Genomic DNA, 56064 nt, shown 5'->3' on the forward strand with positions numbered 1-56064 from the left:
AGCGTCATGAGGCCCACTCGCCTGCTTAAAACCCTTTACCTGTAGGCGGGTGATGTCAAGAAACTGTTCAGTGTGATGTGAGTTCTGAAAATTACTATCATGATGTATAGACTTACATGTTAGGATAGAGTGGAACTTAATTATAGGGATATTTGAAGGAAATTGTATGATCTGAACAATCCGATATTGTTCTAAAACGTCCAGTTAACGAAGGTGCCAAGATTGCTTAGTTACCACTGGTCTCAGTAGTCCTCGGAGCTATATGTACTAATGAAGAACATCAAATTATAACACGTTCTAAGATGCTCTGTATATAAGTGTACAAGGTGATATCAATACGATAATGTTCTTTATTCTTATCAAAGAACATAAAAGGAGGCTCTTTCATAAACTGCTATGGATAAAGCACTAAGCTATCTCATCGCTATTATTCTAGATATTGCCATAGGTTCTGCACCTTTCCTGGGTCTTTCATTTTATCAAATTATAGCAATAATATTGCTTGGCACCGCAATATACTCATTTTTGATAAGTGACCTTTCAATCTTCATTCCAATCTCGCTCGTTCCCTTCACGTTGATTTCCCACTCTTATTCATTTCTACTCGTCTCGTCAGTTTCTACAGTTCTTTCCTACTACTTAAAGGAGAAAGCAACAGCGTTTCTTCTAACCCTTGGAGTTTTCCTGGTCACATTTGACCTAGAGGCCGTTTACCAGCTTCTGGCCTTCCTAATCTTGGTGGCAGTCCTGATCTACCTTAAAGTTGATCTTCTAGGAATTGTGGCCAATGGAATCTTTCTTCTCATAATATCAGCAGTAATTGCAGCTAACCAAGGCCTCAACTCCTCACTCGTGAACATTTTCTCTGATGGAGCTTATTATTCCCTGGCCTTTGGAGTTCTAGGAATAGTATTCCAAGACATTAGATTGCCTAGGAAAGTTCCTAGAGTTCCCCTCCTTTACCTTCCTTATGCTCTTATAACATTGGGATTTGGCATCCCATTTAAGTATTACTGGTGGAACCCAAGCTCCTTCCTGTTCAAGGCCGATCCACTCTCTCTTTGGGTTCCAATTACCTATTTCCCTCAGGTTAACCAGATACTGGGTTCATGGCCACTAGCACACTTGTTGATCCATCTACCAATAGGTGTCGATCTTTATATTGCGTTACTCACCTACCTCTCAGGGATTGGCAGTTACCTCATGTTTAAGAAACAAGGGATTAGGCAGGCATCACTTTTTTCCCTAGTGTATCAACTTCTCTCTCCCTTTCCTCATCCCTATCTACTCCTTGGATATGCCATCCTTCCGTTTACAGCTTATCTCATGAGTATAAACATGAGGAGTGCTGTGAAATACCCAGCAGTAATGCTAATGAGTGTTATCGGCTCATCTTTCTTCCTGTTCCCTGTATCCGCGATTCTAATAGGAGCTTTTCTAAAAAGGAAAGATCTGCCCTGGATCGGAGTAGCTATGGTGGGCGCCAACGCATTCTGGATAATCCCTTACATCATATTAGGCGCCCCAGCCAGTGGAGAAATACCCTCCTATCTCTCCTTGGCTCTACTGCTTCCAATCCTTGTCATGACAGTTAAGGTAGAGGATAGGGTTAAGGTACTGATCTCTCTGGGTTCCATTGCTTACCTGGTATCAGGACTTCCTTACTCAGAACTAGCTTATCCCGTGGCAATAGCCTCCACACTCATTGTAATAAGTGGAGTAGGGATAAAGAGGATCCTAGCAGGAGTTGTAATTACCCTCCTTCTTATAACTTCAGTTCTTCAATTCGCAAATTATCATGGCGTCTCTATTCCATCGAACGTGCAGGAGATAGATAAGAAAGTTGATAACGCTACTTTAATATGGTGGAACTACTCTTACCCTCTCCTATCGCCCGTTCCAACAAATACTACTCAGATAATTTCACAGGCAATACAATATATAGTTAATAACCAGGGAAATGTTATTCCCAATCCTAATTACACGGGATTTCCAGCCTCGTTTAAGGTTATTTTTCCTAGAAACTTGACCAGGGTCAATGGCACATGGATCTCGGAGACTTACGCTCAATATACCTTAAACTCCTCGTTTTTCCACATAGATTATAAATCGCCAAATATCACAGTTAACACGTCTTACGGAATTGTCATTAAGAGTTTGTTGGGGGAGCAGTTTGTAGCATGGAAGATTCCTGAAGCTGAGAACAGGTCCACACTACTGGTGGGCTTAACCGGTAGCTGGATCTCGTACTCAGGGGAACCTATGTTATTCCTAGGGTATAACGTATCCAATTACAGCTCGTTAGCCCCTATAAACTTCACAGCTCTCACATTGTGGCTTACTAAAGCTGGGCAAATCTTCCTATACTCTAACCATGGCTTACGAATTCTCCCGCGTGCTTGTCCAATTCCCACCTCGGGTTCGTTCAACATTAACTTCTATTTCATTGATCAAGGAAACTTCACAATACTTGCTGGAGAGCAGATAAACGGTAAATTTCATTCCCTTTATATAAATACTACCCTTCCCTGGTATGAAGTGAATGCAGTGGGGCTTATTCTTCCAATAGGGGATGAACTGAACCTAACTCAAATACAGTTTCCACAATTCGTCCCCACCAACGTCACGCAGAATTGGATATCTTGGGACTCACCTGTACCATTTAAGATTAGCTTTTATCCCAATAAGCCCCTAAATGGAACCATCTATCTAGCCTCAAAGAGGCCGGTATTCATGGAAGTTAATGGTATCCCCGCTAGCAACGGGAGTACGTTCCTTAATGCGAGCAACATTACGCTTATTTCCGGTCCAGGGTTTGTAAATGTTACATCCATATATTTTATTCATAATGGTACGAGAGAATATATTGTAGGGGCCTATCCCATTAATTTAACATACCTAGTGAAGATAAACCCTCTGTTAGGTGGAGAGAAAATAGTAGTACAGTCTCATATTAGTTTAAATATGACCGTGATTCCTTTAGGTTTGGTTTATAAACTAGATGGTATCCCACTTAACGTCTCCGACACTGCTGTGCTAAGGCCTGGGACTCACGTCCTTGAGATACTCTATCCTGGACAGGCATATCTCATTATAGGACTTTATTTCACATTCCTATCGTTTGTGATTGCTATGTTATCTGAAATACTAAAGAATAGCTTAACACAAATCAGGACCTTTATCAATAAAATCCTTTATAAAGTCGAAAAAAACGAAGGATAGCAAAAGCGTGCATTATTTCATATAATTATTCTATTCCAAAATGACTCCCATGCTTTAGATTATTAACTAGAACATTCATTGCACGACTGAGTATCAACTAGAAATGTGTTTCTTTTGAATTTATATAGATTTATTGTTTGGTTCTGTACTGCTCACTTATAAAATGAACTTTCGTATAATCTCGTCATGTTGGTATATTTTAAGTTTCAAGGAATTCAATGCGAAGTCACGAAGCCATAAAACAAATTTATGCAAGTATGGCAACACTATGAACTTTCGCTCTTTACCTAGTTTCATGAGAAAAAATTTAGGTCCCAACAACCCAGTTAAACCGATGAAATTTAGACCAACTATCGATGTCATGACATTATTAGATTCAGCAATTATTTCTGCCTCTGTGTTTATTGTTTTCCATGAGTTACTACTAAATGGATATGTGGGGTACTTCGACTTCAGTACCGTTCCATCATTCGTACCCCTTTACCCATTACTTTCACTTTCTGGAATTTCGCTAGGTCCACCGATTTTTTCAATAAATTTAAACCCTGGCCTTGCTCTGGCACAATCAATACTAGTATTACTCTTTGGACATTTAGGAATAAACGTCTTCTATTTCCTTTATTTACTTCTGTACGCGTTTGGAATTAGGACTCTTGTGGCTACTTTTACAAGAAATAGAGCTCTTATAGTAACTGGAACCCTTATTGGACTATTTAATCCCGGCACACTTTCAGTTATAATTGACTCTCCCACTACACTTTATGTGGCTCCCATTCCTTGGTTTTTAGCTTACTACTACAGATACAGAATAAAAGGTGAGGGTAAACTCATATATTCCCTTATTCCCCTAACCTTTTTAGGTGTATATGGCCCCTCTATACCTTCACTGATTCTCTCAATCCTGTCAGTGGAAATTTTTAGGGTAATCTCAAGGCCTAGATCAGGAAGTAGTTTCTCACGATCCAAGAGGTCCGTATTGAAGGGTTTCCTGACGCCGTCCATTGTCTTGATCTTTTTCTCACTCATTCATGTAAACTCAATTTACTTGGTCTTGACACACGGGAGTGCATATTATGCCTTCTCCTATATTGCAACAAGGGTAGCAGAGTCAAAACCAAACTTTAACATGTTAGAAATCTTGGGCACTCAAGTTGCCCCTAATTATTTCACGCAAATATATCCAAATGGTGAATTAATTTCATTGTCTCTAGTAATTATAGCCGCATTGGGGTTACTCTATCTTGTTAAAAGGAAGATCTATTTCCCATTAATTTTTGCCATTTTGTTGTTCGCCTTAGTTAGTTATAATCAAGATTACTTAGGCCTATATTCACTTATTCATAGTACGGTCTTTAGTGACGTGGACCCCTACGAATATAACCCCATGGCCAGTATTCTTGTTTCCATGATTATAGCCAATCTGAGCAGAAATTCCCTAAGTAGAATTCTCTGGACTTCCTCTCTACTTCTTGTCATGATAACCATTTCTCTGGGCTATTCTATCTTCGCGTCGATATGGCATCCCATAAACCTTCCCCAGGGAATGGTGGAGGCTTATAGGGAGCTATACAATGGATCTGAGGGGGAGACAGTTTTCATTTTTCCGCCTTCACTAAGGCTGTATACCCCTGAATATAAGCCACTAGGGAACATCCCCATAAGACCTCCTCCTCAGTTTTTCTGGAATCCAGGAGGATCTCTAGTGGTAGATCAGGTTCCAGCCACAGGGAGTAATCCTTATACCTCTCTTTACGTGGCGACCGACCTTTATAATACATCCGAAATATTACGACTATCACAGGAGTTGGGAATAGTTAAATTCCTTATTGAGAACCCCACTGCGTTTTTTGGGTCAGCCATTTACTATTCAACTCCAGGAAATTATTCTCAAAGTATCCTTCTTGCCTTGGACGGATATATCTTTTATGTGCCTAATTCAGAGAACCTGAGTAATGTTACCATTCAATATCGGTATAATTATCTTTCCGTAGTGAAGTTGAATATTTCTCCAGATTATAAGGTGAAGCCACTTTGGTATGGAATAGAGATAATACCACTTAAAAACGAAACAAGGATAATAACTCCCGTGGGTTACGGCACTGGATCCTTTTCTACTTACGAGACCATGAATTATTATGGTCAGGTTGAGGTATCTTCAATTCGTGCTCTAAAACCCTTTGTTATTACCTCATCCTATGTAGTGGTAAACTGGCTCAGTAATATTGCTATAATTAGCTCATGGATTTATTTTTTGATTCCCTTGCTGCAATCACTAAAACGCACATTAGCCAAAGGTTATACTTCTTCATTGTTTAAAGCGAGTTTTCTTTCTAGACGGAAGCTCGTTGAGAACGTTTTTAGCTAGTAATGTCTAGCCATACGTTCAATGGTCAAAAGGTCATTCCGTTAGCGGATTTCCATTAATTTCTTCAGGTTCATAATTATCCTTATCGAAATGTTCAATTTCTCAGGTAGACTTAGGATTACGGCCCCAAGAGACCTGAGGCCTTCAACATAGGGTTTCACTAATAAAGTGCGGTTCATATCTAAACCTTCCTTTAACTCCTAAGAAGTTACAAACTTTGATTGTAAGTGCAATCAATTATCTAATCACTTCGTCTATTATATTCCACAGTTTCTCCTTAAAATTCCTCCTATCAAAGCTTAAGGCCTTATCTTTCAGCTCTCTTCTAGTTGATGCTGGAGTATTAAGACCCTTTTTTACAAGCTCCGATGCTTCTTCAAGGTTGTTATAACTGAACTCGGGCACTATTTCGAAACCGCCACTCTCCCTTGGCACTATGGGGACCAATCCAGCTGCCATGGCCTCCACTATGGGTATTCCAAAGTGTTCTCCCAAGGTCGGATGGAAGTAGACTGAGGCCTTCCCCATGAGTTCTATAAGAGAGTTCCTGGGCAAGTTAGGGAGAAATTGGACATCTGCCTTGAGTTCCCTGCTCAATCTGACAAGCTTTTTCATGTAACTATCGCTTTCCATGGAGCCCACTATGACTCCCCTAACTCCACTCATGGAGGATAGGCGCACGGCAAGATCTAGCCTCTTTCCAGGTTCAAATCTTCCAATGGTCACAAAGAACGGCTCTCCCTCCTCATGGAAGGCCTTTAGGAAATCCGTAACGTCCACTGGAGGATACACCACCGTGGATTCAACTCCATATATCTCCCTTATTGCCTTGGAAGAATAAGCCGAGTTTGCTATGAATACCGACCTCCTAGCTTCCTCCCTGAACCTTTTCAAAAGACCCCGTAGAGGTAGGAGATAAGCCATCCATATCCAAGAGGTGTTGTACTTGGAGGGAACAGAGGAAAACTCTGGCGCAACACCATAGATTATGTGTGTCGCTATATCTGAAAGCGGTATAGGGATTGCAGTTATGTTCAGGAAGAAATCGGGTTTGGTTCTCCTGGCAGAGATGCAAGTGAGAACCCTCTGATACTTATCGAACAGCCTAAGTTTAAATGGAACAGCTGAAACATGGGGCAGCCCAAGGTCGTCCAGCGGAGGTGAGAAGGTGGCCAGCGTGGTTTCTACCCCTCTCTCTCGAAGGAGTTCAGCTGATGCCCTGACCACATTTCCCTCACCGCTCACCGACTTTGTTACCCTATGAATCACTATCGTGGACTTCATTCTTGTAACAGGACGAAGGTTTAGGAAAATTTTAAGCTTATCCGGGGGAAGACTAAAGTCAGCAGGTTCGCGTTTCAACGAAGTTAAAAGACTTCAGAGCAATCTAAACGATTAGATAGGTCATGTTGGTGTTATCTGAAACTAATTTTCAATTTTATCAAGAATTCTGTTAATAAAGCCTCTTATCGTGATTAGACCCTCCTTGACCTTCTCAGATATCAGGGCTATGGCGAAGGAAAGGGAAGTTAGATAAAGCCCTAGTAAAAGGAACGACTCACCGGGATAGATGATCTCCACCACATGTCTACCGGGTGTTAATTTCGCAATTGGTCCCTTGAAGGGAAGACCATCAAGTTTATACCCCAACCCATTTAGAGGTATCACGGTCATGTTCAGATCAACTGGGGAAGACACCACAAGTTCCTCCCCACCCAATATCTGTTTCACCTCCACATGGTAGGATGTATTTATTGGCAGAGTTCCTATCACGTACGAGCTTACATGATCGTGAACCAGGTAAAGCGCAGTTACGTTGACTGGCCCAGGCCCTGAGATAAGGGTAATGTTATTCACCTTTGAGAATGTTGTACCATTCTTGGCAGTAACCCCGTTAACCTCCAGTGAGAGAGGGGCAGTGGACCTGAAGTAAACGGTTCCATTTAAGATGGAGCTGGGGAAGAATGTGATCTGAAAGGGTTTAGATGAGTTCCATGATATCCAGTTCTGGGTAATATTGGTGGGGACAAAAGACGAAACCTGAATCTGAGTTACGTTCATCTCATTTCTCAGGGGAAGGATGAGACCGACTGCGCTAATATCGTTCCAGGGAAGAGTAGTGTTGATATGGAGGACATGAAAAATTCCGTTTATCTTCTCTCCCGTGAGTATGGTGAAGTTTCCTTCCTTAACAAAATAGAAATTGAGATTGAACGAACCTGAGGTAGGAATGGGATACCCGCTAGGCAGAACATGCACTCCGTTGGAATACAGGATTATCTGCTCACCATTGGTAAGCCAGACCGTCAGAGCTGTGAAGTTTATGGGCGTCACAGAACTTTGATTGCTCACGTTATATCCTAGAAATAGCAATGGTTGTCCGAGATACGAGATCCAGCTACCTGTCAGGCTCACTAAAAGTGTGGTCTCATTACTAGGTATCCGCCACGCTATGAATTGCTCTCCTATTGGACTTTTGATGAGAACGTTCTGAGAGACGTTAACCACCAACCCTCTAGACTCGTAATCCAGGAAAAAGTGAGAGGAGTTCAATGTGAGCACTGGATACGTTTCTGGTACCCAGGTACCGTTAACTCTCGTTATATTTTCTGGGAGAATAACCTTGAAGAACGCAGGGAACCCAGTGTAGTTCGGGTTAGGTATCACTTTACCCTGACTATTCACTATGTATTGAAGTCCCTGAGGAGCTATGGGAGAGGTATTAATGGGTGCTGGGGAAAGAAGGGGATAGGAATAGTTCCACCAGACCATGGTGGCGTTCTGAACTTCCTTACTAATTGTCTGTATGTTGGGCGGTATGGACAACTGCTGATATCCCCCAAACTGAAGCACCGCTGTGGCGAGGAGGAGGAAAACAACGACACCAGCCATCACTCTCTTAACTCCTTCTCCACTCACGAGAAGGAGAGACGAAGCTATCACCACGGGATAGGCCAGTTCAGAGTAAGGAAGACCAGACACTAGGTAGGTCAATGAGCCTAGGGCTATCATCACCTTCATCCTCTCCTCAAATCTGGCGGCTATCACGAGCACAGGAAGAAGAAGGGCTAGGGTCAGGTATGAAGTGATCTCTCCATTACTTGGCCCAACCGAGAATCAGGTAGGGAATTATCCAGAACGCATTAGCGCCAATAACTGCAATCCCCATGTAGGGTAGGTCTCTCCGCCCTAGGAAAGCTCCCATGAGGAGCGCGGTAACGGGAAAGAGAAAGAAGGACGAACCAATCACGCTAACCAGCATGACGGCAGGATACTTCACCGAGTTCCTCACGTTCACGTTCATGAGATACGCTGTGAAGGGCAGGACGGCATATCCCAGGAGAAGGTATGGGTGGGGAAAGGGTGATAGGACCTGGTACACTAGGGAGAAGAGAGATACTTGTCTGACCCCCAGTTTCTTGAACATGAGGTAGCTACCAATCCCTGAGAGGTAGGTGAGGATTGCAATGTAAATATTTACTCCCAGGTAAAGGTGAACCAGCTCGTGAGATAGGGGCCATGATCCCAGGATCTGGTTAACCTGTGGGAAATAGATGTCCGGAACCCAGAGCGAGAGCGGATTGGCCTTAAACAGGAAAGATGAGGGATTCCACCAGTAGTAATCCTGTGGAATCCCAAATCCAAGGGTGGCTAGAGCGTAGGGAAGGAATAGCAGGGGTATCCTAGGAATTCTTCTGGGCAATTTAGCGTTCTGAGATGCAAGTCCCAGCACCCCAAACGTTAGGGAGTAATAGGCTCCGTCAGAGAGAGTGTTAACAACTTCCGAACTAAACCCCTGGTTTATGGCGGAGATAGCTGAGAGAAGGAGAAGGAAAATTCCATTTGCAACAACTCCTCTAATGTCCACCTTCAGGTAAACGAGAACCCCCAGCAGAACCACGAAGGCCAATACCTGAAACACTGCCTCCAGATTGAACACCAGCATGGAAACTCCTAGCGTCAGGAGGAATGCCGTCGCCTTATCCCTGAGGTAGTAGGAAAGGGCCGTGGACAACGACGATATAACGAGAAAGCTGGGGGAGTGAGAGATCAAGGTGAAGGGAATAAGAGAGAGGGGCATGGAGATCGAGAAATCGCTCAAAATAAGCGAGTAAATGGAAGAGCCAATCAACACTATGACCAGAGTCTCGTAAAATGAAAGGCCTAGGAAAGGTGCAGAGCCAACTGTAACATCAATTATAGTGGCGACAGCGTAACTGAGAGCCCTATCCATGGCGTTTAAAATTGAAAAGCCTAGTTTTATATTCTGTGTAAAGTTTTACGGACTCATCTCTGAACTTTCTAGGGCCTAACGCGTAGGGGAGCATTACATGCACATCCATGAGGACTTACGAAAGGTAATAGAGATAAATTAGAAAAGAGATCGTCTTGTGGTACCAAGATCTCTGAGCCTAACCTGGTTTGTTGTATCAAGATCGTCTGTGACGTAAAATACGCAGTGTGGGAGAGAGCCCTAGATTTCTCAGGTTAACGTTAATGGATAGGGAAGGGACGCGAGACCGATGTCCCGGGGTAAAGATGGGAGGATCCATTAATCCCGCCACATATAATTTCACATGGTATCGTTATATTAGTGTGAACTGCCCCACCCTGGGCCATTCAGGTTTCCATTGCGAATTGTAATTAGTTAATCTACGTGGGATGATCAAAATCAATCTATCATTTTTCAGTAATACTTTAAGGGGGCCGAACACGATGTCATACCATGAGCAAACTAACTATCGAACCCGCGTACCAACTCCAGGAGGAGTTGGTACACATCGTGTTCGACCCAGTATTTCCTAAGCACTGGCTCATAAATAAACCTGTTGAGGAGGTGGAGGAGCTAGCGATGAGGGAGGCGGAGGAGGTAAGCCCGAGGTACGCGAGGGGGAAGAGGCTGAAGAGGAGGGGATACGCGAGGTACAGGTTCTTAAAGGTTTCTCGGTGGTGATGGAGGGCAGGAGGATTGAGTACAGGCTCAGGTGGATGAGCGTGAGGTTGCCCGCGTATGACGGGAAGGGCAGGGTGAGGACGGAGGTTGAGAGGGAGTTGCTGAGGGGGGAGGAGGAAGCTGTGCTCAGGAACTCACGTTCTACTCGGTGCTGGGAGGGAAGATGAACGCGAGGCTCTGGACCCCCGAGCTTGAGGTTGAGGGAGACTTCCAGTATGTGATAGCTGAGAGGAAGTGGGTCAAGCTCAGGGGAAGGGAGTCCTCCTGGTGGCCATGGGCGTCACGCGCGAGGGTAGAAGGGCCGTGCTGGACTTCCTCCTGGCTAAGGAGGAGGACGCGAGGAGTTACTGGAGGCTTTTTGCAAGGGTGTGGAGGAAGTTCAACTTCAAGCTCGTGGTTGCGGACATGGTCAGGTCCGTGGACTCCGCGCTTGAGCTCTCGGGAATAGAAGCGAAGAGGCAGCTCTGCCTCAACCACGTCAAGAGGCGCCTGGACCGCGACGAAAGGAAGGAGATCGACCTCCTCGTGTCTGGCCTGCTCGCCGAGTTACCTGACAGGATCAAGGAACTGGTGGAACGCGGTCTCCTCTCCTTCCTCTCCCTTCCTCAAGAACTTCAGCGCCTCCTCTCCACCAACAACCTGGTGGAGTCCTTCAACTCCCTGGTGGAGAGGAGGAGGTTCGGCAAGTGCCACACGCCCCACAGGCTACTCCAGATCGTCTGGGCCATCGCCGATAACTACAACATTTTGGATAATTTTTTGCAGAAATGGAATAATATCCATATACTTTTCGTTTTCTTTACGATCGAGACGTCATCACTCAATTAATCCTACATTGAATAATGAGAAATGAAGGAACTAGAATTCAATTCGCAATGGAGACCTGAATGGCCCCCCACCCTCACCGGTACTCCCCAAAATCACCCCCTTAAAAATAAATCAAGATAAATAAAAAGCGGTTCTATACTTTTAATCAATCGTGATAAGAACTTATTTTGTATTTCATCTATAAAAAGCAAATGAAGGAGAAGCTTGAAGTCAGTCCTCTTAACTTCCCCCTTGAGGAACAAGAACAGCGAGTAAAGGAACGTGGCCAAAACGAAGACGAGAAGGCGGAAGACCCAGCTCCTGGAACAGGTGAAGGGGAGGAAGCCCTTCACCTCCCTGTAGGAAGTCTCGATGGGGTTCCTGATCCTGTCGTAAAGCCTCAAGACCTTGTCCTTGGGCAGGTCGAGGTTGGTCGCCCTGGCGAAGTACTCGACGTGGGACCTCCTTCTAGTCACTTCACGACCGTGGACGATCAACCTGAAGCTGACTTGATCAGTCCTCTTGCTCGCGGTGGTGTAAGGGCCGTCATACTCCTCGTAAACCTTGACGTCGCCCACCGGGACGCCCACAATGTACCTAAACTGGGAGAGGAACTTTATGACCTCTACTGTGTAGAAGCCTGCGTCCAGCGCTATTATCCCAATCTTAAATCCCAGGGAGAGGACCTGCTCCACGAGGATTTTCACCACTTCGTCCTTGCTCATCCCGTTGTAGCGCGTGAAGGCTAGGATTACGGTTTTGCCGTTGTAATCCGTAGTAGCTGTGGCGTAGTTCCACTGGTATCCCTTATCCCCGCTTCCCAGCCCCTCCACCCTCTCTCCCCAGTACTTCACCCCCGTCCAGTCTACGCTCACGTCCACCTCCTCCACCCCCTTCAACACCTCCCTCGCCACTTCCTGTACCTCCTGGAGCAGGCGGTCCGCTACTTCTATCCCCTGTTCCTCCACTAGTACTTTGTGGAAGTTTTTATCCATTGTTTTCTACCTCTATTTCATCTAAATCCAGATATTGGACCACATCAAGATTAAACTGATCGTGATGTTCCTCGAAGAACCTCCTCACCTCCTCCCTTGCCTCTTCCACGTTGTTGAAGAACCTGTTCGCAAGGTGGAACTTCAGGTCCTTGAAGATCCTCTCCACAGGGTTTAGCTCTGGCGAGTACTTTGGGGTGAAAACGGGTCTCACTCCCCTTCTCCTGAACAGGTCCAGGATAGCCCCCGTCTTGTGGGAGGAGTGGTTGTCAAGGACGAGGTACTTGGTCTCCCTGCCCCACTTCCTCTCCATCCTGTAAACGAAGCTCTTCATGTTCTTGCTGGAGAGGGAGTTGTAGAGGGTGTACAGCACCTTCCTTGAAATGGCGTCAAGGGCGAGGAAGACGTAGAAGTGCTGGAAGCCCAGGTTCACCCTGATCCTGGGCCTGGAACCCCTCCTGGCGAGGCACCTCCTCACCGTGGTGCCCACCACCACCCTTGTCTCATCGAAGAACGCTATCCTGCGTCCCATCAGTTCCTTCACTTTTTTTAAAATCGCGGTGCTTCTCCACCTCGGCCCTGGCGTTCACCGGCCTGGGCGTCACGAAACCGTACCCCAGCTGGTGCACTACCCTGTAAAGGTGATACCTATTGTAAACTATCCCCCTCTTCCTCAGCTCAGCGTTCAGCGCCCTCATGGTCCACCCCTCCAGGTTGTATCCCAGCTCCCTGGGACTTGTCTCCAGCACCTTCTTCACCTCCTCGCTGGAGTACTTCCTGGGCCTACCCGACCTTGGCCTATCCCTCAACGCTCCGACCCCTCCCCTCTTGTACTTCGCGACCCACTTCTTCACCGTTGAGTACGAAACCCCGAGGACCTCGGCCACCCTGTACTCCCTGAACCCGTCCACGAGGTACATCTTCACCCCCAGTATTCTCTGCCTTATCCTAGCATTCTTTTCCTCCCTGTAAGCCTTCTCTAATTCCTCCACATTCTATATTAGTAATACCAAGATAAAAACTTTACCTAAGTACTAACGTAGTTCCTCACGGTCTGTGGGGATATATCGTAGCTTCTCGACCTGTTCTCCACCGAGTCTCTCCACAGGCAGGCCGAGACCAACGTCTTCGCTACCTCTTCCTTCCTTGAAGTTTAGCGAGGAAAGGGTTATATATCCTAGCTTCTGGATGTTTACGTTGTGGGAGAGTAGGGTGATCATGGGTAATATCACCATCCTAGTATTACCCACTCTCCCACAAATTTCTTTCTCCAGCAGAGTTCAGTTTGTTTCATGAGTTTTAATTCACATCCTCTCCTCCAGTCTAAAATAAAGCTCTAGTGATTTTTTCATAAACTGAATTTGGGGAGTACCGTGAAGTACCAAGTTTTCTGAATCAAAATAAGCTTAGGACCATGACTGTGAAGGTAATCTGAAACCATCTCTCAAGTACCTTCTTCCCTCTACTAAACTCGTTCATGACTATGTATATTAACGCCTGGGCGTACTTTTCTCCGTGAATAGACCTTTAATAGTCGCGTCCCTACCTGTGACAAGACCAGAAGACGTAAAAAGAGTCAAGGAAATAGATGCAGACCTAGTGGAACTGAGGCTGGACTACTCCCATCAATTTCCAAGTCCGCTCGATCTTGTCCCCCTGAAGCACAGAATAATGGTAACCCTGAGGGACAGGGAAGAGGGAGGCGTTGGGGACTTCACAGACGACTTCAAGGAGGATTACCTGAACAGGCTGGCTGAACTGAATATCCTTTATGACGTTGAGGCCTCCTTCCTCTCCAGAAGGAGAGTCCAGTTCAAGAACAAGGTGGTCTCTGCCCACTACTTTCGTTCCCTCCCAGCGCGGGACGAGATAGATCACCTGTTCCTGAGATACGGCGAGGCCTTCACGGTGAAGATAGCCGTGGGTAACGTCCCGGGATACAGGGAAATACTCTCCTATATCTCCACAAAACCCAACTCCACGTTCATGCCCATGAGCCCGGATCCCCTTGAGAGGCTGGGTATTTCCCTCCTGGGCTCCAAGTTGCTCTACACCTACGTGGATTCCCCAACAGCCACGGGTCAGCTACACTACCTTGAGGCCAAGAGGATCCTCAACTGCCTCTTTCCAGGTTAACCCTCTCAAGGACAAGCCTGTCCCCCTCAACCTTCACAGAGTACACGGTAATGGGCCTCTTTGACGCTCCCTTCAGTGGTTTTCCATCCCTCACCGAAAAGTGGCTGAAGTGGCACTGGCACACAAGTTCCTCCCTTATTAACACCCCGTACTTGCTGAGGTCGCAACCCAGGTGCGGACACGCGTTATCAAACGCCAGGTACCTCTCCCCGCCCAGATATATTAACAGTATTACCTTACCCTCGACCTCCACCCTCCTTTTCTCCCCAACCCTCATCTCCGGTCTCTGGACTATCACGGGAGGAAATTGACAGTCCCGGTTAAAAGTTCCACGACACTCACGACTTATAATTGACTTAATAATTCACTTATATGATCCCGATTCCCTTGGGTATTTAGTAGATTATTTTATAATGTTAAAACACTATGTTATCTTAGGTGTATGAAATGATAAGTTACAACGAAGCTTTGAGAACGAAGGTGGATTACAGGATAGTGGAAATAGCTCAGAGTTCCCCAAGCACTGAGATAAGGGCTATCCTTGTCCTCGATACCTCCCCCTCGGAGGACGTCCTCAAGGAGATCTCTTCACTGGCCAAGATCGATAACGTGTTCAGCTTCATGATGACCGTCAAGGTTAAGGGCAAGGCCTCAGATATTGCCAGGCTCGGAGAGAAGTCATTCATAAGGTATATAATGCTAGATGAGGTTATTGCAAGGACGCAAGAGTGGAGCTGAGGGACTGGCAACTAGCGCTCAAGGACAAGGTAGTTAAGGGATTAAGAGAAGGCCTTTTAGTGGCTTTACAGTCTCCCACAGGGAGTGGGAAAACCCTTTTCTCTTTAGTTTCCGCGCTGGAAGTTAGACCTAGGGTTCTCTTCGCGGTCAGGACCCACAACGAGTTTTACCCAGTGTACAGGGAGGCAACTAGACTGGGGAAAAGGTTTGGGTTCGTGATGGGAAAGGCCAGGGCTTGCCTGTATGCAGACGAGGGGGCAGACACCGAGGACATAAATTGCTCCCTCTGTGATTCCAACGTCCCAGTCCCTGTGGATTCCCAGGAACCTCCCTTCACCCTGCTCAGGGAACTCAAGGAGAAGGGGATGAGGGAGAAGTTCTGCCCCTACTTCTCCCTGCTTAACTCCACAGGCCTGGCTGAAGTGATTGCCCTGACCTATCCCTACGTGTTTACCCCATGGATGTGGGAGGCCCTCGGACTGGACCTGGAGGAGTTCGTACTTGTGGTGGATGAGGCCCACAACCTGGATAACCTCAACGAACTGGCTGAAAGGAAGCTAAGCCAGCAGACCCTGGAGCTGGCACTGAAGGAGGTCAAGAGCAGGGAGGCAATCTCCATTCTGGAAAGGATCAGGAGGGAACTGGCGGAGGTGGTCCTCCAAGAGGAAAGGTACATCAGGGTGGAGAATTATCCTAAACTGGATAAAAACGAGCTGAAACTCCTGAAGGACGAGTACGACGAGAGAAGGAACGAAATGATAATGAAGAGGGCGATAAGGAAACTTCACCTGGGGACAGTTATCAAGTTCTACAGTTCCGATGAGTCTCCCGTTTTCTCATACCGCGGTCACCTGGTAATGAAGCCTCTCCTCTCGTCTCCCTTCCTGTCCATCCTTAACCGCGACGATCTCCCCGTGATACTCATGTCCGGTACCATGCCCCCTCAGGATTACCTGAGTAAGGTCCTGGGCATAAACAGGAGAATCCTTTACCTGGACGTGGAGAAGGAGCTCAGAAGGAAGGTGACAGGCACCTTTGACTGCATGCTGGCAGTGGACGTTACCTCCTCCTACTCCCTGAGGAGCCAGGAGATGTGGAAGAGGTACGCCAGTTACCTACTGAGAATATATCACACGGCGAAGGCAAATGTACTTGCTATTTTCCCCAGCTACTCGATCATGGAGAAGGTCATGTCCCACGTGAAGGTGGACAAATACGTGGAGGGTAGCAGAACGGACCTGGAGGAGGTAATCAGGGAATCTGGCAGGAGGAAGCTGGTGATTGCGGGGGTTGCCAGAGGGAAATTATCCGAGGGGATAGAGCTCACCAGGGATGGGGCAAGCATCATCAGTGACGTGGCGCTCTGCGGTATCCCGTACCCCTCCTTTGATGACTACCTCAAGCTGAGGAGCGAGGCCATTTACAGACTTACAGGTCAATCCGTGAGGGAGGCACTCATGGAGATACCAGCCCTCATAGCGGTGAAGCAGGCAATAGGCAGGGCAATAAGGAGCAGGGAAGACCATGCTACCGTGTGGTTACTTGATAGGAGGTTTGAAACCTCGTGGTGGAAACTAAAGGTAAACTGTTTTAATCCCAAGAAAATCAAACTGTAGTATGGAAGTTGAGATTTTCACGCATAGGAACTGCACAGAGTGCAACCTGCTGGTGGAGTATCTGGAGGAGAAGGGACTCCTTGGGAAAGTTAAGCTGGTGGACACCGAGATATACCCTTTCCTGGCCCTGGAGAGGGGGGTAATCTCCACTCCCTCGGTGTTCGTGGACGGAAAGTTAATTTATGCAGGGAAGGTGGACCTTGACGAGTTTGAGGAGTTGCTCAAGGGGAAGGGAGTGACGAGAACGTTCAACAGGGAGGAACTGGTCACAAAGCTAATGGAGGGAATAGTGGACTCCTTCGCTGCAACTGCCTGGATATACGTGAATAGGGACTTTGACTCCTTCCTGTCCCAGAGGGATTTCGTCATGGCAGTGACGGGACTTGCGCTCTCGGAGCACGGGGAAGAGGGATACAACTACCTGAGGAACGTGCTTGTTAAGGATAGGGAGAAGATACTTCAGGAATGGGAACCCAAGATGTTCAGGAACATCTCCTCCAACTTCGTCAGGGAAATTTACTGGCTGTATGGGAGGAAGGTACCCAGGGAAGAGCTGTTCTCCCGGTACACTCTGGAGATATTTGCCCACTGGCTCATGGTTAGAGGAGGCGCAGTGGGAAGGGTAGGGCTCAGGATTCACCCTCTCTCCGAGGTGGACACAATGACCAGGATTGCCAAGGTTTACGGTTACCTGATGGAGAACTACGACTCAATCTGGGAGAGGGTGGAGAAGGAACAGAGGTCTTTGAAGGGAATTCAGGTGGCGTGAGGTCCTGAGCCAGTCTTCACTCCCCGCGTCTTTGCGAAAGATTTTCATTTAGCTAATTTACAATTCAGCCCAGTCAGGCATACCTAGCGTTTCCTTAAATATAACCCCGCTTCTCCTTCCTGAAAAACTCGACTTTACCGCTGGTGTTAAATACTTGGGCACAGATCTTTACCCATGCCACTAAGACCAGGAAGATGTTACAGGCACTTCTCGGGACCTGCCTACACGAGAAAAGAGTATATCCCGGGATTTCCTCAACCCAAGATCACCAAGTTCACGATGGGAGACCACAAGAAGGACTACGACTTCGAGGTGAGGCTTCTCACCAAGCAAATTGGTCAAATCCGCCACAACGCCCTCGAGGCGGCCAGAGTCATTGCGCTGAAGCAGATGACTTCCATGGTCGGAAACGAGACTGACTTCTACATCTACGTAACCAAGTACCCCCACCACGTTATAAGGGAGAACAAGATGATGGCGTTCGCTGGGGCGGACAGGCTTCAGGACGGAATGAGGCTCTCCTTCGGCAAACCCATAGGCACCGCAGCTAGGATTACAAAGCTCGGCGATCTCATAATGGGGATAAGGGTGAAGAAGGAGCACCTGGAGTTCGCAAAGAAAGCCTTCAAGGTCGCGTCCAGCAAGCTTCCCCTTGACACCGAGATCGTGGTCGTTCCTCTAAAGGAGGAAAAGACTCAGTGAGTTACGTTTTTGATGAGGATCTCCTCAAGTCTGAAATCGGGAAAAGAGGAGCAAAGAGGGTTCTTCTTCAATTCCCCGAGGGATTAAGGTATTTCTCCACGGAACTCGTGGAGAGGCTCAGGCAGGCTCTCCCTGACGTGGAGTTCATCATATCTGGAGAACCAAGCTGGGGAGCGTGCGACATTGCAGAGGACGAGGCTAACCTCCTAAAGGTGGACCTTCTGATCCATTTCGGCCACTCTCCATACACCTGGTACTATCCCAAGTTCCCAACCCTCTTCGTTAAGGCGGAGAGCACGGCCCAGGTTGAGGAGGAGACCCTGGAGAAACTGGTTAACCTGCTCAGGGAGAGGGAGGCAAGGACCGTGGCCCTCACTTCCACCGTTCAGCACGGGAAGCTCCTGAACCAGGTCAGGAACTATCTCTCCCCTCACTTCAGGGTGGAGGTTGGGAGACCCTCTTCCCCTTTCATGGGAGATGGACAGGTCCTGGGATGCGACTACAAGTCAGCCCTGGTTGAGGCTGACGTTCACGTGAACATATCGGGAGGGGTATTCCATGCGCTGGGGCTGGGACTGGCAACAGGTAAACCCGTGCTCAAGCTGGATCCCTACACCAGGACCGTGGAAGACCTCACCCCACAGGTCTTCAAGGTTCTCAAGATAAGGTACTCCAAGATCATGGAGTCACTGGACGCAAACACCTGGGTGATAATTCAGGGACTCAAGGTGGGACAGAACAGGCCCCTGATGGTCAAGGCCCTTGAATCAAGGCTGAGGTCCCTGGGAAAGAGGACCTTCGTGGTCACGAGCAAGGTGCTTAACCAGGAGTCCCTCAGGAACCTGGACAGAAGTTACATTGACGCATTCGTGGTCACGTCCTGCCCCAGGATTCCCACGGATGACCTTTACATGTACGAAAAGCCCGTATTAACCCCGGGAGAAGCGAAAATGATTATAACCAATAAACTAGAACCATACATATTTCCGTGGTGAACATGGGGAAACAGGGCGATCTAACGCTTCCAGGGGACGTTCTGGCAGTGATAGAGGAGTTCACTCCAGGGGAAGGCTGTTACGAACTTCAGGGACAGGTGAGGGCGTCCATCATAGGGAAAGTCTTCTACGATATGATCAACAGGAAAAGCAACGTCATCCCTGAGAAGAAGACCTTCGTTTACAAGTTAAAGAAGACCAAGTACGTATACGGTCTTGTCACCAGCCTTAAGGAGGATTACGCTGTGGTGTCCGTGAGTAGCCTTGAGGAGAGGTTTGTAAGTCCCTCAATCACAGGTTACCTCCACATCTCCCAGGTCTCCCAGAAACACGTGAAGTCGCTGAGGGATGCCGTGAGGCCCTCTGACGTGATAAAGGCCAAACCGCTCTCCTTCACGTATCCTCTTCAGCTCTCCTTGAGGGGGAAGGATCTGGGGGTTATAGTTGCTTCCTGCTCAGTTTGCGGAACGGTGATGTTCAAGGTAGACGAAGAACATTTAAGGTGCCCCAACTGTGGTAACGTCGAGACCAGAAGAGTTGGACCCTATTCGGTGAAGGGAAATGGAAATAGAGGTTGAAAGGCAGGACGAAAACTACCTGGAGCTCAGGATCCAGGGAGAGGACCACACCCTGGGCAACTTGATTGCAGGAAGGTTGCGGAGCGTGAAGGGAGTGGTGCTGGCAACTTACTACTTGCCCCATCCCCTCAAGGATGAGCTAATACTCAAGATAAAAACTGACGGGACCATTTCGCCCAAGGAGGCCCTGAGCAGGGCAATCGAGGAGATTGATAATCTAGGAAAGTCCTTTCTGGACGACCTTGAGCAGGTTTAGAACTTGAAGAGTGGAACCAGGGTAGCCATCCTGGTGAGGGGAGAGCCCAACGTCGTGTGCGTGTTTCAGGGAGAGCACCTGGAGCACCTCTTTCTCTCCCTGCAACAACTGGAGGGAAGCAGGGTAAAGGAGGAGATCAACCTCAGCAACTTCGGGATGGGGAAGGAGTACCGCGGACAGCTGGAGGAGGAGTGTTCCAGGATCGCGACGTTAATATCGAAAGAATTAAAAAAGATGATGTGAACAGTGTTGAGGGTGTCCTTTGTTTGAAATTTTGCCCCAAGTGCAAGTCCATGATGACCCCCAGGAAGGTGAACGGCTCTACCGTTTACAGGTGCGTTAAGTGCGGTTACGAGGAACAGGGTCACAAGTCCGAGATCATATCCTCAAAGGTAAAGCATGCGGCCACGGAGAGGACTTTAGTCCTTGAGGACGAGGAGGTCCCCGCTGGAACCCAGAAGATGAAAGGGGTCATGTGCCCCAACTGCAGGAACGACGAGGTTTTCTTCTGGATGTTGCAGACCAGGGCTGCTGACGAGCCCCCGACCAGGTTTTACAAGTGCACAAAGTGCGGGAAAGTCTGGAGAGAGTACGAGTAATAAGACGTGTAGGATATTTTGGTCATGAAGGGAGTGAAGGCGTGAATCCTGTTAAGGGTTACTCCTCCCGCAACTTCATTTCGCCTAGATCTGGAGCGTAAATCTTTTTTGATGCCTCCCCCTCTAGTTGTAGGGACCCGTAGCTCAGCCAGGATAGAGCGCCGGCCTTCTAACAGGCCGAAGGGAGCCGAGGGTCGGGGGTCCGAATCCCCCCGGGTCCGCGATAAAAATTCAATATTTAGGCTTCTGGAAATAACCTAAATGTTATGTATTTGAGGACTACTAGATTGAGGGATTGTTAGCTCAGCTAGAATGACTTGCCTGGCCTAGCGGGAGTAAGCCAAGTCTAAGGGTAAATCCCCAGGTCTGTACACATAAGGGTAAAGTTTCAGCGTTCATAGTGTCGTCACTAAGGTATAAATATTTGTAAAGGGAGTATTACTTATGGCCAGGAGGGGAAGGAAACCTGTCTACAGGGACGTTCCCTGTCCCTCTTGTGGAAGTAATCACGTGGTTAAGAACGGGAAGATAAGGGGAAGGCAGTTCTACCTGTGCAGGAAGTGCGGGAGGAAGTTCGTGGAGGGAGCTAAACACCATCACGATAGGAGCGTGAGAGAGAGGGCCCTCAGGATGTACGCGAACGGGATGAGCATGAGATCTCCAGGGTACTTCAGGTCCCACTGGGCACGGTATTCACGTGGATCAAGAGGTACGGAGGGAGGAAGTACGCGAAACTCGTGGAGCTGTGGAGGAGAGCCAGGGACGAGCTGAATGAGGGCGTGAAGGTCGTGGACGAGATGTGGACCTACTTCAGGAGGAACGCGAAGGCGTTTTACTCTTGGGTCTTCACGGGATTCGTGTTCTCCATGAAGGGGATGTACGTCGTGTTCTCCGTGGGAGACAGGAGCGAGAACACGTTTCAGGAGCTCGCGCAGTACGTGCCCGAGAAGGGGACCTGGGTTTCGGACGACTACAACGTCTATTTCCTCCTCCCCGAGCACAGGGTCGTGTCACCCGTTAACCCCAACGAGTCCTTCCACTCGTCCCTCAGGGACAGGCTCGTGAGGTTCAAGAGGGCAACCAAGGCAGTGAACAGGAGCTTTGATATGATGAGGTACTCCGTAGGTCTCGTTCTGTGGGAGAGAGGGCTGGTCCCAGAATTTATACCTCAATGATGACACTATGTCAGCGTTTAAGAATTATGAACCGAAATTACTAAATTTAATCAGTAACAAAATAATACCCTATTACAAACAACCCGCATCATCCTTAAAAACCAGTTTGTAATTATCAACTCTATGGACACGAAATCGCAATTGATTGACTTCCTGCGACAAAGAGGCGGATCTGCTCCCAGGTCATCACTCCGAGGGTATACCGATGAGTTTCTTCTTCAGCTTGAGAATGAGGGCATAATAAAAATAACGAAAGTGGGAAATGGTAAGCGCATCACGTTGGTAGAAACTACTCCTCCCTCCATTGTCCCTGCAGATTTATCCGGGTTACTTAATATGATCTCAGAAATAAACAGGAAGCTGGACATCTTGCTTTCATCCTGTCAAGGGTCCTCCCCTACGACCCAAGATCTAGACAAAATATTTGAACAATTAAAAAATCCCATGGGCCTGGCCTCCCTTAAGGATATAAGGGAGAGAATGGGTCTTTCTAGGGAACAGTTCTACTCTAGATTCTCTTCATATATTGAGCACAATTACCAGCTGTATAGGGGTGGAGAGGAGGGGATAATCAAGGGAGGAGTTATTTTTGGAATAATTAAGAGGTGATGTTGACGTCATGCAACTTTCCCCCGGATTCCGTGTCCACGTGGGAGAGCAATAACGAGATTTTTGGGTCAAAATACAAGAGATACTACAAGGAAGTGGAAGATCGTCTGTTAACTGCAGGTAAGGTATTCATCTTTGGAGATCCAGGAATGGGAAAGACCACTATTCTCCTACGTTTATCGCAGGAACTCAAAGGCCTTGGCAAGTACAGTGTTATATACATGGATCTCTCGTCGGAGAAGTCTTTTGTTGACGAGTTTTGGTTTTACGTCAAAAACTCCGGCATTATTCAAGCTATCTCCAATGCCGTGTTCGAGAGGAGACGAGAGGCAGGATACGGTTTCATGAATCTACTGAAAAAGGATTTCCGCACGTGGATGAAGACCCAATGTAAGAAGGGTTCAACCAACTCCCTGGTTAGGCTATACTCCCTTAACTTTCCAGAATGCAACTCATACCAGGGGCTTGACGGAATTATCCTCTTCCTCAAGGATCTGAAGTTACTGGGAGCTGAGCCAGTCCTTCTTATGGATGAGGCCAGACCAGAGCACTACTATCCCTATATTCATAAACTAGTGAACTCTGGCGACGCCCGTCTGGTAACGGCCTCTCCTACCGCTGTACTCGAGAAAATAAAGGATGAGGCCACGATACGCAGAATTAAGGAAAACTGGGTTCAACTTGAGCCTGTCACCCTTAACGATGCGAGGGAGATTTTATCATCAATGTGCCCAGAAATTGGAAAGTATCTAGTGGAGGAAGTATATGAAAATAACATGACAATTGCTCAACTCATCAGCGGAGCCAAGAGGCTATACGAACGCCTTCAATACGAGTGCAAGAGGGATTTCACATGCATAGAGGAGAAAGCCAAGAACTTGGATAGATTCCCTGAGATACAGGAGGCCTCAAAGAAAGTGGAAGTGATCGTGAGGGAGTGTATAAATCAAGAGAAGGAGACCTTGAACATAGACAGGGTTTTCGATAAGGGAAAGAAAGTGAGAGGAAACAAATCCAACAGAAATATAGACGTTGCGTTCATTTCTCGCGGTCTCCTTTTCTTGGGCGATGTAAAGCTGACAAATAGTGAAGAGATCAGGAGTAACTCAATTGAAAATGTACTTGACATAATAACGGAAAGAGAACAAGAAATAGAAGGTAGGAAATATACCGTTGGATCAGTCTTCATTATAACTAATGGTAAGGTGTTCGATTTTCCAGGGGATGTGATCTATTTACCGAACAGGTTGCTAAGGGAGGCAATGAACAGGGGAACATGCACCGATGAGCTCAGAAAGGAATTGAGTAAAAAGATAAATGAAATTCTGAACAGGATTGCTAAGACTAAGTGAGCCTAGTGGGGTACCTTCCAGGGGTCGTGGTGGGCTTGGTCCGGTTTGTTGTATATTTCACGTTAAAAGTGGGTCATTCACCTCTCCATTGTGAATTGTATTCTAGTTCCTTCATTTCCTTTTATTCAATCTAGGATTAATTGAGTAAAGCCGTCCGATCGTGAGGGAAACGAGAAGTATATGAATATTATTCCATAGATGTAAAAATTATCCAAAATGTTGCGGTTCCGAGCAATGGCTCAGACGATCTGAAGTCCGTGGGAGGTGTGCTCGCCGAACCTCCTGGGAGTGTCTGGATTGAGAAAAATTCAACGAGAAATTATCTGGGGATGATAGAATTTTGGTAGAATAATGGCGTAATACTTAAGTCGGAAAACGGACATCATACCATGAACGCCCAGGATATCCAACCCCAATACGTGGTGATGTCCGTTCCCCAGATACAGGATATGCCCTCCAGAAAAATCCTTTTCCTCCTCATACCAGTGGTAGTAAGGGAAAGGGTTGAGGGGAGGTTACCGTGTGGGTTCATCTTCAAGCTACTGATTGTGATCCTTTTCACGTGTTCCTTGAGGGACCGCGGTAAACCTTGTGAACAAGGACGTGGTGGTCAGGCTCTTCGTGAGAGAGCGTGGGGAAGATAACCCTGTTCGACTTCGTGATTCAGCAGAGAGAGGAAGGGTCTGCTCAGGGAGATCACGATGGATCTGGACGGGAAGTGCAGGAGAATGTATTTACCGTCTAGTGCGCTCTACGAGGAGAGTGGCTAGTAGACTCCTTCCTCCTTGACTTACCTCCTGGGAGAACCAGCCTGGAGATCATGATGAAGTACAGGCTCAACGCCGTGCGTCCTGGACCTGTGGACAGGTTGAAGGTGTTCGTAAAGGCTAGACTTGGAGCCAAGACAAGGAGGTTCCAGGGGAGGTGGACCAAGAAGAGAAGGTCACACTTCGGCCTGAAGGTCTTCCCCGATCTCCACACTCTTCGTCCATCTTGAGGTCGAGTTCGCCAACTTCTCAGACGTGAGGTACTGTCCAGGAAGGGGCTCAAGCTAGACAGGGGTTTCAGGGAACGCGGATACCTTCGTCCACCCCCGCGGTCCCTGGAAATATCTTCGTCCCTACGTGGAGCACTTCAGTACCTGGAAGGGCACTGGAGGCCCTACATTGAGAGCAGGGCCAGGAACGAGGCCTTCATCTACGTGATAGCCATCACGTACAACACTTCACTTCTTCCCCATCCAGAGGAGGACTCCTCCCCACTGCGGGCAATACAGCTCCCCTGACGTCCTGGGATGCGAAGGGTCAGGGTGAAGTGTTGATGACATATTAAGATAGTTCTCTAGATATAAAGTGTACGAAGCTATTTAATCCTTTTCCAAGGTGTGAGCTTGATACAACTAATTAATTTTTATGCTTCTTAATCAAATAAGCCGAATTTTATGCATTCCGGGCACTCTCTCATCGAATTTTTCTCACTCCAGGCACTCTCTCTCGAGAGCCCTCTCCCTAACGCTCTTGTCGTAATGATGCTTAGCTCCCTCAACGAACTGCCTCCCACAGTTCCTACAGAGATACTCTTGCTTACCCCTCACTCTACCCTTCTTGACCACATGGTTCACATCACAGGAAGGGATATCTCCCTGTAAACAGGTTTTCTCTCCCTCTTCCCGTAGCATTACCCATTATACAGATGTTTATACCTATCTAACTACACTATGGACGTGCTCATGCGTAGACCTTAAAATTTAAAGATATTTGGGAGTACACTCCGTAAAGTTTATATCAATATTTGGGAGTACACTCCACAATGAATGTTGAAGAGTTAAAAAAGATAGTCGCTGATCAGCAGGATATCGCACTAGAGAAGCTAGATGACAAAAGGATAATTGACAGGGATGTCCCAGACCTACTGCACTACCTTACTATACCGAATGCCCTAGCCATATTGGGAGTAAGGAGATGTGGCAAATCAACTTTAGCAATCCAATTAATGAGAGGTAAGAGGTTTGTTTACGTAAACTTCGATGACGAGAGTTTAAGAGGAATTACAGCTAAGGACCTCAGATCCTTAGAGGAGGCAATTTACCAGCTCTATGGCGAGATTGATTACATGGTTTTTGATGAAATACATAACGTTGATGGATGGGAATTATTTGTTTCTAGGTTAAGAGACATCAAGAGAATAATTATTACTGGAAGTAATTCCAGGATGTTAAGTGGAGAGCTAGCAACTCATCTAACCGGAAGACATATCGATTACATTCTCTTTCCCTTTTCCTTTAAGGAATACTTAACGTTCAAGGGAATAAAGGTTGAAGAGGATTGGTTTTATTCAACTAAAAAAAGGGCTGAATTAAAGAGGGAGTTAGATAATTACTTAGTAAATGGAGGATTTCCGGAAGCATTGATATTGGGTAGATCTCAACTGAACGTTGTGTATAACGATATTCTCTTTAAAGATATCATTTCTAGGTTTAAAGTTAGGGAAATTGAAAAATTTAGGGAATTCAGCGAGGCTGTGATGTCGCTTTACTCCAATGAAGTATCCTTGAATTCTTTGGCAAAGACTTTGAAGATTGATAATAAGACCGTTGAGAATTGGTTTTTCGGATTACAAAATGCTTACCTAATTTTTCCAATTTCAAGATATGGAGAAAAGGTAAAGCAAAGGTTAACGTATAACAAGAAAGTGTACATTGCTGATCCAGGATTGATCTCGTCGATAGCGGTTAAGAATAGGGATAAAGGAAGGTTAATGGAAAACGTAGTAGCCGTGCATTTGTTAAGGCAAAAACAATTGTTGGGAGACATCTATTTTATAAGGAATGATTATGAGGTAGATTTTTACGATCAAAATTCAAGATTAATTCAAGTAACTTACGCCACAGATAAGGTTGAGGAAAGAGAGATAAAGGGTTTGATGAGAGAGAAGAATAAGGCAAAGGAACTTATTGTAGTTTCCTGGGATTTGGAATATACTGAAAGAATTGAAAATAGAGAGATAAAAGTAATTCCTTTATACAAGTTTTTGTTAAAATGAAGATGGGGCCAGTCAGGTCTCTATTTAGAGTTGAATTAGTTCCTTAATTTCTCATTATCTAGTGCAGGATTAATTGAGTAGAGTCGTCTCCATCGTGAAGAAATGATGAGTATATGGATATTATTCCATTTCTATAAAAATTATCCAAAATATTGCAGTTCTGCATAGTGTCGTCAAACTTGCATAAATTAGCTTTATGGCTTCGTGACTTTGCATTGAATTCCTTGAAACTTGAAATATGCCAACATGACGACACCATGAAATGATAGATTGATTTTGATCATCTCATGTAGATTAACTAATTACAATTCTCAATGGAGACCTGAATGACCCGATTTTCTAGCCTTGATAGTTTATTCTAGCCCACGGAAATAGCTAATTGCTGATTCAATTAACCTTTTATCCATGATAAATTATTTCCAACCATGAAGGCTTTAATTCTCGCTGGTGGCTTTGGCAAGAGACTTAGACCTTTCACAGACGACAAACCCAAGCCCCTTCTCGAGATTGCAGGAAAGCCAATACTTGAGTGGCAGATCCTCTGGCTCAAGAAGTACGGCATTCGCGAGTTCGTGATCCTCACAGGCTACAAGAAGGAAGCGCTCATAGACTGGGCATCCACAAACTCAGATAGGCTGGAGGTCAACATCGTCTACAGCGTGGAGAACGAGCCCATGGGAACGGGAGGAGCCATAAGGAAGGTGAGGCATTTCATAAACGAGGACTTCCTCGTGGTGAATGGCGACATCCTCACCAACCTAGACGTGAACATGTTGAGTTCCATGTCCATAGCCCTGGTACCCCTCAAAAGCCCCTACGGAATAGTCGAGGTTAACGGGGAAAAGGTATCCAGGTTCGTGGAGAAACCAACCCTTTACGACCACTGGATAAACGCTGGGGTCTACAGGCTCTCCCCATCCGTGTTCGATTACCTTCCGGAGAAGGGTGACATAGAGAGAACCACCTTCCCCAGACTAGCTGAGATGGGGTTACTGAGGGCGGTGAAGTTCGAGAAGGTTTACTGGAGGTCCATTGACTCAGTGAAGGACATGGAGGAGGCGGGAAACGAGGTAGTCAACCTTGTATGAGGACTGGGATAGACTTTACGCTGAGGCCAATCTCCTGAACGTCCCCAGAGTGGAGGGGGAGATCTCCTGCTTTGGGATGGGAGGGAGCGGAGTGGTGTGCGACATCCTGAGTGCTTTCTATCCCCTTGTGAAGGATATGAAGTTCGCCGATGCGGTGATTGCGGTGAGTTACTCGGGAAACACCACCGAGACCCTTCAAGTTGTGAGGAGGGCCCTGTCCATGGACAAGAGAGTAATCGCCATAACCTCCGGGGGAATTCTTTCAACTCTCCCAGTGGAGAAGGTCTTGGTGAGGGGAGGCGAACAGCCCAGGTACGCATTTCCCTTCCTATTCCTCCCCCTGGTTAAGATGCTGAGACCAGACCTGGTCAGGGAGGTCATTGATAGCGTGAACGCCATGGAGGCCAAAAGAGTAGCTGAGGACCTTCTCTCCCACGTGAGGGGGAAGATCCCCGTCTTTTACGCCTCCACCTACCTGGGTCTTGCCAAGAGGTTCAAGCAGGAGATAAACGAGAACGCGAAGTACCCCGCATTCTTCGGTGAGATTCCCGAAGTGAACCACAACGAGGTGGAGGGATACGCACACGGAGATTCCCTCTACCCCGTGGTCTTCTCTTCTTCCGAGGTGGACGAGGTCACTGCACGACTAGTGAACGCCAGGGTGATCCGGGTATCAGGCATGAGAGATGTCTCCCTCCTGATCCAGAGTGCGGGTTTCCTCTCCGTCATGCTGGCCAGGGAAATGGGAGAGGATCCCACCAAGTTAACCAGAATACCAGAGGGAAGGAGACTTGTGGAAAGGATTGGCGGTTGAGGGAGGAGGCACCAAGACAACTGCGGTGGTTTTCCAGGGACTTGAGATTCTGGGCCTGGGCCTCTCCGGCTCATCCAACTTTGTGGAGGTTGGGGAGAGGAGGGCCGAGATTGCGCTGAGGAAGGCAATCCAGCGAGCACTGGAAATGGCAAACCTCTCCCTCAAGGACGTGGAGAGGGCCTCCTTCGCGCTGGCGGGGATAGGAGATTCCCCAAACTTCACCCTGATGGGAGAGAGGATGGTGAGACGTATCTTTCCCGGTGCTGTTATCGTTAACGATGGGGTGGTAGCATGCAAGCTGGCTCACCTCAACCAGGACGGAGGGGCCCTGGTTGCTGGAACTGGAAACGTGGCATATATCCAGAAAAGGGGTGAACTCAAGAAGCTTGCCGGCTGGGGATGGTTCTTCGGCGACGAGGGTTCAGCCTCCTACATAGGAAAGAGAGGTATTGCCATGGCAACTAGAGCCCTTGACGGTCTGATTGATAGCCAGTTACCCAAGGAGGTGGAGAAGTTCTTTAAGGCACCAATTAGGGTGGTCATAGAGAGGTTCACCAGAAGGCCCAACAAGAGGAAAATAGCCTCCTTCGCTAGGGTAGTGGACAGGCTAGCTGAACAGGGCGACCCTGGAGCGAAAATCGTTATGAGTGAGACAATTGAATACATAAACTCCATGTTAACCAGAATGAGGAGAGAAGTTGATAGGGTGGCTGGAACGGGCGGTGTGTTCAAGTCCAAGATGGTGAGGCGGGCCTTCCCGGACCTGAGGGTTTATGAGGGTTATCAGACGGTGATTGGGTCAATGGTGTTACTCCTGGAAAATGTCAGGGAAGAGGATAGAGATGAACTCCTGAATCAGCTGGAAACAATCAGGAAGAGGTTTTAACTCCATGGGGTATTCTGGAGGTGGAGTTCCTTCGTGAGGGCGGATCAGTTTGCATGAATTGCTACTTGAATGGGTTGATGAAGGGAATGAACCTAGAAAAGGAAATTTCCTCATCACACTGTGGTAGGAGCAAAATGATAGTAGAAAAGTATATTACTGATAGGCCATTAAACTCTTTAGTAACAACTTTTTCAAAGAAGTTGTTGCCGATGAGGCCTTTTACTCGTTGCCGGGATCGGCAGCGGGGATGAAGGGCTAAGGTAGACTTACCATCTTCTGCACCACATACGATCTTCTCAGGTCATCTAACATATCCTCGAGATCTTGTGGTAACTTTCCTCGATATGATGCAAACTCGGCTGATACTATGTAGTCAGCTATCATTATCCCTTTCTTGTACAGTTCTACGCGTTTTCTAGTGTTCTCCAAACTCAAGTTTAGCTTAACGTGTGGTCCTTTTAGAAATAAGTCCAGTCGTTGATCTCTTTGGGGGTTAAGGGGGCGGAAGACCTCATCCGTAAGGGTGGGGATGGATAACCCAAAGAAAGTTTTTAAATGATAACATGCGTAAATATATTGTGGCCTGCTGAATCCCATCGTGCGGTAATAGCCGTGGGATGGCCACCTAGGGATGGAACAGCCCGAAGTCAAGCTTGCGGAGATCAATGCCTCCGTAACCCTTCTACCACACGGGGCGTCAAGGATGGGTTCCATTCGACGGAACCTCCGCTGTGGGTGAGAGGGGATCGAGCATGGTCAATGAACCAAGAAGCCCCATCCGTAAGGGTGGGGCAGTTCACTTCGTGTCTCTTTTCCCTCGAGAGTTTATCATTAAGAGAATCGTAAAATATTTCCACTCTCCTTTCAACTATCTCACTTAACTCTTTGATGGGATACTTGACGTAAATCTCGAAGTAATAATCCGACATCTTAGAGCCTCCGCCCAGACTGATATTATATTTCAATAAAATCACTTTAAATTTCTGCTTATTATTCACTAAAATGCTTAGAAATTCTTTTCGCCTTTCCAGCCTGTCGTCGATAAAGTGATAGTTCAAGCCCTTTACCCAGTTCAGTTTATCGTCATTGGTAACGATGCAACTCACAAACATGCTATAGCTCTGACCCTCCTTCAATGGGCCCGCCTCATCTATAAAGACCATAGCATCCTTATACAATTGCACGGGGATCTAGTATATCTCTTACTATTTATAACCATAATGTATAAGTCAAATCGTATTACCGCCTTTTAATCAAGGGTTTAGAACGTGTTAAAAGTCCTCAACTCATCGTTTTAAATGTCTAAAGTAGAACCCTGGGGCTAGATCTCATGATACATTCATACACCAGGCTTACCTTCTCAACGTTCCTGAGGTTGACATACTCGTTGGGAACATGGGCCTGATCTGGCTCTCCCGGGCCAAAGTTCACTGCATCAGCGTTTCCATAGAACACCGCATCATATCTAATGTTTGCCACCATTTTTCTGGGCTCCCAGCCCAAATGTGTCTTGATACATGTCTCCATTGCCCTTGCCATATGGGAACTTGGATTAGTCATTGATCCAGGCACGAAGGACTTAATCTCGAACTCGTGCTTAATCCCCAATTCCCCAACAGCTTCCTCCACAACTTCTCGATCAAACTCCGGACCCCTTTTGTCGTTAGGTGAAACGGACCTGTAGAGACTAAAGGCGAAGGTACCGGGAACTATCCCATCGCTGGTGGAACCCTCCACATATCCTCCAAGATTTACCGTTGGTTCATCCATATTGTCCCTTCCCTCCTTCGAGGAGTACCTTCTTTGAATCTCCAAGGCTAACCGTGAGGCCTCAAGAAAGGCATTTACCCCCTCCTTAGCCTTACTGGCATGGACCTGTTTACCAAACACCTTCACTATTCCCCGAATAATTCCAAAATGACCTATGTAAATGTCCGGAAAGCTCGGCTCACCGAAGATCACGTTTTTCGCCCTCACCCCATGTTTCTCCACAAGATATTTGGTTCCAATTCCTCCACTTTCCTCATCGGGTACAAACGCTATCTCTATGGGCAGATCGTTAAAGATCTTCAGGGCACTGTAAAGGCTCACCATGGCCCCCTTCATGTCCGAGGTCCCCCTCCCATATGCCCTGTCTTCAACTATCTTCAATTGAAATGGATGAGTTTTCCAGCCATCTCCTGGGGGAACCACGTCATAATGTAAGTTGAAGTGAAGCTTGGGTTCAGGGTCATTTCTCGCAAGCACAATTACCCTCCTATTCCCCCTATGCCTAGGGGAGTAGATGTAGTTCCTATCCATGAACTCATCGGGTATCTCTATCAACTGAACCTGAAACCCCAACTCCTCGAATTTCTCCCTTATCAAGCGACCAAAGTCTTCGTAGTTAGTTCCAGGTGGATTCACGGTCTCCAGCTCAACTAGGTCCCTCAACAGGCTCTCCACATTCATGGAGATCTCCTCACCCTCACGAGATTAGAGGGGCCCACTCTCCTCTCCAATTCCTGGAGTTCATCCTCACCGTAAACCCTTCCACCCTTCTCCATGTACTTGAGAAATTCCAAGCAAAACCTTGAGGCATGTTCAAGCATGTTCAGGTTCATCACCCCTGTCTCATATCCCGGTATCGCCCTCGGTGAAACTGTAGCTAGCCCAATTACTGGTGCACTGGTGTAAAGCCAAGGCGAAATCAGGGTACTAATGTGATACACATTGAAGTCCAATGGAGTTAGATCCCCGCTGGTTAAGGGGATCATATAAATCTCGTGCTCTGTAACTTTATTATAGATATCAATGACCTCATCACTCAATTTCAGGATATAGCCATCCTTTATCACGTGAGTTAGGGCAAAGTCGTCGTATTTTGCAAGTCTGTTTCCCTTTGTGGAATCGATGGAGAGGACTGTTGTGGCCTGCGGATCCACCTCCACCTTTAGGGCGTCATCCAATCCCACAGAAGGTACCATGAACTTGAAGGGAGCGTGAGGGATAAGTTTGGCAATCATGGATAGGTTAGTAACAAAGGAAACATCAACCTTGAGCTCTATCCCCTTTTCCCTCAGGTTCAGCAGTTCCAAGAGAGTTGTCAGGCTAACTATGGCCCCATCAGCATCGGAAACCAATCCCCTGCTCTCATTCACCATTTGAATTGCCCCCAGCCTGCCCAGAACCTCAATCCTCCTGCCCCCTCCGTCGTAGAGGGCCTTAACGAAGGTCACTCCCTCCACCGTAACCTCCTCATATTTCGCCCTTCCCTCAATCCTTTGCCTAATCCTCTCCAAGGGATCCTTGGACTCCAGAATATCCATGACGTCAAGCAGGGTTTTGAGGATCATGTTCTCAGCTTCCCTGGATTGAGGATGTGATGGGGGTCCACAATCTGTTTATATTTTTTCATGAGTTCTAATCTAAATTCCTCGTCCACCCTATCGTTCACTACTAGGGAGTGTATCTCAAAGGGTATTCCCTCCCTGAGCATTATGGAATCTATCACCTCAAAGTTCTCCCTTTCAGAGATGAAAACCGTGTAGATTATGGTTTCTCCCCTCAACGTCATGACGTCTCCGTGAATGAGAACCTTGGGGCCCAGAGCCCTCTTAACTTGGCTCACAACCTTCAGGAAGCTTTCCAGGGAAAGGAGCCTCACCTCGTAAAAGTACCTGGAGAAGCCCGTTAACTTGCTCATGGTAACGTAAATAGCTGCGAATGCCAGTTCGTCCAAAAATCTCATATCCACCTCCTCTCCCAAGCTTTTCGTGCTGGATACTATCACATTCCACCTACCCGGGATTACTCTACCCCTGGCAACTAGGGAAAGCGTCTCGTAATCCTCTATGGTTATTCTCCTTATCTTGGGCCTGTCCTCCTCCAAGTTCTTAAGTAACTTCACTACCTCGCCTATCTCGTCAACCCTAATTAGTTGATCCTTCCAGTCCTCGTAATCCACCACTGACAGTTCAGCTTCCGTGATTATCCCTGTGGTCCCAGCCGCCTGCGAGACTGCCAACGTTTCCTTTCCCTGCAATTCGTATGTCCCCGTTGTGCCCATCACGGTTAACCTTCTCACACCATCATGATCGAAATGGTAGCCGTATTGATACGACCCTATCCCAACGTCTCCTCCCGCAATGTATCCCCCCAGGGTGGAAATGTAAAAGCTACTGGGGTATACCTGCAGTTCCTTCCCCCTCTTCCTGAGGTAGTTAAGCGCTGTGAGTACTTTGACCCCAGGGGAAATTCTCAGGTATTTATCATATTCTAAAGTTTTGTTCAATTTCTGTATATCTAACACTATGGAAGGCACTATGGGCAATACCTGGCCTATGGTGGATGTGCCAGCTCCCCTGGCTAAAAGAGGAACCCTATGCATATCGCAGAAATTCAACAAATTCCTTACATCTTCAACGTCCTCAGCCACCACCACCCCCAGGATCCTTTTACCCATTTTAGAGAGAACGGGAGAGACCAGGTAGGGGGAACTGGAGTACTGATCAATGATATCTCCCCTGGTGATGAACCTTGAGTTGAATTCCTTTTCAAGTTCCTTCAATAACTGTTCCATACTTGAATAAAGTAAGATTTGTATTAATGAATTCCCTTTAACTAAGTTAAAGTATCTGTGTAAATGTTCCAGTTAGACATGAAAAGTGTTGCCTTAACAAGGGATAACTCCTACGAACTAGAGACTGTAGTCCCCAAACCTGCTTAATCTCTCTGGATATCTCCTCTTCATGACGTAATACACTATTACGTGAATGACCAGCACAGCCCATGCCGCATACACGGCTACATTTAACGGAAACGCCGGTGCCGGATACGTCCCGAAATATATGGTGGCAATGTACGCACCCATGGAGATTACGGGAATTATCACGTGCTTCACGATGTCAGGCTTCCCAAGCTTCACCTTTCTTCTGATCAGCGCCAAGGCCGCAAACAGGTGTCCCAGGGCAACATAAAATGACCCGAACGTTATTAGGAAGATGCTTGCCTCCAGCGGTCCCAGAAGGTAACCAGTAAGAAGGCAAAGCGCCCCGGCTATGGCTCCAGTCAATATTATTGCGTTACCGGGCGCGCCATGCCTATTCACCCTGGAGAAACTGCTAGGATACAGTATTCCGTCCCGCGCCATCCCGTATATCATTCTGCTGCCACTGGTTGCAAAGGATATTATGGAAGAATTGAACATGAACGCAACCAACACTATTAACAGGTCCACAACCACGGGACTGAAATACTTGCTGTAAATTATCACCATTGGATCAGGAAGAGAGGCGTAGTTAAACATGTTGGAAATCCCGTAAATCACCGTCTGGGCATAGGAATTGAGAATTAGTCCAACCCCAAGCAATCCAAACCCCAGAAGAAGTGCCCTGGGCATGGTTCTCTTGGGCACCTTGGCCTCCTCCGCAACACCTATGGGAGTCGTGGCTCCCCCGAAGGTCGTTATGGCGAAAATCATTGACACCAGTATGAGAACCCAGTCGTTATTTACAGGGGATGCTGTGAACACGCTAACGCTGTTGTGACTTCCCGCCACCGCTATTAGGTAGATGGAGGTTATGACCAGGAACCCAATGGAAACCAAACCTATAATAAGGTTAAGGAGGCCACCCGGCTTCACGCCCAACCACATCACCAGGGTAACCTCGAGGGTCAGTATCACCGTAATCAATGCCCATAACCAGGGCATAGTTGAGGCTATACTTGGGGATATCAGGTATAGAAAGGACGCCAGACCAAGGATACCGAAACCAGCGGTGCCCGCAACTAAGTACTGATATATGTAACCATATCCCACAGTGAACGCGGCCAAGCTACTGTTGAGTCCCTTCTTCATGATGGCTACGTAACCATAAGAGGATGCCACGTCCTTGGTCCATTCATATATCACGATTAACGTGGTGGCGTAAATCAGATAGGAGAGTAAAACCACCAGGGGCATAGCTCCCCCTGCTATCCCCGCAATCCCCACGAAATAGAGCGTGGCGACAGCTATGGGCGCATTTGCTGCTATACCGTAACTTGCCACTAACCACGTCCCCAGCACGTCCCTCTTCAGGCTAGGCTGAGCTTCATTTTCCAGTTTCTTTTTCTCATCCATAAATACAAATGCAATTATGAGGATTTTTTACTTTACTGCAAATAATTATTCATTAGCTTCCAAGATTAAACGTTTAACATAGTTAAAGGGGAAGCTTTTAAAGTATAAGTAAGGTGATTAAAGGCAGTTAACTATCATTTAAGAATTGATGAATTTGATGAGGCTAACCAAGATCATAGGATGATATGATCTTGTTAATGGAATTTCTCAGGTGATACAGGAAATCTTGCTTGGACACTCCAAGGCTTTCGGCAATGTCCTTGGCCTTAACAGACCTGGGATAGTTAAAGTAGCCCATGGATACTGCAGTTTTCAGCATGAGCATCTCCTTGTCCGTTAACCCAGAACCCAACAGCTCAGGGAACTTCATCTCCTCAACCGTCAGGTTACTCACCTTAAACCTTTCACTAAATTGATTCACAACGGTTTTGCTTGTTGTGATCATCTCCCACTTCTCCACACCGGCCTTAACCACGTTCCTGTACTCCAGGATGTTGCTTCCCGACTCAAGGATGGCCCCGGATATGGTGGTATCTAGATCCTCGAGGAATTCAATTACGTATCCTCCCTTCATTTTTCTGAATTTCAGGATATCGTCCACATTACCTGAGGTCTTGAGATCCTTAACAATCAACTTGGGAGAGGCCACGAGGACGTGAACCTTCCTCCTGTTGTATTGTGAAAGTCTTAAAGTGATGACCCTGTCATCTATCTTGCTTGTCCAACAACCCTCGTGTATTAGTGAAAACTTTACCCTGTAAAGCTTCTTCATTCCATCTTTAACTAATGCTATCTTGTTTAATAAACTCAACATATGATATTTTTTAAAAAAATCAGTGGCTCAGATCATCCGTGATATTAAAGATGAAAACCGATCAAATTCTCCCCCTAAAAATGATACGCTTTGAACATGAAGGCAAATCCTAGGGTCATTTTTAATTCTGGTTGAGACCTGATGAGAGATGTCTAGCGAGAGAGGGTCTCCTGAATCCGAGGAGACCAAGAGTGGAGAGATCCAATTGATGACAAGAAACTTAAACTCATCTTAGAAAGATTCTCCTTATGTCCGATGTCTTGTAAATCTCTCTGCTCATTTTGAGAATATTGAACCATTGCCCTACCCTTTCACAATATTCCTCTCTTATTTTATTTTCCTCGCATAAGATTTTCTACCTCGTTAATCCAGCTACGTAATCTGCGGAGGAAACCCAAATATCCTTATCCTTTCCTCCAACCTCAACGGTAAAGCTGCGTGAAAATCCCGTTTTAACCCATTTATGAAAATTGTTTACCAGGAGTGCCTTTTGATCCGCCCCGAGGAGAGGGTTTCTATCGTATATTACCTGAACAGGCGTTCTCCCTGTGCCCTGTACCTTCCCTAGTTGAAGGGCCACTAGCTTGCCGTAGACCTCCAAGGCCAGGTCCTTAATGTCCTCTTCCCTCACTATCACAATCCCTGTTGCTTTGATACGAGTACTGAGAAATACTGTGAACTGCCCCACCGTCACTGATAGGGCTTCTTGGTTCATTGACCATGCTCGATCCCCTCTCACCCACAGCGGAGGTTCCGTCGAATGGAACCCATCCTTGACGCCCCATGTGGGAGGGTTACGGAGGCATCGGTCTCCGCAAGCTTGACTTCGGTTCCATCCCTAGGTGGCCATCCCACGTGACCACACGATGGGGTTCAGCAGGCCCACAATGGGACTACCCCACATTGTTGTGTATTTAAGGAGTCTTCAACCTGAAATACACAACAAACCGAGCTAGCCCCGGATAAAAAGGAGTTATTCAAGAGAGCTGACGACCCTAAAAAGATAGGACATAGGACAATCACCAGATCCGGCCTTAAGGAGATTCTGCATTTTACAATTGAGCTACTACCCAAAGATACAGCTAAAGAGTTCAAGCTGGTGTATAGAAAGATGATTGACTACATTAACACTCCTCGGATAAATAAGCGTACCTTCAAGGAGTTTTTCGATTTAGACAAAGAAATATTAAAAGTAATAAATCTTAGATATATGGATTCGGAAACTAAGGAGCTCATTGAAAGATGCTATGACTCGATGCTAACCAACGAAGAGGCTGAGGTTTGCAAGAAGCTTGACCCCAATTTGCTTAGAGCGATAAAAGAGAATATACATCTAATACCTCAGGCACTTTCCCTTCTCGATCTAGGGATACAGGAGATATTTGAGCTGATGTTGATATCAGCGTATTTGGAACGTGCTGCAGAAGACTTAATGAGATACAGTTACGATAGAACCCAGGAAGATGAACATTACATTGGCGATATAAAGGAACATCAAAGGGAAATATTTAATGTGCTAGATGGGGCTAACCAGTGGTTGGAACCCCCTATCTGAAAACTTGGAATTTGAGGAATCATGTGCTAGATGGGGCTAACCAGTGGTTGGAACCCCCTATCTGAAAACTTGGAATTTGAGGAATCAATGGAACTATTGTTAGAGACATTAGAATCGTTATGAACTGCCCCGTGCCCATAAAATACTTTTGAACCACTTCTACGGGAAGCTCAACCAAGAATATGGTAAAGATGACTCCACGAGGAGGCTTTACTGAACCTCTCAGGATCGGGCGAAATCAAGTCATTGACGTGATCAAGAAACTTTCATGAGTGAAGTCCCTGATTCCCAGCGAAGCATAAAACTTCACTAATTTTGACTATTTTTATCCCTGAGTAGTGCGTTATCCGGAGGGCACCGGGTAAAAACTTACTGGGGCCTAGCTCGGTTTATTCTGCATTTCCACGTTAAAGGGTTCTTAAATACACAGCAATATGGGTAGCCCCAGCTGACTATTACGCCTAACCTTTCTTATATAAGGCCCGAACTTCCTAAGTATTTCAAGCTAGTCTTCACCCCTCAATGTTCGTGGTGACTTTGGATGGCGTGAAGGGATTCAATTCTCAATCCAAAATAGCTTATTATCTCATTGTACGAACTTAACTTATGAGTTTAAGGAATGAATTCCTTAGATTGCTCAAGGAGGACCCGGAATTTAGGAGGGAAGTTATGGGATGGTTGGGCGTCTCTCCCGAGGATCTAAGGGAGCTTAAGGACTTAATGAAGGACATGGTGAACATACTGAATAAGGTAGTGGAGATACAGGCAAAGACGGTCACTGAAACAGCTGAAGTGAAGGATAGACTCAGTAGGTTGGAGAAGGCTGTGGAGGAGTTGGTTGAGGCACAGAGGAAGAGCGAGGAGAGGCTAGGTGAGCACAACGATAGACTCAGTAGGTTGGAGAAGGCTGTGGAGGAGTTGGTTGAGGCACAGAGGAAGAGCGAGGAGAGGCTGGATAGGTTGGAGAAGGCTGTGGAGGAGCTCACCAAGACTATGAAGGAGTTGGTTGAGGCACAGAAGAGGAATGAGGAGAGGCTCATTAAGTTAGAGGAGGGCCAGCTCCGCCTGGAGAAGAGTATAGGGAGCATAAGCTCTCGCTGGGGATTCAATCAAGAGGCAATGGTGAGGGACTTCATGGGAGAGATCTTAAAGCAGGAGGGTCTAGACATTTCTCAGATAAGTAGCTACACCTACGTAGATGAGAATGGCACCTTTGGGGAGAAGGGAGGTATTTACGAGGTCGACATCCTCAAGAGGGACGGGACCACCTACCTTATCGAGGTTAAGTCCTACGCACAGCCCAAGGACGTCTCCAGGTTCAACCACACCTGCTATGTTGTGTCCAAGGTTCTTAACCTAGAGAAACCAGTGAAGATGATGGTCGTGAACGTGGCCACTGGAAGGGCACTGGAGAGGGCGAATTACCTAGGGATCAGGTTAATTTACGGCGAACTAACCTAGATCTCCTTGAAACTTACATGCTAACATGATGACGCCATGTCGCGTTGAAAAACTCGAATCAAGTCAGGATTCCAAGTCCGCTGAAGGCCCAGGTTCGCGCTTGATACTAGCGTGAACATCTCCTCAAACCTTCCTTCAAGTGCTCTCCCTAACAGAGGTCCATTCCATACTCAAAGTTTGCCCTGGACTCCCTCAGGCGGGGTAACTTCCTGTCCTTCTCCGACACTATCACCTCGTTAAGGGGCCACCTCACTCCCACCTCCGGGTCATTCCACGCAATCCCCGAGTCATGTTCTGGAGAGAACTCCCTCGTCACCAGATAAATCACGTGGGAGTCCTCCAGCGCCTGAAAACCGTGGGCGAAACCTGAGGGAACCCAAAGGAACTTTCCCGGGACCAGCTCCTCACCTACCCACTTCCCGTAAGATGGTGAACCCCTCCTCAGGTCAACCGCCACGTCCAGAATCCTTCCAGAGATCACCGTGACCAGCTTTCCCTGAGGTTTTGGCATTAGCTGAAAGTGAAGTCCCCTGACAACCCCGCGTCGAGAGAAGGAGTGGTTCATCTGAACGAACCTGCAGGGAATGTATTCCCTGAACTCGCTCTCTTTGTAGAGCTCCTGAAAGAAACCCCTCTCGTCGTGAAACTGTTTGCCCTGAACCAGGACAACCTCCGGGATCTTGGTCGTGGTAAAGGTGAACATGGTGTGATGGGTGATTCAGGACTTATAGCCTTTCTCCTCCCTCTCTTGACGCCATGACCGTCTTTGAAGGTCAGGTCCCGTCGTGAGCGAAAGGACCTCATACTGAGTTACCAAAGACGGCATCGCACTGAAGTGTTTGATGCTAACAGATCCGTGACGCCTTCACTGAGTTTTGATCAATTATCCTCTACTATCACACGATCCAGAGAGCCTGAGCAACCTTAGTACTTTGTGTAAGTTTTTGCTCAATACTCTTTGAACGGTGCCCGTGCCAGAGGATAAAAAAATCAAAACTGGACATCCTATATCGTTGTGTATTTAAGGAGCCATTAACGTGAAATACACAACAAACCGAACTAGATCAAAACTACTGCACAGATACTAACGCCTGCCTCACGACTTGAAGGGTGTCTCCCCCAGCACGCGCTCGTCCACTCCCTCCCACCACCACCTGTTCCTCAGGTACCACTCCACCGTGAGCCTTATTCCCTCCTCAAACCTCACCCTCGGTCTCCAGCCCAGCTCCCTCACCCTGGTGGAATCCACACTGTACCTGAAGTCGTGACCTGGCCTGTCCTCCACAAACTTCACCAGCCCTGGCTTTCCCAGGAGGGAGAGAACCATGTTCACCACCTCTAGATTTGTCCTCTCCTCCCCCGAGGAGATGTTGTAGATACCGGGCTTTCCCCTCTCTGCCACTGTGAGAATAGCCTCGCAATTATCGAGAACGTAAATCCAGTCCCTAACGTTCTTTCCTGTACCGTACACGGGAACCGGCAGGTCACGGAGGGCGCGGATGATCGTCTTGGGTATGAGCTTCTCAGGAAACTGGTAGGGACCGTAGTTGTTTGCGCTCCTCGTGACGCGAACGTCCAGGTGATAGGTGCGGGAGTAGGCCATGGCCAGGAGGGTTGCGCCAGCCTTGGAGGCAGAGTAGGGGGATGAGGGGTTTAGGGGATCTCCCTCCTTGAATGAGCCCGAGAAGATCTCCCCGTACTCCTCATCTGTCCCAACCTGAATGAACACCGCGTTGTCGTGGTAGCGCCTCACTCCCTCGAGGAGGTTGGCCACTCCCAAAACGTTGGTGGACACGAAGGAGAGGGGGTCCTGGATGCTACGATCCACGTGGGACTCAGCAGCGAAGTTGAAGATAAAGTCAGGCTTTTCGCGTCGGATCAGGTCCTGGATACGCGGATCACGTATATCCATCTCAACTGTCCTTACGTTAACCCCCTCCAGGTTTCTCCTGTTTGATCCCACGGAGAAGTTATCCACAACCAGAACGTCCAGTGTACCAGAGATCATCCTCACGAAGTTAGATCCAATGAACCCGTAACCTCCCGTGACCAGTGCTTTACCTTCCATGGTGGGAAAAGTGAGTAGTGGATATTAACCCTTTCCTGTCCTCAGAATATAATGAGCAGGAAATTTGAGTGAGGTTAAGGGAAGTCATTTTTAGTTGAATAGTGTTGGATATCCCAAACTAAACATCGTCCCGGCTGGTTAGGGGTGATTTAGGTCCTCATTGTGAATTGTAATTAGTTAATCTAGATGAGATGATCAAAATAGATCCCTGTCGTACTGGATTCTCCTCAACGCTGAGGGATTTCGCTTCACGCCTATAGGTTATATTCCAGATCCCTTGGATTGGCTTCAAGAACCTCTCTTATCCTTCCCCAGTGCTTCCTTGACCTATCCGACTTCAGCCTATTCCTCAACCCATCCCTGTATCTGGTGACCCACTTCTTGACCGAGAGTGAAACCCCAAGGATCTCTGCTACATGTATTCCCTTATCCTGTCAATTGGGAATATCTTAACCTCGCTATTCTCTGCCTCACTCTGGTATTCTCTTCCTAGCTGTAGGCCTTCTCTGATTCATGGACTCTATGAATGCGTGATACCAAGATAAAAACTTTCCAAAGTACTAACGGACAAAGTAGACCTAGTCCGTCACCGGCTCCCTCAAAGTCATGAGGAGAAGCTGTTACTTCTCTGGCCTAATCGCCCTTCAACGCCTGTAACTTGAGGCATTCTTCTCTTTTACATGTTCAAGCATTGTATGTCTTATGTGTTTAGGGTAAAATGCATGGGGGATAGGCTCATTCCTTTATACCCTCTATTGTACCGTGATAATGTAGGTCATATATCAAGTTATTATGTTTGAATATTCTAAAACGCCTAAAACCATGATTTCTTAGTTTACTAATAAGAAGTTCCCGGGCGATTCAGGTTTCCATTGCGAATTGTAATTAGTTAATCTACGTGAGATGATCAAAATCAATCTATCATTTTTCAGTAATACTTTAAGGGGGCCGAACACGATGTCATACCATGACTAAGCTAACTATCGAACCCGCGTACCAACTCCAGGAGGAGTTGGTACACATCGTGTTCGACCCCGTATTTCCTAAGCACTGGCTCATAAATAAACCTGTTGAGGAGGTGGAGGAGCTAGCGATGAGGGAGGCGGAGGAGGTAAGCCCGAGGTACGCGAGGGGGAAGAGGATCAAGAGGAGGGGTTACGCGAGGTACAGGTTCCTAACTGGTTTCTCGGTGGTGATGGAGGGCAGGAGGATTGAGTACAGGCTCAGGTGGACGTGAGGTTGCCCGCGTATGACGGGAAGGGTAGGGTGAGGACGGGGGTTGAGAGGGAGTTGCTGAGGGAGGAGGAAGCTGTGCTCAGGAACTCACGTTCTACTCAGTGCTGGGAGGGAAGATGAACGCGAGGCTCTGGACCCCTGAGCTTGAGGTTGAGGGAGACTTCCAGTACGTGATAGCTGACGGGAAGTGGGTCAAGCTCAGGGGAGGGAAGGGAGTCCTCCTGGTGGCCATGGGCGTCACGCGCGAGGGAAGGAGAGCTGTGCTGGACTTCCTCCTGGCTAAGGAGGAGGACGCGAGGAGTTACTGGAGGCTTTTTGCAAGGGTGTGGAGGAAGTTCAACTTCAAGCTCGTGGTTGCGGACATGGTCAGGTCCGTGGACTCCGCGCTTGAGCTCTCGGGAATAGACGCTAGTACTTTGTGGAAGTTTTTATCCATTGTTTTCTACCTCTATTTCATCTAAATCCAGATATTGGACCACATCAAGATTAAACTGATCGTGATGTTCCTCGAAGAACCTCCTCACCTCCTCCCTTGCCTCTTCCACGTTGTTGAAGAACCTGTTCGCAAGGTGGAACTTCAGGTCCTTGAAGATCCTCTCCACAGGGTTTAGCTCTGGCGAGTACTTTGGGGTGAAAACGGGTCTCACTCCCCTTCTCCTGAACAGGTCCAGGATAGCCCCCGTCTTGTGGGAGGAGTGGTTGTCAAGGACGAGGTACTTGGTCTCCCTGCCCCACTTCCTCTCCATCCTGTAAACGAAGCTCTTCATGTTCTTGCTGGAGAGGGAGTTGTAGAGGGTGTACAGCACCTTCCTTGAAATGGCGTCAAGGGCGAGGAAGACGTAGAAGTGCTGGAAGCCCAGGTTCACCCTGATCCTGGGCCTGGAACCCCTCCTGGCGAGGCACCTCCTCACCGTGGTGCCCACCACCACCCTTGTCTCATCGAAGAACGCTATCCTGCGTCCCATCAGTTCCTTCACTTTTTTTAAAATCGCGGTGCTTCTCCACCTCGGCCCTGGCGTTCACCGGCCTGGGCGTCACGAAACCGTACCCCAGCTGGTGCACTACCCTGTAAAGGTGATACCTATTGTAAACTATCCCCCTCTTCCTCAGCTCAGCGTTCAGCGCCCTCATGGTCCACCCCTCCAGGTTGTATCCCAGCTCCCTGGGACTTGTCTCCAGCACCTTCTTCACCTCCTCGCTGGAGTACTTCCTGGGCCTACCCGACCTTGGCCTATCCCTCAACGCTCCGACCCCTCCCCTCTTGTACTTCGCGACCCACTTCTTCACCGTTGAGTACGAAACCCCGAGGACCTCGGCCACCCTGTACTCCCTGAACCCGTCCACGAGGTACATCTTCACCCCCAGTATTCTCTGCCTTATCCTAGCATTCTTTTCCTCCCTGTAAGCCTTCTCTAATTCCTCCACATTCTATATTAGTAATACCAAGATAAAAACTTTACCTAAGTACTAGCGAAGAGGCAGCTCTGCCTCAACCACGTCAAGAGGCGCCTGGACCGCGACGAAAGGAAGGAGGTCGACCTCCTCGTGTCTGGCCTGCTCGCCGAGTTACCTGACAGGATCAAGGAACTGGTGGAACGCGGTCTCCTCTCCTTCACCTCCCTTCCTCAAGAACTTCAGCGCCTCCTCTCCACCAACAACCTGGTGGAGTCCTTCAACTCCCTGGTGGAGAGGAGGAGGTTCGGCAAGTGCCACACGCCCCACAGGCTAACCCAGATCGTCTGGGCCATCGCCGATAACTACAACATTTTGGATAATTTTTTGCAGAAATGGAATAATATCCATATATTTAGCGTTTTCTTTACGATCTAGACGTTTCCACTCAATTAATCCTACATTGAATAATGAGAAATGAAGGAACTAGAATTCAATTCGCAATGAAGACCTGAATGGCCCGAAGTTCCCTTCCATCATCTCTTTTATTAACTAGATCTGGAGAATATTCAATTCTTACCTTTCTAAACTTGCTTATGGCAGGATCATCTATAACATCAAATTCCGCTCCCTTGATGTCCAGATCTAGCAAATACGGTTCGTCAATATTAAATTCTCTCAAAATAGTAGATATGCTGACACTTCTCACCTCTATCGTCTCCAGCCCTTTCTGCTCATATATGGAACTTCCACCAGAACCGCGCGGGTTCACGGGAAATTTTACAACGCCGTCCCTTCCAATAGCGTAGTTCTTCATCGTTACCCTCTCTGACAATTCCGGATTTAGGGAAATATTTTCTAAGGCCAGTTTATAGCTAATGGGGTCGGGCTCAAAGGAGTAAACCAGCGCCCCGTGAGTCGCGTAGTATAGGGCAGTATCCCCCGTGAACCCACCAGCTTGTACCACCACTTTCCCTTCAAGGTTTGGATCATAATGAATATCATATAGGAAAGTTTCAGCAAATATAAGAGTATCAAAACCTTCGAGCTTAAACTTTATGTTGTTAGGTAAAATAACTATTTTCCTATCATGATCCAATCTCCAATATCCCTCCTTGTCAGAAAAAATGACTCCATGATCCAGGTTCAGAAGTAACAGATTGAATACATATCTTTTAGTTTTTGTATCAAATCTTAACCTGTACCCCTCTCTGGTAATAAAAACTCCACTCTGTTTAAATAAATACGTAAAGAGGTTATGGAAACCGTGTGGCTTTGATAATATGTCAAGACCTATCCATAAACGATCCTTCAATGACATTCGTTCTCTCTAGACTGTGAAGATAAGACGCTAATATCTCTTCTTGCTTCAAAGGAACTAAAGACTGGCTTTCGCTGGCAAAATATTACAGTATAATCTTAGACCTGTCTCCCACCACCAGCCTCGTGACCCTGGGAATACCGGGTTTACTCTCCACAACCACGTTATTCCCCAGGATGCTGTCGCTTATCCTGGCGTTAACTCCCCTGATCTTAACCTCCTTCATGAGGATCGAGTTCTCTATCTCCACGTCGCTGAGCTCACATCCATCCCAGATTGAGGTGTATGGGCCAATGTACACGTTGGGACCTATGACGCAGTTCCTTCCCACGACAACGGGTCCGCGGATTGTGACGTTCTCCTTCAGGACTGTCCCTTCCCCTACCTGAACTCTTCCCTGGATTGTGGCGTGGTCGTGATGAAAGGTACCCTCGAGCCCATCCAGAACAAGCTGATTTGCCTCGAGCAAGTCCTCGGGCTTCCCCGTATCCTTCCACCACCCCTCCACGTGAACCACCTCCACGCGTTTGCCGTCATCCACCATCATCTGGATAACATCGGTAATCTCGTACTCCCCTCTCCAGCTTGGCTTCAGTTTTCTTGTGTAATCGTGAATGATGGGGGTGAACACGTAAACGCCCACCAACGCTAGGTTTGAGGGTGGATCCCTGGGCTTCTCCACCAGTTTCTTCACCCTCCCGTTCTCCAGGACCACGACACCGTACTGCCTCGGGTCCTTAACGGGGGTGACCCCTATTACGGCGTCAGCGTGGGTCTCGTTAAACCTGTTCAGAAACTGGGAGATCCCGTTCTGGAGCAGGTTGTCCCCAAGGTGCATGATGAAGGGCTCATCCAGATATGGCTCGGCCTTCATCACTGCGTGGGCCAGCCCCAGCGGTTCCTGCTCCACGTAATGAAAGGTCGCGGGGTACCTGGAACCTATGGCCTCGGTGATTCCCTCTTTCATGGGGCCTAGAATCACTGTGATGTCGCGGATTCCCGCGTTGATCAGGTTCTCCACGGCGTAAAGGACCATGGGCTTATTGGCAATGGGAATGGTATGCTTGTTCCCCGTGTGGGTCAGGGGTCTTAACCTGGTACCGTGACCTCCTGCAAGAAGTAATCCCTTCATGAAGTGGGATTAAACTTGAGCAAAATAAACTTCTCTATGGAACGTGATCACACTGGAAACTTCAGATCTCGTCAACTAGGTCGTCGCTAGTAGTTTTGATTAATTTTTATCCTCTGGCATGGGCGCCGTTCAGAGAGAACTGGGTAAAAACTTACACAAAGTACTAGGGTAAAGATATAAGATAAGGGGAGCCCTGACGAAAAGAGCCCCTAAGACCCTTGTCTTCCTGATCTCGTCAGGATAAAGGTGGTGTAGGCCCCTGAGACGGTCTGGTCAATAAATCCCATGTGCGTTATGGGAAAATGTGCATCAAAATACAGGTCCAGAAACGCCAAGATTCCCGAGTGAGTCACGACTCAGCCACTTCCCTCATCTTCTCGTAATACTGCTCCGCAGTTTTCTCCCAGTCATATTTAAGCGAACTCTGATAACTGGCCCTGGAGAACTCCCTCATGACCCCCTCGTCCAGAAGGTATTCCACCCGCCTGGCCATGGCATCCAGATCCTTGTATGGCACAAGAAAACCATTTACCCCGTCCTGAATTATCTCGGGAATTGATCCGCGGGCATACCCCACCACAGGTGTCCCGCAGGCGTTGGCCTCAACCACGGTCATTCCCCACCCCTCAATGAACGAGGTCGAGAGTACCACCCAGGCCCTCTGGTAGAGCTCCACCTTCTTCTCCTCGGGTACCCTTCCCAGGTATTTAATGTTACTCTCCCCCTGAATGGCGCGCCTCACCTCACCCTCCAGCTCACCTCCTCCCGCGATGATCAGGGTAGCACGTCTCCTTAAGCGCCTGAACATCTGGATGGCGTCAAGGGGATTCTTATACCTCTTCATCCTCCCTATCCAGAGAATCGTGGGAGTTGAAGACTTCTCCCCCGGGCGATAAAGGGAATGGTCAATCCCGTTATGAATCACCGTTACCCTGGATGGATCCACCTTCAGGGAGACTAGGTCCCTCTTCGTCGTGTTGGAGACCGAGATTATCCAGGGGTAACTCCTCACCCCTTTCTCCAGTTGCCTGACCAGAAGGGCGGTCAGAGGATTAAGCTCGTACTTTACCACCTCCTGATGAACATGATGAACCAGAGCAATGGACTTCCTGTTAACGAGGTAGGAGAAGAAGGGAACCGCGTGGGCAACACTGTCCACTACCACATCGTACTCCCTAGCGAAGCGCAGAGAGTGAAGATGAAGTGAGACTTGATTACCCGCATGCAGGAGCTTCACTCCTTCCACAGTGTTGGGAGGAGAACCGACAGCCTCACTTAACCAAGATACGTCAACCCCGCGCTTAACCAGCCTTTTCGCAACCTCAAGGATTACGTTCTCCGCCCCGCCCGCCTGAGGATGGTACACGTCTCTATGATTCACGAACAGCAGTTTCACAGTGGGTGATATACCGGTACTTCATTAAAGCTTCTTCCTTCAGGAACATGCGAATTGTCAGTGACTGTCAGGAACTTCATGAAATACTAAAGAGCCGAATTAAAGGCATGGAAGACCTGAACGACCCTTTAGACGTGGATAATAAACTGCTTACTCTATTAGATGATAGCGTTTTATCTCTCTTAGTTTAATATTTAATGATGATTTCGATAGAGATCCCAGTACTTCACGGCAAATATTTACGCGATGTCTTTGAATCCATTCGTTCACAATCTTTTCAAGATTATGAGGTCATCATAGTAAATTCTGGTCCGCCTTTAATTTCAGACTTAATTAAAGAATATGGATTTAAGGAGGTTGAAGGAAAAAATTCAAAGCTGTTACACGCTAGATACCAGGCTCACCTCGAATCTCATGGCGACTTCTCCTTGATTTTAGACGAAACAAGATACCTAGAAAAAAACGCGTTGCTAAAGCTTTCCTCCTTAAAGAGCGATATGACAATCATCCATGAAACAGAAGTGGCAGAAGGGGGAAAATCAATCTGGGTTAAAGGAGCTCAACTTGATAAAGATAATATAATTTATTGTAATTCTGTCGAATCAATTAAAGGATTTGCGTTACCAAGATATTTTAACTCAAAAATTCTATCTAAATCGTTCACCTCTCTCCTCAACAATTTAGGTGAAAAATTCTATGATGTAGTATTTCCTGACCATGAATTAATTTACTATGAAGCTTCAAAGATTTCCTCAGACGTCAACATTGTGAAAGATCCACTAATTTATCATTACGGCGATTCTTCATTGTTCGAAATACTTAGAAAATATTACAGATATGGAAAGACCATCAACGTATTGAGAGGAACAAAATATAATAATTTTCTATCTATAAAAAGGAAAAAGAGGAATATATGCAAAGGAACTATAAAAGACAAACTCATCCTTTATATTCTTTACCTATCTAGAGGTATTCCTTTCATTTTAGGTAAATACTTATGATATCAATATTAAATTATTAATTTTAAATATATAGTTTTAAACTTACCATTTACTTTTCTAACGGCTATAAACATAAGATTAGTATACTTCATGAGTAAGAGTTCTCCATACACTAACCCCTAGTTAAAGCCTTACCTTCTCTCTGCGGTAGATGATCTCTCAGCATAAATGAAACCCAATTCCATCACTTTTCCTTTCCTAGGTTCAGTATATCTCACTGAGAATCCGCATCCCTCAAGCTTCTCCTTCAGGTCCCTATATCCGTAATGATACTCCATCTGTATCATCACAATCTTTTCCAAGACATCATCCTCCAACAAGTTATATTCATATCCTTCGCAATCCATCCTGAGAACTGCCCTGTCCACTCTGTACTAGGTTAACAGTGTCTTCAACGAGAGAATTGGTATGGTAGGACCGTTCTCTGCAGACACCAGTTGAGAACCTCCATATGGCACAAAACTGATGACAATCTTCACGCCCCCGTCCCTGCCATAACCTGCGTTGAGAGAGTCAGTAACGCACAATGTTCGGCTTATTCTGATAGAGAAGTATAGATAAATGAGTTGAATTAAGTGGTCAGGGCGATTCAGGTTTCCATTGCGAATTGTAATTAGTTAATCTACGTGAGAAGATCAAAATCAATCTATCATTTTTCAGTAATACTTTAAGGGGAACACGATGTCATACCATGACCTCGACTCAGATACAAACCGCGTATCAACTCCAGGAGGAGTTGGTACACATCGTGTTCGACCCAGTATTTCCTAAGCACTGGCTCATAAACCTGTTGAGGAGGTGGAGGAGCTAGCGATGAGGGAGGCGGAGGAGGTAAGCCCGAGGTACGCGAGGGGGAAGAGGATCAAGAGGAGGGGATACGCGAGGTACAGGTTCTTAAAGGTTTCTCGGTGGTGATGGAGGGCAGGAGGATTGAGTACAGGCTCAGGTGGATGAGCGTGAGGTTGCCCGCGTATGACGGGAAGGGCAGGGTGAGGACGGAGGTTGAGAGGGAGTTGCTGAGGGGGGAGGAGGAAGCTGTGCTCAGGAACTCACGTTCTACTCGGTGCTGGGAGGGAAGATGAACGCGAGGCTCTGGACCCCCGAGCTTGAGGTTGAGGGAGACTTCCAGTACGTGATAGCTGAGAGGAAGTGGGTCAAGCTCAGGGGAAGGGAGTCCTCCTGGTGACAGGCGTCACGCGTGAGGGTAGAAGTGTTCAGTAATAAACCTTTCGACCTGAAAATCGTGCATAGCCCTGACTACCCACGAAAGCGGGACGTCACGTCCCCTACCTGACCTCGAAGGGCCTGTTGTGGTAGCCCACGCTCCACACTATCCTCGCGAGCTTCCTGGCGCAGGCAATCACCATCTTCTTACCGCGAAGCCTGTCCCTGTGCTCGTCGTAGAACCTGGTGACGGGGTTGTTCCTGTTGGCTATCATGGCCAGCGCGGCCATGTAGAGCGCCTTCCTGAGGTAGCGATCACCACGTTTGGATATTCCCCTGGACGTGGTCCTAGATCCGCTCCTCTCCACCACGGGATCCAGACCGCAGAAGACGGAGCTCTCAGCTGAGGGAAACCTGGAGAAGTCCACGACCCTGGCCAGGATCACCGCCCCCGTGATCGCTCCTATTCCTGGGATGGTGAAGATAGCGTGATCCGGGACGATCTTCTCCATCTCCTTCACGAGCCTCTCCCTCCTCTCCTGGAGCTCCAGGACGAGGGCTGCAAGCTCCCTGAGCTCGTAAATTGCCTCAGCGTAGGGAAGCTTCACGTACTCCTGGTCAAAGGCGTACTCTCCCCGGGCTATTTCCTTGATCTTTTCCCTGGTCACCCTCCCGTCGTCAACCAGGAAGAGGGTCCTCTGGAACCTGTTCCTGCACCTGGTGAGAAGGTCGTCAACGAACTCGAGAGAGTGTCCGGATTGCATAAAATTCGGCCTATTTAACTAAGAAGCATAAAATTAATTACTTGTCTCAAGCCGACACCTTGAAAAAGGATTAAATAGTTCTATACAGTTTATATCGACTATTCTATATTAACAGGTCATTAGCATCCAGCACTACCCCTCACGTCCCAGGACGTTAGGGGAGTTGGACCGCTCGCAGTTGAGGAGGAGTCCTGCGCTGAATGGACAGGAAGTGGACCATGTTGTACGTTATGGCCATCATGTAGATGAAGGCCTCGTTTCTAACCTTGGTCTCAGCGTAGGGCCTCCAGTGCTGCTTAAGGAAGATCCCGAAGTGCTCCACGTAGGGGCGAAGGTACTTCCATGGACCGCGGGGATGGACGAAGGTTCCGCGTTCTTTGAAGCCCCTGTCCACAAGCTTAAGTCCCCTTCTAGACAGCCTACATCTAGCGTCCGAGAAGTTGGCGAACTCGACCTCAAGTCCGTGGACGAAGAGGGCGGGCAAGACGAGCGGGAAGACCTTTAACCCGAAGTACGACCTCGACCGCTTCTTGGTCCACCTTCCCTGGAACCTCCTTCTCGTCCTGGCCCTCAACTTAGCCCTCACTAGTACTTAGGTAAAGTTTTTATCTTGGTATTACTAATATAGAATGTGGAGGAATTAGAGAAGGCTTACAGGGAGGAAAAGAATGCTAGAATAAGGCAGAGAATACTGGGGGTGAAGATGTACCTCGTGGACGGGTTCAGGGAGTACAGGGTGGCCGAGGTCCTCGGGGTTTCGTACTCAACGGTGAAGAAGTGGGTCGCGAAGTACAAGAGGGGAGGGGTCGGAGCGTTGAGGGATAGGCCAAGGTCGGGTAGGCCCAGGAAGTACCGGGAGGAGGTGAAGAAGGTGCTGGAGACAAGTCCCAGGGAGCTGGGATACAACCTGGAGGGGTGGACCATGAGGGCGCTGAACGCTGAGGAAGAGGGGGATAGTTTACAATAGGTATCACCTTTACAGGGTAGTGCACCAGCTGGGGTACGGTTTCGTGACGCCCAGGCCAGTGAACGCCAGGGCCGAGGTGGAGAAGCACCGCGATTTTAAAAAAAGTGAAGGAACTGATGGGACGCAGGATAGCGTTCTTCGATGAGACAAGGGTGGTGGTGGGCACCACGGTGAGGAGGTGCCTCGCCAGGAGGGGTTCCAGGCCCAGGATCAGGGTGAACCTGGGCTTCCAGCACTTCTACGTCTTCCTCGCCCTTGACGCCATTTCAAGGAAGGTGCTGTACGCCCTCTACAACTCCCTCTCCAGCAAGAACATGAAGAGCTTCGTTTACAGGATGGAGAGGAAGTGGGGCAGGGAGACCAAGTACCTCGTCCTTGACAACCACTCCTCCCACAAGACGGGGGCTATCCTGGACCTGTTCAGGAGAAGGGGAGTGAGACCCGTTTTCACCCCAAAGTACTCGCCAGAGCTAAACCCTGTGGAGAGGATCTTCAAGGACCTGAAGTTCCACCTTGCGAACAGGTTCTTCAACAACGTGGAAGAGGCAAGGGAGGAGGTGAGGAGGTTCTTCGAGGAACATCACGATCAGTTTAATCTTGATGTGGTCCAATATCTGGATTTAGATGAAATAGAGGTAGAAAACAATGGATAAAAACTTCCACAAAGTACTAACGAAGGCCTTCAACTTCTCCACTTGCCCAAGGTTTACAGCGTCAAGCCTGTACTTCTCCATCATGATCTCCAGGCTGGTCTTCCCTGGAGGTAAATCCAGGAGGAAGGAGTCAACGAGCCACTCAACTCCCTCGTAGAGCGCGCTAGAAGGTAAATACACGGTTCCGCACTTGGCCTCAAGTTCGCTCGCTATCTCCCTGAGCAGGTCCCTCCTAACCCTCGCGAACCTCTCCACGAAGTCGAACAGGGTGGACTTCCCAACGCGTTCACCAACGAAAAGCCTAACTATCACGTCCGTGTTCACCAAGTTCACCGCGTCCCTCAGGGAACAACAATACACTACCATGACCACCAGCAACTTGAAGTAGGTGAAACTCCCCGGTATCCTCCTCTCCACCCTCGGCCTAACCATCTCCACCACGGGCGTTAGGAGGAAAAGGATTTTATCCCTGAAGGGCATATCCTCTACCGGGGGAACGGACATCACCACGTATTGTGGTTGGATAATCCTGGTGTTCATGGTATGATGTCCGTTCTCCCCCACTTAAGTATTACGCCACGATTCTACAGAAGTTCTATAATCTCCAAATATTTTCTCGTAGAATTTTTCTCAGTCCGGACACTCTCTCCTGGTTAACCTGAACCTCCTGAGCGAGTGGCCCAGGTAGTAACCAGCAAGGGCCCTCGCCACCTCCTCCAGGGAGTGGAACCTGGGCTCAAGGTTATTAACCCTGAGAAGGTAACACATTATCTGGGTCAGGACGGGGAGAGACGCGATCTTCACGCTCTCACCCAGAATCAACCCGTCCTGGCCCAACTTAAATTTTGTCTATTATAGCAATATTGTTGGACACACTCTAATCAATCCTTATTTACCTTTAAAGTAATTGCTAATTATGGTTATATTTATAGCATCTCACCTAAAAAAGTATGATGGACAAAGTAAAGCAATAATAAACTTTTCAAAAGGACTTCTTGAGCTTGGTGAAGACGTTAAGATAATAACATACTATATTAGTAATGATATAAAAGAGGAATTAACAAAGGAATTAGGAATAAATATAGATTACAAAAAAATAGGAAATGAAAACTTGAAAGATTTAATGACTGAATTTCTTCTAGAAAAAATAAGTAAATATTTAGCTAAAAAAGTAGCAAAAGAAGATACCGCAATAGTTGCAAATGATTTAGTTGTAAGCACTATCAAGCATGTCAAAATGAACTCTCAAATAATATATTGGAGTCAAGGAGCAATAGCCTCACTTTTTATTTGGCCTCCTATCTATTCAAAGGTAAAAACTTTAGGAAAAATCGGTGCTATGATTATTCCATATATTAATTTAAAATTCAGCAAAAGCGTAAAAATGTATCCATTAGTTTTAGCAAATAGTAAAACTACAGGAAATATTATCTCTCTTTTTTATGATAGGTCTCCAACAGATATAATATATCCTCCCATTAATATCGAGAAATATAAGCCAAAACTAAAAATAAACGAAAAAGAAAAATATATATTAGTTTTTTTGAAGAGAGGCTATCCCACTAGCGTAGAAGTTATCAAAAAGTTAGCTAGAGAGATTAAATTAATTGTTATTGGATATAATATAGAAGGAGCTAAAGTATATTCAAACGTCTCTGATGAGGAATTAAACGACTTATATTCTAATGCTCTAGCTCTTGTTTATCCAACAACCTTTGAGAACTTCGGTTATATTCCTGTTGAGTCTATGGCATGCGGAACTCCAGTTATAGCCTACAGATTTGCTGGGGGTCCTTCAGAAACAATAATTAATGGACAAACAGGCTGGTTAGTAAATGATGAAAAAGAATTATATCAAAAAACTGTAGAAATTTTTAAAAATAGTTACGAATATAGTGTAAGAGAAAAAGCTAGAAAACAAGCAGAAATGTTTTCAATCAAAAACATGTCTAATAGATTGCTGAATATAATAAGATACAAAAATGAATATTTCATTAAATAGATCTTTTAAACTTTTGTGAAGACTATGAATGTATAACTGAATGACAAAAAATATTAATACATATTTAGATGTTCAATATTTTATAATAAATACTATGAATTAATTATTAATTTCGATATGTTGAGTTACGGATTTCAATTTATGGGAATAATTATTGAGAACACAAAGTAAAAGATAAATATTAAAGTTTAGGGCCATTCAGGTCTCCATTGCGAATTGAATTCTAGTTCCTTCATTTCTCATTATTCAATGTAGGATTAATTGAGTGGAAACGTCTAGATCGTAAAGAAAACGAAAAGTATATGAATATTATTCCATTCTTGTAAAAAATTATCCAAAATGTTGTAGTTATCGGCTATGACCCAGACGATCTGAGGTCTGTGGGGCGTGTGGTACTTGCCGAATCTTCTCCTCTCCACCAGGGAGTTGAAGGACTCCAGAGAGTGTCCGGACTGAGAAAAATTCTACGAGAAAATATTTGGAGATTATAGAACTTCTGTAGAATCGTGGCGTAATACTTAAGTGGGGGAGAACGGACATCATACCATGAACACCAGGATTATCCAACCACAATACGTGGTGATGTCCGTTCCCCCGGTAGAGGATATGCCCTTCAGGGATAAAATCCTTTTCCTCCTAACGCCCGTGGTGGAGATGGTTAGGCCGAGGGTGGAGAGGAGGATACCGGGGAGTTTCACCTACTTCAAGTTGCTGGTGGTCATGGTAGTGTATTGTTGTTCCCTGAGGGACGCGGTGAACTTGGTGAACACGGACGTGATAGTTAGGCTTTTCGTTGGTGAACGCGTTGGGAAGTCCACCCTGTTCGACTTCGTGGAGAGGTTCGCGAGGGTTAGGAGGGACCTGCTCAGGGAGATAGCGAGCGAACTTGAGGCCAAGTGCGGAACCGTGTATTTACCTTCTAGCGCGCTCTACGAGGGAGTTGAGTGGCTCGTTGACTCCTTCCTCCTGGATTTACCTCCAGGGAAGACCAGCCTGGAGATCATGATGGAGAAGTACAGGCTTGACGCTGTAAACCTTGGGCAAGTGGAGAAGTTGAAGGCCTTCGTTAGTACTTTGTGGAAGTTTTTATCCATTGTTTTCTACCTCTATTTCATCTAAATCCAGATATTGGACCACATCAAGATTAAACTGATCGTGATGTTCCTCGAAGAACCTCCTCACCTCCTCCCTTGCCTCTTCCACGTTGTTGAAGAACCTGTTCGCAAGGTGGAACTTCAGGTCCTTGAAGATCCTCTCCACAGGGTTTAGCTCTGGCGAGTACTTTGGGGTGAAAACGGGTCTCACTCCCCTTCTCCTGAACAGGTCCAGGATAGCCCCCG

60 protein-coding genes, 1 tRNA gene and 5 pseudogenes (1 of these 66 only partly in view) are annotated in these 56064 nt (G+C 47.1%); 37 read left to right on the forward strand and 29 right to left on the reverse strand.

Translation table 11 applies throughout. The features are described 5' to 3' along the window. Positions 1–396: 396 nt before the first annotated feature. Together QVC96_RS00005 and QVC96_RS00010 are read left to right on the forward strand one after the other, a co-directional pair. Positions 397–3222, forward strand: coding sequence for a hypothetical protein (locus QVC96_RS00005; protein WP_287689577.1), 2826 nt, complete (start codon positions 397–399; stop codon positions 3220–3222). A gap of 295 nt (positions 3223–3517) precedes the next feature. Continuing rightward, the gene (locus QVC96_RS00010; protein WP_287689578.1) at positions 3518–5587 is read left to right on the forward strand and encodes a hypothetical protein; all 2070 of its coding nucleotides are present in this window, start codon (positions 3518–3520) and stop codon (positions 5585–5587) included. A gap of 237 nt (positions 5588–5824) precedes the next feature. On the opposite strand, the gene QVC96_RS00015 is transcribed toward QVC96_RS00010, so the two are convergent. The 3 genes from QVC96_RS00015 to QVC96_RS00025 all read right to left on the reverse strand — a co-directional run bounded on the left by QVC96_RS00015 (position 5825) and on the right by QVC96_RS00025 (position 9821). After that, entirely contained in the window at positions 5825–6871 is a 1047-nt protein-coding gene (locus QVC96_RS00015) for a glycosyltransferase (protein WP_287689579.1), read from the reverse strand. 141 nt (positions 6872–7012) lie between these two features. Next, the gene (locus QVC96_RS00020; RefSeq protein ID WP_287689580.1) at positions 7013–8641 is read right to left on the reverse strand and encodes a hypothetical protein; all 1629 of its coding nucleotides are present in this window, start codon (positions 8639–8641) and stop codon (positions 7013–7015) included. Between the two features lie 43 nt (positions 8642–8684). Then, positions 8685–9821, reverse strand: coding sequence for a hypothetical protein (locus QVC96_RS00025; RefSeq protein ID WP_287689581.1), 1137 nt, complete (start codon positions 9819–9821; stop codon positions 8685–8687). A gap of 492 nt (positions 9822–10313) precedes the next feature. On the opposite strand from QVC96_RS00025, the gene QVC96_RS13825 reads away from it, so the two are divergent. The 3 genes from QVC96_RS13825 to QVC96_RS13835 all read left to right on the forward strand — a co-directional run bounded on the left by QVC96_RS13825 (position 10314) and on the right by QVC96_RS13835 (position 11369). Then, positions 10314–10541 carry a hypothetical protein gene (locus tag QVC96_RS13825; protein WP_425597961.1) on the forward strand — a complete coding sequence of 76 codons (228 nt, stop codon included), beginning with the start codon at positions 10314–10316 and terminating at the stop codon, positions 10539–10541. After that, on the forward strand, positions 10541–10708 hold the full coding sequence (locus tag QVC96_RS13830) for a hypothetical protein (protein WP_425597962.1): 168 nt from the start codon (positions 10541–10543) through the stop codon (positions 10706–10708). Before QVC96_RS13825 ends, QVC96_RS13830 begins: the two co-directional genes overlap by 1 nt. Positions 10709–10775: 67 nt before the next feature. Next, positions 10776–11369 (forward strand): transposase, encoded by a 594-nt coding sequence (locus tag QVC96_RS13835; protein WP_425597963.1) that lies wholly within the window; start codon positions 10776–10778, stop codon positions 11367–11369. A gap of 92 nt (positions 11370–11461) precedes the next feature. Here the strand turns inward: QVC96_RS13835 and QVC96_RS00035 are convergent. The 4 genes and pseudogenes from QVC96_RS00035 to QVC96_RS00050 form a co-directional block, all read right to left on the reverse strand. Next, positions 11462–12316, reverse strand: a pseudogene (locus tag QVC96_RS00035) (transposase); the annotation flags it as partial. A 19-nt stretch (positions 12317–12335) separates the two neighbouring features. Beyond that, complete coding sequence (locus tag QVC96_RS00040; RefSeq protein WP_287688834.1) at positions 12336–12872, reverse strand: IS630 family transposase; 537 nt, start codon at positions 12870–12872, stop codon at positions 12336–12338. Continuing rightward, positions 12844–13332 (reverse strand): helix-turn-helix domain-containing protein, encoded by a 489-nt coding sequence (locus QVC96_RS00045; RefSeq protein ID WP_238027283.1) that lies wholly within the window; start codon positions 13330–13332, stop codon positions 12844–12846. The genes QVC96_RS00040 and QVC96_RS00045 overlap by 29 nt, the downstream gene beginning before the upstream one ends. Before the next feature lie 44 nt (positions 13333–13376). Further along, positions 13377–13560, reverse strand: a pseudogene (locus tag QVC96_RS00050) (DUF4322 domain-containing protein); the annotation flags it as partial. 295 nt (positions 13561–13855) lie between these two features. On the opposite strand from QVC96_RS00050, the gene QVC96_RS00055 reads away from it, so the two are divergent. Then, entirely contained in the window at positions 13856–14476 is a 621-nt protein-coding gene (locus QVC96_RS00055) for a type I 3-dehydroquinate dehydratase (protein WP_287689583.1), read from the forward strand. On the opposite strand, the gene QVC96_RS00060 is transcribed toward QVC96_RS00055, so the two are convergent. After that, complete coding sequence (locus QVC96_RS00060; RefSeq protein ID WP_287689584.1) at positions 14454–14774, reverse strand: Rieske (2Fe-2S) protein; 321 nt, start codon at positions 14772–14774, stop codon at positions 14454–14456. The genes QVC96_RS00055 and QVC96_RS00060 overlap by 23 nt on opposite strands. Before the next feature lie 149 nt (positions 14775–14923). Here QVC96_RS00060 and QVC96_RS00065 point away from each other — a divergent pair, with 149 nt between their 5' ends. The 15 genes from QVC96_RS00065 to QVC96_RS00135 all read left to right on the forward strand — a co-directional run bounded on the left by QVC96_RS00065 (position 14924) and on the right by QVC96_RS00135 (position 24862). Further along, positions 14924–15214, forward strand: coding sequence for a hypothetical protein (locus tag QVC96_RS00065; RefSeq protein ID WP_238027109.1), 291 nt, complete (start codon positions 14924–14926; stop codon positions 15212–15214). After that, positions 15205–16830 carry a helicase C-terminal domain-containing protein gene (locus QVC96_RS00070; RefSeq protein ID WP_287689585.1) on the forward strand — a complete coding sequence of 542 codons (1626 nt, stop codon included), beginning with the start codon at positions 15205–15207 and terminating at the stop codon, positions 16828–16830. Before QVC96_RS00065 ends, QVC96_RS00070 begins: the two co-directional genes overlap by 10 nt. 1 nt (position 16831) lies before the next feature. Next, entirely contained in the window at positions 16832–17599 is a 768-nt protein-coding gene (locus QVC96_RS00075) for a thioredoxin family protein (protein ID WP_287689586.1), read from the forward strand. A gap of 174 nt (positions 17600–17773) precedes the next feature. Next, entirely contained in the window at positions 17774–18301 is a 528-nt protein-coding gene (locus QVC96_RS00080) for a 50S ribosomal protein L16 (protein WP_287689587.1), read from the forward strand. Continuing rightward, positions 18298–19296 (forward strand): diphthamide biosynthesis enzyme Dph2, encoded by a 999-nt coding sequence (dph2, locus tag QVC96_RS00085; RefSeq protein WP_287689588.1) that lies wholly within the window; start codon positions 18298–18300, stop codon positions 19294–19296. The genes QVC96_RS00080 and dph2 overlap by 4 nt, the downstream gene beginning before the upstream one ends. A gap of 2 nt (positions 19297–19298) precedes the next feature. Then, the gene (locus QVC96_RS00090) at positions 19299–19874 is read left to right on the forward strand and encodes an exosome complex RNA-binding protein Csl4 (protein WP_287690524.1); all 576 of its coding nucleotides are present in this window, start codon (positions 19299–19301) and stop codon (positions 19872–19874) included. Beyond that, positions 19858–20130, forward strand: a complete 273-nt coding sequence (locus QVC96_RS00095; RefSeq protein WP_238027115.1) for a DNA-directed RNA polymerase subunit L — start codon at positions 19858–19860, stop codon at positions 20128–20130. Before QVC96_RS00090 ends, QVC96_RS00095 begins: the two co-directional genes overlap by 17 nt. 3 nt (positions 20131–20133) lie before the next feature. After that, entirely contained in the window at positions 20134–20373 is a 240-nt protein-coding gene (locus QVC96_RS00100) for a hypothetical protein (protein WP_287689589.1), read from the forward strand. A gap of 23 nt (positions 20374–20396) precedes the next feature. Further along, the gene (locus QVC96_RS00105; RefSeq protein WP_238027117.1) at positions 20397–20729 is read left to right on the forward strand and encodes a transcription factor S; all 333 of its coding nucleotides are present in this window, start codon (positions 20397–20399) and stop codon (positions 20727–20729) included. Positions 20730–20862: 133 nt separating this feature from the next. Further along, positions 20863–20950 (forward strand) — tRNA-Arg (locus QVC96_RS00110). A gap of 223 nt (positions 20951–21173) precedes the next feature. Then, positions 21174–21904 (forward strand): IS1 family transposase gene (locus QVC96_RS00115; protein ID WP_425597964.1). Its coding sequence is split into 2 segments (ribosomal slippage): positions 21174–21390 and positions 21390–21904, totalling 732 coding nucleotides; the frame shifts between segments, so codons are not numbered across the junction. Between the two features lie 123 nt (positions 21905–22027). Next, a complete protein-coding gene (locus QVC96_RS00120; RefSeq protein WP_287689590.1) occupies positions 22028–22513 on the forward strand; it encodes a hypothetical protein in 486 nt (161 codons plus the stop codon). Next, the gene (locus tag QVC96_RS00125) at positions 22513–23865 is read left to right on the forward strand and encodes a hypothetical protein (RefSeq protein ID WP_287689591.1); all 1353 of its coding nucleotides are present in this window, start codon (positions 22513–22515) and stop codon (positions 23863–23865) included. The genes QVC96_RS00120 and QVC96_RS00125 overlap by 1 nt, the downstream gene beginning before the upstream one ends. Before the next feature lie 389 nt (positions 23866–24254). Further along, entirely contained in the window at positions 24255–24509 is a 255-nt protein-coding gene (locus tag QVC96_RS00130; protein WP_287689592.1) for a hypothetical protein, read from the forward strand. Positions 24510–24688: 179 nt separating this feature from the next. Further along, positions 24689–24862: a hypothetical protein gene (locus QVC96_RS00135; protein ID WP_287689593.1), complete on the forward strand. Its 174-nt coding sequence runs from the start codon at positions 24689–24691 to the stop codon at positions 24860–24862. 477 nt (positions 24863–25339) lie between these two features. Here QVC96_RS00135 and QVC96_RS00140 read toward each other — a convergent pair whose 3' ends face one another. Further along, positions 25340–25486, reverse strand: a complete 147-nt coding sequence (locus QVC96_RS00140; RefSeq protein ID WP_287689594.1) for an IS1/IS1595 family N-terminal zinc-binding domain-containing protein — start codon at positions 25484–25486, stop codon at positions 25340–25342. Positions 25487–25674: 188 nt separating this feature from the next. Between QVC96_RS00140 and QVC96_RS00145 the strand changes: the two genes are divergently transcribed. The 4 genes from QVC96_RS00145 to QVC96_RS00160 all read left to right on the forward strand — a co-directional run bounded on the left by QVC96_RS00145 (position 25675) and on the right by QVC96_RS00160 (position 29695). Beyond that, positions 25675–26907: an ATP-binding protein gene (locus QVC96_RS00145; RefSeq protein WP_287689595.1), complete on the forward strand. Its 1233-nt coding sequence runs from the start codon at positions 25675–25677 to the stop codon at positions 26905–26907. 425 nt (positions 26908–27332) lie between these two features. After that, positions 27333–27995 (forward strand): nucleotidyltransferase family protein, encoded by a 663-nt coding sequence (locus QVC96_RS00150; RefSeq protein WP_287689596.1) that lies wholly within the window; start codon positions 27333–27335, stop codon positions 27993–27995. Further along, positions 27988–28809 (forward strand): SIS domain-containing protein, encoded by an 822-nt coding sequence (locus QVC96_RS00155; RefSeq protein ID WP_287689597.1) that lies wholly within the window; start codon positions 27988–27990, stop codon positions 28807–28809. The genes QVC96_RS00150 and QVC96_RS00155 overlap by 8 nt, the downstream gene beginning before the upstream one ends. Continuing rightward, positions 28787–29695 carry a BadF/BadG/BcrA/BcrD ATPase family protein gene (locus tag QVC96_RS00160; RefSeq protein WP_287689598.1) on the forward strand — a complete coding sequence of 303 codons (909 nt, stop codon included), beginning with the start codon at positions 28787–28789 and terminating at the stop codon, positions 29693–29695. Before QVC96_RS00155 ends, QVC96_RS00160 begins: the two co-directional genes overlap by 23 nt. Before the next feature lie 662 nt (positions 29696–30357). On the opposite strand, the gene QVC96_RS00165 is transcribed toward QVC96_RS00160, so the two are convergent. The 7 genes from QVC96_RS00165 to QVC96_RS00195 form a co-directional block, all read right to left on the reverse strand. Beyond that, entirely contained in the window at positions 30358–30879 is a 522-nt protein-coding gene (locus QVC96_RS00165; RefSeq protein WP_287689599.1) for a hypothetical protein, read from the reverse strand. Positions 30880–30997: 118 nt separating this feature from the next. Continuing rightward, positions 30998–32146: a M20 family metallopeptidase gene (locus QVC96_RS00170; RefSeq protein ID WP_287689600.1), complete on the reverse strand. Its 1149-nt coding sequence runs from the start codon at positions 32144–32146 to the stop codon at positions 30998–31000. Next, positions 32143–33030 carry a DUF1177 family protein gene (locus tag QVC96_RS00175; RefSeq protein WP_287689601.1) on the reverse strand — a complete coding sequence of 296 codons (888 nt, stop codon included), beginning with the start codon at positions 33028–33030 and terminating at the stop codon, positions 32143–32145. Before QVC96_RS00175 ends, QVC96_RS00170 begins: the two co-directional genes overlap by 4 nt. Next, on the reverse strand, positions 33027–34256 hold the full coding sequence (locus QVC96_RS00180) for an FAD-binding oxidoreductase (protein WP_287689602.1): 1230 nt from the start codon (positions 34254–34256) through the stop codon (positions 33027–33029). Before QVC96_RS00180 ends, QVC96_RS00175 begins: the two co-directional genes overlap by 4 nt. A gap of 117 nt (positions 34257–34373) precedes the next feature. Further along, positions 34374–35798 (reverse strand): APC family permease, encoded by a 1425-nt coding sequence (locus tag QVC96_RS00185; RefSeq protein ID WP_287689603.1) that lies wholly within the window; start codon positions 35796–35798, stop codon positions 34374–34376. A 163-nt stretch (positions 35799–35961) separates the two neighbouring features. Beyond that, a complete protein-coding gene (locus tag QVC96_RS00190) occupies positions 35962–36570 on the reverse strand; it encodes a helix-turn-helix domain-containing protein (protein ID WP_287689604.1) in 609 nt (202 codons plus the stop codon). A gap of 397 nt (positions 36571–36967) precedes the next feature. Beyond that, on the reverse strand, positions 36968–37327 hold the full coding sequence (locus tag QVC96_RS00195; protein ID WP_287689605.1) for a hypothetical protein: 360 nt from the start codon (positions 37325–37327) through the stop codon (positions 36968–36970). A gap of 396 nt (positions 37328–37723) precedes the next feature. Between QVC96_RS00195 and QVC96_RS00200 the strand changes: the two genes are divergently transcribed. Together QVC96_RS00200 and QVC96_RS00205 are read left to right on the forward strand one after the other, a co-directional pair. Further along, positions 37724–38167 (forward strand): hypothetical protein, encoded by a 444-nt coding sequence (locus QVC96_RS00200; RefSeq protein ID WP_287689606.1) that lies wholly within the window; start codon positions 37724–37726, stop codon positions 38165–38167. 606 nt (positions 38168–38773) lie between these two features. Continuing rightward, a complete protein-coding gene (locus tag QVC96_RS00205) occupies positions 38774–39628 on the forward strand; it encodes a DUF3782 domain-containing protein (RefSeq protein ID WP_287689607.1) in 855 nt (284 codons plus the stop codon). A gap of 148 nt (positions 39629–39776) precedes the next feature. Here the strand turns inward: QVC96_RS00205 and rfbC are convergent, their stop codons facing one another. Next, the gene (gene rfbC, locus QVC96_RS00210; protein WP_287689608.1) at positions 39777–40331 is read right to left on the reverse strand and encodes a dTDP-4-dehydrorhamnose 3,5-epimerase; all 555 of its coding nucleotides are present in this window, start codon (positions 40329–40331) and stop codon (positions 39777–39779) included. Between the two features lie 393 nt (positions 40332–40724). Continuing rightward, complete coding sequence (rfbB, locus tag QVC96_RS00215; protein ID WP_287689609.1) at positions 40725–41696, reverse strand: dTDP-glucose 4,6-dehydratase; 972 nt, start codon at positions 41694–41696, stop codon at positions 40725–40727. Between the two features lie 967 nt (positions 41697–42663). On the opposite strand from rfbB, the gene QVC96_RS13840 reads away from it, so the two are divergent. Further along, positions 42664–42933 carry a hypothetical protein gene (locus tag QVC96_RS13840; protein ID WP_425597965.1) on the forward strand — a complete coding sequence of 90 codons (270 nt, stop codon included), beginning with the start codon at positions 42664–42666 and terminating at the stop codon, positions 42931–42933. 115 nt (positions 42934–43048) lie between these two features. Then, a complete protein-coding gene (locus QVC96_RS13845) occupies positions 43049–43393 on the forward strand; it encodes a transposase (protein WP_425597966.1) in 345 nt (114 codons plus the stop codon). Here the strand turns inward: QVC96_RS13845 and QVC96_RS00225 are convergent. Both QVC96_RS00225 and QVC96_RS00230 read right to left on the reverse strand, forming a co-directional pair. Continuing rightward, positions 43361–43897 (reverse strand): IS630 family transposase, encoded by a 537-nt coding sequence (locus QVC96_RS00225; protein WP_287688834.1) that lies wholly within the window; start codon positions 43895–43897, stop codon positions 43361–43363. The two genes, QVC96_RS13845 and QVC96_RS00225, sit on opposite strands and share 33 nt — an antisense overlap. After that, positions 43869–44357, reverse strand: a complete 489-nt coding sequence (locus QVC96_RS00230; RefSeq protein WP_238027283.1) for a helix-turn-helix domain-containing protein — start codon at positions 44355–44357, stop codon at positions 43869–43871. Before QVC96_RS00230 ends, QVC96_RS00225 begins: the two co-directional genes overlap by 29 nt. 174 nt (positions 44358–44531) lie before the next feature. On the opposite strand from QVC96_RS00230, the pseudogene QVC96_RS00235 reads away from it, so the two are divergent. After that, positions 44532–44762 (forward strand): annotated as a pseudogene (locus QVC96_RS00235) (hypothetical protein); the annotation flags it as partial. A gap of 55 nt (positions 44763–44817) precedes the next feature. On the opposite strand, the gene QVC96_RS00240 reads toward QVC96_RS00235, so the two are convergent. The 3 genes from QVC96_RS00240 to QVC96_RS00250 all read right to left on the reverse strand — a co-directional run bounded on the left by QVC96_RS00240 (position 44818) and on the right by QVC96_RS00250 (position 48173). Next, entirely contained in the window at positions 44818–45645 is an 828-nt protein-coding gene (locus tag QVC96_RS00240; protein ID WP_287689611.1) for an FkbM family methyltransferase, read from the reverse strand. 85 nt (positions 45646–45730) lie between these two features. Continuing rightward, positions 45731–46777, reverse strand: coding sequence for a glucose-1-phosphate thymidylyltransferase (locus QVC96_RS00245; RefSeq protein ID WP_287689612.1), 1047 nt, complete (start codon positions 46775–46777; stop codon positions 45731–45733). Positions 46778–47126: 349 nt separating this feature from the next. Next, positions 47127–48173, reverse strand: a complete 1047-nt coding sequence (locus tag QVC96_RS00250; RefSeq protein ID WP_287689613.1) for a glycosyltransferase family 4 protein — start codon at positions 48171–48173, stop codon at positions 47127–47129. 200 nt (positions 48174–48373) lie between these two features. Here QVC96_RS00250 and QVC96_RS00255 point away from each other — a divergent pair, with 200 nt between their 5' ends. Next, positions 48374–49174, forward strand: a complete 801-nt coding sequence (locus tag QVC96_RS00255) for a glycosyltransferase family 2 protein (protein WP_287689614.1) — start codon at positions 48374–48376, stop codon at positions 49172–49174. Between the two features lie 131 nt (positions 49175–49305). On the opposite strand, the gene QVC96_RS00260 is transcribed toward QVC96_RS00255, so the two are convergent. Continuing rightward, on the reverse strand, positions 49306–49542 hold the full coding sequence (locus QVC96_RS00260; RefSeq protein ID WP_287689615.1) for an FkbM family methyltransferase: 237 nt from the start codon (positions 49540–49542) through the stop codon (positions 49306–49308). 403 nt (positions 49543–49945) lie between these two features. Here QVC96_RS00260 and QVC96_RS00265 point away from each other — a divergent pair. Further along, positions 49946–50342: pseudogene (locus tag QVC96_RS00265) on the forward strand (IS256 family transposase); the annotation flags it as partial. Positions 50343–50460: 118 nt separating this feature from the next. Here QVC96_RS00265 and QVC96_RS00270 read toward each other — a convergent pair. Together QVC96_RS00270 and QVC96_RS00275 are read right to left on the reverse strand one after the other, a co-directional pair. After that, complete coding sequence (locus tag QVC96_RS00270) at positions 50461–51102, reverse strand: transposase (protein ID WP_287689616.1); 642 nt, start codon at positions 51100–51102, stop codon at positions 50461–50463. 154 nt (positions 51103–51256) lie between these two features. Continuing rightward, positions 51257–51676, reverse strand: coding sequence for a hypothetical protein (locus QVC96_RS00275; protein WP_287689617.1), 420 nt, complete (start codon positions 51674–51676; stop codon positions 51257–51259). A 57-nt stretch (positions 51677–51733) separates the two neighbouring features. Between QVC96_RS00275 and QVC96_RS00280 the strand changes: the two genes are divergently transcribed. From QVC96_RS00280 to QVC96_RS00290, 3 genes are read left to right on the forward strand one after another with little or no spacing between them, the layout of a single operon-like run. After that, on the forward strand, positions 51734–52069 hold the full coding sequence (locus QVC96_RS00280; protein ID WP_287689618.1) for a helix-turn-helix domain-containing protein: 336 nt from the start codon (positions 51734–51736) through the stop codon (positions 52067–52069). A gap of 19 nt (positions 52070–52088) precedes the next feature. Further along, the gene (locus QVC96_RS00285) at positions 52089–52214 is read left to right on the forward strand and encodes a hypothetical protein (protein ID WP_287689619.1); all 126 of its coding nucleotides are present in this window, start codon (positions 52089–52091) and stop codon (positions 52212–52214) included. Further along, the gene (locus QVC96_RS00290) at positions 52186–52722 is read left to right on the forward strand and encodes an IS630 family transposase (RefSeq protein ID WP_287688805.1); all 537 of its coding nucleotides are present in this window, start codon (positions 52186–52188) and stop codon (positions 52720–52722) included. The genes QVC96_RS00285 and QVC96_RS00290 overlap by 29 nt, the downstream gene beginning before the upstream one ends. Here the strand turns inward: QVC96_RS00290 and QVC96_RS00295 are convergent. Continuing rightward, complete coding sequence (locus QVC96_RS00295) at positions 52690–53262, reverse strand: hypothetical protein (RefSeq protein ID WP_287689620.1); 573 nt, start codon at positions 53260–53262, stop codon at positions 52690–52692. The genes QVC96_RS00290 and QVC96_RS00295 overlap by 33 nt on opposite strands. Before the next feature lie 108 nt (positions 53263–53370). Further along, a pseudogene (locus tag QVC96_RS00300) lies at positions 53371–53490 on the reverse strand (IS6 family transposase); the annotation flags it as partial. A gap of 148 nt (positions 53491–53638) precedes the next feature. Here QVC96_RS00300 and QVC96_RS00305 point away from each other — a divergent pair. Beyond that, positions 53639–54724 (forward strand): glycosyltransferase, encoded by a 1086-nt coding sequence (locus QVC96_RS00305; RefSeq protein ID WP_287689621.1) that lies wholly within the window; start codon positions 53639–53641, stop codon positions 54722–54724. 546 nt (positions 54725–55270) lie between these two features. Next, entirely contained in the window at positions 55271–55843 is a 573-nt protein-coding gene (locus QVC96_RS00315) for a hypothetical protein (RefSeq protein ID WP_287689620.1), read from the forward strand. Here QVC96_RS00315 and QVC96_RS00320 read toward each other — a convergent pair. Beyond that, on the reverse strand, positions 55811–56064 hold the end of the coding sequence (locus tag QVC96_RS00320; protein WP_287688805.1) for an IS630 family transposase. The gene runs 283 nt beyond the window's last position; only the last 254 of its 537 coding nucleotides appear in the window; its start codon lies off the right edge, out of view; its stop codon occupies positions 55811–55813. The genes QVC96_RS00315 and QVC96_RS00320 overlap by 33 nt on opposite strands.

The organism is Metallosphaera javensis (ex Sakai et al. 2022) (genome assembly GCA_021654415.1).
Lineage (GTDB): Archaea > Thermoproteota > Thermoprotei_A > Sulfolobales > Sulfolobaceae > Metallosphaera > Metallosphaera javensis.

Bases quoted from the DNA above. Each gene is read 5' to 3' on its own strand.
- QVC96_RS00305 (WP_287689621.1), top strand. From the start codon at position 53,639: ATGGTTATATTTATAGCATCTCACCTAAAAAAGTATGATGGACAAAGT.
- QVC96_RS00005 (WP_287689577.1), top strand. From the start codon at position 397: ATGGATAAAGCACTAAGCTATCTCATCGCTATTATTCTAGATATTGCC.
- QVC96_RS00190 (WP_287689604.1), bottom strand. From the start codon at position 36,570: ATGAAGAAGCTTTACAGGGTAAAGTTTTCACTAATACACGAGGGTTGT.
- QVC96_RS00120 (WP_287689590.1), top strand. From the start codon at position 22,028: ATGGACACGAAATCGCAATTGATTGACTTCCTGCGACAAAGAGGCGGA.
- QVC96_RS00150 (WP_287689596.1), top strand. From the start codon at position 27,333: ATGAAGGCTTTAATTCTCGCTGGTGGCTTTGGCAAGAGACTTAGACCT.
- QVC96_RS00185 (WP_287689603.1), bottom strand. From the start codon at position 35,798: ATGGATGAGAAAAAGAAACTGGAAAATGAAGCTCAGCCTAGCCTGAAG.
- QVC96_RS13830 (WP_425597962.1), top strand. From the start codon at position 10,541: ATGGAGGGCAGGAGGATTGAGTACAGGCTCAGGTGGATGAGCGTGAGG.
- QVC96_RS00270 (WP_287689616.1), bottom strand. From the start codon at position 51,102: ATGCAATCCGGACACTCTCTCGAGTTCGTTGACGACCTTCTCACCAGG.
- QVC96_RS00315 (WP_287689620.1), top strand. From the start codon at position 55,271: ATGAACACCAGGATTATCCAACCACAATACGTGGTGATGTCCGTTCCC.
- QVC96_RS00095 (WP_238027115.1), top strand. From the start codon at position 19,858: ATGGAAATAGAGGTTGAAAGGCAGGACGAAAACTACCTGGAGCTCAGG.
- QVC96_RS00040 (WP_287688834.1), bottom strand. From the start codon at position 12,872: ATGGGACGCAGGATAGCGTTCTTCGATGAGACAAGGGTGGTGGTGGGC.
- QVC96_RS00175 (WP_287689601.1), bottom strand. From the start codon at position 33,030: ATGATCCTCAAAACCCTGCTTGACGTCATGGATATTCTGGAGTCCAAG.
- QVC96_RS00195 (WP_287689605.1), bottom strand. From the start codon at position 37,327: ATGAACCAAGAAGCCCTATCAGTGACGGTGGGGCAGTTCACAGTATTT.
- QVC96_RS13825 (WP_425597961.1), top strand. From the start codon at position 10,314: ATGAGCAAACTAACTATCGAACCCGCGTACCAACTCCAGGAGGAGTTG.
- QVC96_RS00080 (WP_287689587.1), top strand. From the start codon at position 17,774: ATGCCACTAAGACCAGGAAGATGTTACAGGCACTTCTCGGGACCTGCC.
- QVC96_RS00180 (WP_287689602.1), bottom strand. From the start codon at position 34,256: ATGGAACAGTTATTGAAGGAACTTGAAAAGGAATTCAACTCAAGGTTC.
- QVC96_RS00015 (WP_287689579.1), bottom strand. From the start codon at position 6,871: ATGAAGTCCACGATAGTGATTCATAGGGTAACAAAGTCGGTGAGCGGT.
- QVC96_RS00240 (WP_287689611.1), bottom strand. From the start codon at position 45,645: ATGTCATTGAAGGATCGTTTATGGATAGGTCTTGACATATTATCAAAG.
- QVC96_RS00125 (WP_287689591.1), top strand. From the start codon at position 22,513: ATGTTGACGTCATGCAACTTTCCCCCGGATTCCGTGTCCACGTGGGAG.
- QVC96_RS00025 (WP_287689581.1), bottom strand. From the start codon at position 9,821: ATGGATAGGGCTCTCAGTTACGCTGTCGCCACTATAATTGATGTTACA.
- QVC96_RS13845 (WP_425597966.1), top strand. From the start codon at position 43,049: ATGAACGCGAGGCTCTGGACCCCTGAGCTTGAGGTTGAGGGAGACTTC.
- QVC96_RS00225 (WP_287688834.1), bottom strand. From the start codon at position 43,897: ATGGGACGCAGGATAGCGTTCTTCGATGAGACAAGGGTGGTGGTGGGC.
- QVC96_RS13840 (WP_425597965.1), top strand. From the start codon at position 42,664: ATGACTAAGCTAACTATCGAACCCGCGTACCAACTCCAGGAGGAGTTG.
- QVC96_RS00205 (WP_287689607.1), top strand. From the start codon at position 38,774: ATGAGTTTAAGGAATGAATTCCTTAGATTGCTCAAGGAGGACCCGGAA.
- QVC96_RS00255 (WP_287689614.1), top strand. From the start codon at position 48,374: ATGATTTCGATAGAGATCCCAGTACTTCACGGCAAATATTTACGCGAT.
- QVC96_RS00075 (WP_287689586.1), top strand. From the start codon at position 16,832: ATGGAAGTTGAGATTTTCACGCATAGGAACTGCACAGAGTGCAACCTG.
- QVC96_RS00135 (WP_287689593.1), top strand. From the start codon at position 24,689: ATGAAGTACAGGCTCAACGCCGTGCGTCCTGGACCTGTGGACAGGTTG.
- QVC96_RS00065 (WP_238027109.1), top strand. From the start codon at position 14,924: ATGATAAGTTACAACGAAGCTTTGAGAACGAAGGTGGATTACAGGATA.
- QVC96_RS00200 (WP_287689606.1), top strand. From the start codon at position 37,724: ATGATTGACTACATTAACACTCCTCGGATAAATAAGCGTACCTTCAAG.
- QVC96_RS00295 (WP_287689620.1), bottom strand. From the start codon at position 53,262: ATGAACACCAGGATTATCCAACCACAATACGTGGTGATGTCCGTTCCC.
- rfbC (WP_287689608.1), bottom strand. From the start codon at position 40,331: ATGTTCACCTTTACCACGACCAAGATCCCGGAGGTTGTCCTGGTTCAG.
- QVC96_RS00145 (WP_287689595.1), top strand. From the start codon at position 25,675: ATGAATGTTGAAGAGTTAAAAAAGATAGTCGCTGATCAGCAGGATATC.
- QVC96_RS00245 (WP_287689612.1), bottom strand. From the start codon at position 46,777: ATGAAGGGATTACTTCTTGCAGGAGGTCACGGTACCAGGTTAAGACCC.
- QVC96_RS00170 (WP_287689600.1), bottom strand. From the start codon at position 32,146: ATGAATGTGGAGAGCCTGTTGAGGGACCTAGTTGAGCTGGAGACCGTG.
- QVC96_RS00090 (WP_287690524.1), top strand. From the start codon at position 19,299: ATGGGGAAACAGGGCGATCTAACGCTTCCAGGGGACGTTCTGGCAGTG.
- QVC96_RS00130 (WP_287689592.1), top strand. From the start codon at position 24,255: ATGAACGCCCAGGATATCCAACCCCAATACGTGGTGATGTCCGTTCCC.
- QVC96_RS00290 (WP_287688805.1), top strand. From the start codon at position 52,186: ATGGGACGCAGGATAGCGTTCTTCGATGAGACAAGGGTGGTGGTGGGC.
- QVC96_RS00010 (WP_287689578.1), top strand. From the start codon at position 3,518: ATGAGAAAAAATTTAGGTCCCAACAACCCAGTTAAACCGATGAAATTT.
- rfbB (WP_287689609.1), bottom strand. From the start codon at position 41,696: ATGGAAGGTAAAGCACTGGTCACGGGAGGTTACGGGTTCATTGGATCT.